General features: G+C 37.0%; 52 protein-coding genes and 2 riboswitches (2 of these 54 cut by a window edge). Of the genes, 35 read left to right on the top strand and 17 right to left on the bottom strand.

The window, feature by feature from the left end; genetic code table 11:
* Positions 1-1,129: the 5' portion of a 2-isopropylmalate synthase gene (locus tag MR054_RS04940; RefSeq protein WP_242082561.1), read on the bottom strand. The gene continues 47 nt to the left of window position 1, outside the view; the window shows 1,129 of its 1,176 coding nt (coding positions 1-1,129); it begins with the start codon at positions 1,127-1,129; its stop codon lies beyond the left edge, outside the window.
* 148 nt (positions 1,130-1,277) lie between these two features.
* Here MR054_RS04940 and MR054_RS04935 point away from each other — a divergent pair, with 148 nt between their 5' ends.
* The 21 genes from MR054_RS04935 to MR054_RS04835 all read left to right on the top strand — a co-directional run bounded on the left by MR054_RS04935 (position 1,278) and on the right by MR054_RS04835 (position 26,475).
* The gene (locus MR054_RS04935; RefSeq protein ID WP_242082560.1) at positions 1,278-2,828 is read left to right on the top strand and encodes a hypothetical protein; all 1,551 of its coding nucleotides are present in this window, start codon (positions 1,278-1,280) and stop codon (positions 2,826-2,828) included.
* A gap of 88 nt (positions 2,829-2,916) precedes the next feature.
* Positions 2,917-3,016, top strand: a riboswitch (SAM riboswitch).
* Positions 3,017-3,171: 155 nt separating this feature from the next.
* Positions 3,172-4,446 carry an O-acetylhomoserine aminocarboxypropyltransferase/cysteine synthase family protein gene (locus MR054_RS04930; protein ID WP_242156588.1) on the top strand — a complete coding sequence of 425 codons (1,275 nt, stop codon included), beginning with the start codon at positions 3,172-3,174 and terminating at the stop codon, positions 4,444-4,446.
* A gap of 3 nt (positions 4,447-4,449) precedes the next feature.
* Positions 4,450-7,851 (top strand): bifunctional aspartate kinase/homoserine dehydrogenase I, encoded by a 3,402-nt coding sequence (thrA, locus tag MR054_RS04925; protein ID WP_242156585.1) that lies wholly within the window; start codon positions 4,450-4,452, stop codon positions 7,849-7,851.
* Between the two features lie 50 nt (positions 7,852-7,901).
* Positions 7,902-9,074, top strand: coding sequence for a trans-sulfuration enzyme family protein (locus MR054_RS04920; protein ID WP_242156583.1), 1,173 nt, complete (start codon positions 7,902-7,904; stop codon positions 9,072-9,074).
* Positions 9,075-9,087: 13 nt separating this feature from the next.
* Positions 9,088-9,504, top strand: a complete 417-nt coding sequence (locus MR054_RS04915) for an RrF2 family transcriptional regulator (RefSeq protein WP_242082554.1) — start codon at positions 9,088-9,090, stop codon at positions 9,502-9,504.
* 168 nt (positions 9,505-9,672) lie between these two features.
* Positions 9,673-9,969 carry a DUF2061 domain-containing protein gene (locus tag MR054_RS04910; RefSeq protein WP_242082553.1) on the top strand — a complete coding sequence of 99 codons (297 nt, stop codon included), beginning with the start codon at positions 9,673-9,675 and terminating at the stop codon, positions 9,967-9,969.
* Positions 9,969-10,589: a phosphoadenosine phosphosulfate reductase domain-containing protein gene (locus MR054_RS04905; protein WP_242156581.1), complete on the top strand. Its 621-nt coding sequence runs from the start codon at positions 9,969-9,971 to the stop codon at positions 10,587-10,589. Before MR054_RS04910 ends, MR054_RS04905 begins: the two co-directional genes overlap by 1 nt.
* Before the next feature lie 13 nt (positions 10,590-10,602).
* Complete coding sequence (gene cysD, locus MR054_RS04900; protein ID WP_242082551.1) at positions 10,603-11,520, top strand: sulfate adenylyltransferase subunit CysD; 918 nt, start codon at positions 10,603-10,605, stop codon at positions 11,518-11,520.
* Positions 11,521-11,637: 117 nt separating this feature from the next.
* Positions 11,638-12,885, top strand: a complete 1,248-nt coding sequence (locus MR054_RS04895; protein ID WP_242156579.1) for a sulfate adenylyltransferase subunit 1 — start codon at positions 11,638-11,640, stop codon at positions 12,883-12,885.
* Positions 12,886-12,963: 78 nt separating this feature from the next.
* Positions 12,964-15,066: a HEPN domain-containing protein gene (locus tag MR054_RS04890; RefSeq protein WP_242156569.1), complete on the top strand. Its 2,103-nt coding sequence runs from the start codon at positions 12,964-12,966 to the stop codon at positions 15,064-15,066.
* 7 nt (positions 15,067-15,073) lie between these two features.
* Positions 15,074-15,835 carry a uroporphyrinogen-III C-methyltransferase gene (gene cobA, locus MR054_RS04885; protein ID WP_242156567.1) on the top strand — a complete coding sequence of 254 codons (762 nt, stop codon included), beginning with the start codon at positions 15,074-15,076 and terminating at the stop codon, positions 15,833-15,835.
* A gap of 3 nt (positions 15,836-15,838) precedes the next feature.
* Complete coding sequence (locus tag MR054_RS04880) at positions 15,839-16,423, top strand: precorrin-2 dehydrogenase/sirohydrochlorin ferrochelatase family protein (RefSeq protein WP_242082543.1); 585 nt, start codon at positions 15,839-15,841, stop codon at positions 16,421-16,423.
* A 74-nt stretch (positions 16,424-16,497) separates the two neighbouring features.
* Positions 16,498-17,241 (top strand): serine O-acetyltransferase EpsC, encoded by a 744-nt coding sequence (gene epsC / locus MR054_RS04875; protein WP_242156565.1) that lies wholly within the window; start codon positions 16,498-16,500, stop codon positions 17,239-17,241.
* Positions 17,225-18,115 carry a cysteine synthase CysM gene (gene cysM, locus MR054_RS04870; RefSeq protein WP_242156563.1) on the top strand — a complete coding sequence of 297 codons (891 nt, stop codon included), beginning with the start codon at positions 17,225-17,227 and terminating at the stop codon, positions 18,113-18,115. Before epsC ends, cysM begins: the two co-directional genes overlap by 17 nt.
* Positions 18,116-18,137: 22 nt before the next feature.
* Complete coding sequence (locus MR054_RS04865; protein WP_242156561.1) at positions 18,138-19,034, top strand: metallophosphoesterase; 897 nt, start codon at positions 18,138-18,140, stop codon at positions 19,032-19,034.
* 93 nt (positions 19,035-19,127) lie between these two features.
* A riboswitch (SAM riboswitch) is annotated at positions 19,128-19,250 on the top strand.
* A 52-nt stretch (positions 19,251-19,302) separates the two neighbouring features.
* Positions 19,303-20,337, top strand: coding sequence for a homocysteine S-methyltransferase family protein (locus MR054_RS04860; RefSeq protein ID WP_242156559.1), 1,035 nt, complete (start codon positions 19,303-19,305; stop codon positions 20,335-20,337).
* A gap of 45 nt (positions 20,338-20,382) precedes the next feature.
* Entirely contained in the window at positions 20,383-23,058 is a 2,676-nt protein-coding gene (metH, locus tag MR054_RS04855) for a methionine synthase (protein WP_242156557.1), read from the top strand.
* A 131-nt stretch (positions 23,059-23,189) separates the two neighbouring features.
* Positions 23,190-24,146, top strand: coding sequence for a methylenetetrahydrofolate reductase [NAD(P)H] (gene metF, locus MR054_RS04850; RefSeq protein WP_242156555.1), 957 nt, complete (start codon positions 23,190-23,192; stop codon positions 24,144-24,146).
* Between the two features lie 32 nt (positions 24,147-24,178).
* The gene (locus tag MR054_RS04845) at positions 24,179-25,276 is read left to right on the top strand and encodes an acyloxyacyl hydrolase (protein ID WP_242156553.1); all 1,098 of its coding nucleotides are present in this window, start codon (positions 24,179-24,181) and stop codon (positions 25,274-25,276) included.
* 11 nt (positions 25,277-25,287) lie between these two features.
* Positions 25,288-25,713, top strand: a complete 426-nt coding sequence (locus MR054_RS04840; RefSeq protein ID WP_242156551.1) for a VOC family protein — start codon at positions 25,288-25,290, stop codon at positions 25,711-25,713.
* 15 nt (positions 25,714-25,728) lie between these two features.
* On the top strand, positions 25,729-26,475 hold the full coding sequence (locus tag MR054_RS04835) for a head GIN domain-containing protein (RefSeq protein ID WP_242156542.1): 747 nt from the start codon (positions 25,729-25,731) through the stop codon (positions 26,473-26,475).
* A 335-nt stretch (positions 26,476-26,810) separates the two neighbouring features.
* On the opposite strand, the gene MR054_RS04830 is transcribed toward MR054_RS04835, so the two are convergent.
* The 3 genes from MR054_RS04830 to gldA all read right to left on the bottom strand — a co-directional run bounded on the left by MR054_RS04830 (position 26,811) and on the right by gldA (position 31,106).
* Positions 26,811-27,998 carry an acetate/propionate family kinase gene (locus MR054_RS04830; RefSeq protein WP_242156534.1) on the bottom strand — a complete coding sequence of 396 codons (1,188 nt, stop codon included), beginning with the start codon at positions 27,996-27,998 and terminating at the stop codon, positions 26,811-26,813.
* 3 nt (positions 27,999-28,001) lie between these two features.
* The gene (gene pta, locus MR054_RS04825) at positions 28,002-30,092 is read right to left on the bottom strand and encodes a phosphate acetyltransferase (protein ID WP_242156525.1); all 2,091 of its coding nucleotides are present in this window, start codon (positions 30,090-30,092) and stop codon (positions 28,002-28,004) included.
* 108 nt (positions 30,093-30,200) lie between these two features.
* Entirely contained in the window at positions 30,201-31,106 is a 906-nt protein-coding gene (gldA, locus tag MR054_RS04820; protein WP_242156523.1) for a gliding motility-associated ABC transporter ATP-binding subunit GldA, read from the bottom strand.
* Positions 31,107-31,519: 413 nt separating this feature from the next.
* On the opposite strand from gldA, the gene MR054_RS04815 reads away from it, so the two are divergent.
* The 4 genes from MR054_RS04815 to MR054_RS04800 all read left to right on the top strand — a co-directional run bounded on the left by MR054_RS04815 (position 31,520) and on the right by MR054_RS04800 (position 35,596).
* On the top strand, positions 31,520-32,347 hold the full coding sequence (locus MR054_RS04815) for a prephenate dehydratase (protein WP_242082521.1): 828 nt from the start codon (positions 31,520-31,522) through the stop codon (positions 32,345-32,347).
* Positions 32,344-33,489, top strand: a complete 1,146-nt coding sequence (locus MR054_RS04810) for a pyridoxal phosphate-dependent aminotransferase (protein WP_242156521.1) — start codon at positions 32,344-32,346, stop codon at positions 33,487-33,489. Before MR054_RS04815 ends, MR054_RS04810 begins: the two co-directional genes overlap by 4 nt.
* Positions 33,490-33,571: 82 nt before the next feature.
* Positions 33,572-34,423 carry a prephenate dehydrogenase gene (locus MR054_RS04805; protein WP_242082519.1) on the top strand — a complete coding sequence of 284 codons (852 nt, stop codon included), beginning with the start codon at positions 33,572-33,574 and terminating at the stop codon, positions 34,421-34,423.
* Positions 34,424-34,513: 90 nt separating this feature from the next.
* The gene (locus tag MR054_RS04800; RefSeq protein WP_242157377.1) at positions 34,514-35,596 is read left to right on the top strand and encodes a bifunctional 3-deoxy-7-phosphoheptulonate synthase/chorismate mutase type II; all 1,083 of its coding nucleotides are present in this window, start codon (positions 34,514-34,516) and stop codon (positions 35,594-35,596) included.
* 52 nt (positions 35,597-35,648) lie between these two features.
* Here the strand turns inward: MR054_RS04800 and MR054_RS04795 are convergent, their stop codons facing one another.
* Both MR054_RS04795 and MR054_RS04790 read right to left on the bottom strand, forming a co-directional pair.
* The gene (locus MR054_RS04795; RefSeq protein ID WP_242156506.1) at positions 35,649-36,098 is read right to left on the bottom strand and encodes a hypothetical protein; all 450 of its coding nucleotides are present in this window, start codon (positions 36,096-36,098) and stop codon (positions 35,649-35,651) included.
* A 33-nt stretch (positions 36,099-36,131) separates the two neighbouring features.
* Positions 36,132-36,782, bottom strand: coding sequence for a hypothetical protein (locus MR054_RS04790; protein ID WP_242156504.1), 651 nt, complete (start codon positions 36,780-36,782; stop codon positions 36,132-36,134).
* 86 nt (positions 36,783-36,868) lie between these two features.
* Between MR054_RS04790 and rsgA the strand changes: the two genes are divergently transcribed.
* The 7 genes from rsgA (at position 36,869) to MR054_RS04755 (ending at position 43,523) form a co-directional block, all read left to right on the top strand.
* A complete protein-coding gene (rsgA, locus tag MR054_RS04785; protein ID WP_242156496.1) occupies positions 36,869-37,819 on the top strand; it encodes a ribosome small subunit-dependent GTPase A in 951 nt (316 codons plus the stop codon).
* On the top strand, positions 37,816-38,268 hold the full coding sequence (gene dtd / locus MR054_RS04780) for a D-aminoacyl-tRNA deacylase (RefSeq protein ID WP_242156488.1): 453 nt from the start codon (positions 37,816-37,818) through the stop codon (positions 38,266-38,268). Before rsgA ends, dtd begins: the two co-directional genes overlap by 4 nt.
* 8 nt (positions 38,269-38,276) lie before the next feature.
* Complete coding sequence (locus MR054_RS04775; RefSeq protein WP_242156454.1) at positions 38,277-38,603, top strand: nucleotide pyrophosphohydrolase; 327 nt, start codon at positions 38,277-38,279, stop codon at positions 38,601-38,603.
* 114 nt (positions 38,604-38,717) lie between these two features.
* On the top strand, positions 38,718-39,950 hold the full coding sequence (locus MR054_RS04770) for a 3-phosphoshikimate 1-carboxyvinyltransferase (protein ID WP_242156452.1): 1,233 nt from the start codon (positions 38,718-38,720) through the stop codon (positions 39,948-39,950).
* Between the two features lie 72 nt (positions 39,951-40,022).
* Complete coding sequence (queA, locus tag MR054_RS04765; protein WP_242082510.1) at positions 40,023-41,072, top strand: tRNA preQ1(34) S-adenosylmethionine ribosyltransferase-isomerase QueA; 1,050 nt, start codon at positions 40,023-40,025, stop codon at positions 41,070-41,072.
* Between the two features lie 278 nt (positions 41,073-41,350).
* Positions 41,351-42,391: a dual-specificity RNA methyltransferase RlmN gene (rlmN, locus tag MR054_RS04760; protein ID WP_242156450.1), complete on the top strand. Its 1,041-nt coding sequence runs from the start codon at positions 41,351-41,353 to the stop codon at positions 42,389-42,391.
* Between the two features lie 154 nt (positions 42,392-42,545).
* A complete protein-coding gene (locus MR054_RS04755; RefSeq protein ID WP_242084443.1) occupies positions 42,546-43,523 on the top strand; it encodes a polyprenyl synthetase family protein in 978 nt (325 codons plus the stop codon).
* 61 nt (positions 43,524-43,584) lie between these two features.
* On the opposite strand, the gene MR054_RS04750 is transcribed toward MR054_RS04755, so the two are convergent.
* The 4 genes from MR054_RS04750 to MR054_RS04735 all read right to left on the bottom strand — a co-directional run bounded on the left by MR054_RS04750 (position 43,585) and on the right by MR054_RS04735 (position 47,700).
* The gene (locus MR054_RS04750) at positions 43,585-44,535 is read right to left on the bottom strand and encodes a transglutaminase family protein (protein WP_242156441.1); all 951 of its coding nucleotides are present in this window, start codon (positions 44,533-44,535) and stop codon (positions 43,585-43,587) included.
* A 9-nt stretch (positions 44,536-44,544) separates the two neighbouring features.
* Complete coding sequence (locus tag MR054_RS04745) at positions 44,545-45,471, bottom strand: alpha-E domain-containing protein (RefSeq protein ID WP_242082506.1); 927 nt, start codon at positions 45,469-45,471, stop codon at positions 44,545-44,547.
* A 17-nt stretch (positions 45,472-45,488) separates the two neighbouring features.
* Positions 45,489-46,931 carry a circularly permuted type 2 ATP-grasp protein gene (locus MR054_RS04740; protein WP_242156439.1) on the bottom strand — a complete coding sequence of 481 codons (1,443 nt, stop codon included), beginning with the start codon at positions 46,929-46,931 and terminating at the stop codon, positions 45,489-45,491.
* Between the two features lie 388 nt (positions 46,932-47,319).
* A complete protein-coding gene (locus tag MR054_RS04735) occupies positions 47,320-47,700 on the bottom strand; it encodes a DoxX protein (RefSeq protein WP_242156437.1) in 381 nt (126 codons plus the stop codon).
* Positions 47,701-47,893: 193 nt separating this feature from the next.
* Between MR054_RS04735 and dnaG the strand changes: the two genes are divergently transcribed.
* On the top strand, positions 47,894-49,852 hold the full coding sequence (dnaG, locus tag MR054_RS04730) for a DNA primase (RefSeq protein WP_242156434.1): 1,959 nt from the start codon (positions 47,894-47,896) through the stop codon (positions 49,850-49,852).
* Between the two features lie 3 nt (positions 49,853-49,855).
* Here dnaG and MR054_RS04725 read toward each other — a convergent pair whose 3' ends face one another.
* A complete protein-coding gene (locus MR054_RS04725) occupies positions 49,856-50,485 on the bottom strand; it encodes a response regulator (protein WP_242082498.1) in 630 nt (209 codons plus the stop codon).
* A gap of 96 nt (positions 50,486-50,581) precedes the next feature.
* Positions 50,582-51,379, bottom strand: coding sequence for an NAD(+) synthase (gene nadE, locus MR054_RS04720; RefSeq protein WP_242156432.1), 798 nt, complete (start codon positions 51,377-51,379; stop codon positions 50,582-50,584).
* A gap of 93 nt (positions 51,380-51,472) precedes the next feature.
* Here nadE and gldB point away from each other — a divergent pair, with 93 nt between their 5' ends.
* Together gldB and gldC are read left to right on the top strand one after the other, a co-directional pair.
* Positions 51,473-52,435 (top strand): gliding motility lipoprotein GldB, encoded by a 963-nt coding sequence (gene gldB / locus MR054_RS04715; protein ID WP_242156430.1) that lies wholly within the window; start codon positions 51,473-51,475, stop codon positions 52,433-52,435.
* Positions 52,435-52,773: a gliding motility protein GldC gene (gldC, locus tag MR054_RS04710; RefSeq protein WP_242156428.1), complete on the top strand. Its 339-nt coding sequence runs from the start codon at positions 52,435-52,437 to the stop codon at positions 52,771-52,773. Before gldB ends, gldC begins: the two co-directional genes overlap by 1 nt.
* A gap of 80 nt (positions 52,774-52,853) precedes the next feature.
* On the opposite strand, the gene def is transcribed toward gldC, so the two are convergent.
* The 5 genes from def to mreC form a co-directional block, all read right to left on the bottom strand.
* Positions 52,854-53,372, bottom strand: a complete 519-nt coding sequence (gene def / locus MR054_RS04705; RefSeq protein WP_242156426.1) for a peptide deformylase — start codon at positions 53,370-53,372, stop codon at positions 52,854-52,856.
* A 137-nt stretch (positions 53,373-53,509) separates the two neighbouring features.
* Positions 53,510-54,787 (bottom strand): rod shape-determining protein RodA, encoded by a 1,278-nt coding sequence (gene rodA, locus MR054_RS04700; protein WP_242156424.1) that lies wholly within the window; start codon positions 54,785-54,787, stop codon positions 53,510-53,512.
* Positions 54,788-54,792: 5 nt separating this feature from the next.
* Positions 54,793-56,724, bottom strand: a complete 1,932-nt coding sequence (gene mrdA, locus MR054_RS04695; RefSeq protein WP_242156422.1) for a penicillin-binding protein 2 — start codon at positions 56,722-56,724, stop codon at positions 54,793-54,795.
* Entirely contained in the window at positions 56,721-57,227 is a 507-nt protein-coding gene (locus MR054_RS04690; RefSeq protein WP_242082483.1) for a rod shape-determining protein MreD, read from the bottom strand. The genes mrdA and MR054_RS04690 overlap by 4 nt, the downstream gene beginning before the upstream one ends.
* Positions 57,220-57,671 carry the 3' portion of a rod shape-determining protein MreC gene (gene mreC, locus MR054_RS04685; RefSeq protein ID WP_242156420.1) on the bottom strand. The gene runs 367 nt beyond the window's last position, so the window shows 452 of its 819 coding nt (coding positions 368-819); its start codon lies off the right edge, out of view; it ends in the stop codon at positions 57,220-57,222. Before mreC ends, MR054_RS04690 begins: the two co-directional genes overlap by 8 nt.

Raw genomic sequence — 57,671 nt, 5'->3', positions numbered from 1 at the left:
GATGTATATCGTTATCGTCTATTTCCTTCTTGTTATCAGCGAAATTGAGAAAATCAACATAAATTTCATCCAACTGAAGTTTGGTTAACTCATACCCAATATTCTTTGCCCTGTAGGCTAATGCCGCCCTTCCGCTTCTGGCGGTAAGTACGATAGCCGATTCCGTTACGCCAACTGCTTTCGGATCTATGATTTCATAGGTTTCACGATTTTTTATTACACCGTCCTGGTGTATACCGGAACTGTGGGCAAAGGCGTTTGCACCAACAATAGCTTTGTTGGGTTGAGTGAAAATACCCATGCTATCCGAAACCAACTGGCTAATACCATATAGCATTTCAGTTTGTATCCCTGTATCCAGATTTAAATAAGGGTGTTGTTTTAAAATCATGACCACTTCTTCTAAGGCTGTATTTCCAGCTCGCTCACCAATACCGTTAATGGTACACTCTATTTGTCGGGCACCATTAATAACCCCTTCTATAGAGTTGGCCGTAGCCAGTCCTAAATCGTTATGACAATGGCAGGATAAAATGGCTTTATCGATTCCTTTTACGTTTTCTTTAAGGTATTTTATTTTTGCCCCATATTCATTAGGCAAACAATACCCTGTGGTATCAGGAATATTTAGAACGGTTGCACCTGCTTTAATCACTTCTTCACAAACCCGAGCCAAGTAATCGTTATCCGTTCTACCTGCATCTTCAGCGTAAAACTCAACATCTTCCACAAATGATTTGGCATAGCTTACAGCCTTTACAGCACGTTCAATTATGGCTTCCCGATTGGATTTGAACTTATGGGTTATATGGGAATCGGATGTTCCAATACCTGTATGAATTCGTGCAGTTTTAGCATGTTTAAGAGCTTCGGCAGCAACTTTTATATCATTTTCCACGGAGCGCGTCAAACCACAGACCGTAGCATGTTTTACAATCTTAGAAATAGCTTCAACCGATTTAAAGTCTCCAGGGCTTGATACCGGAAAACCAGCTTCAATAATATCTACACCTAAGTTATCCAGTTGTTCAGCGATTACTAATTTCTGTTCAGTATTTAGTTTACAACCGGGAACTTGTTCGCCATCCCTTAGCGTAGTATCAAAAATTTGGACTCTATTATCAGACATTTATTAAAATATATTTTCTTATTGTAATACGAATGTATATTTTGGTTTCGTAAAAACAGAATTCATCGTATGGTTATTACGATGTTTAAATCAATAATAGTTTATTTAATTACTTGTAAAACAATTAATTAGCATTGATTTTGTAACTATGACAAGAGAGCAAAAAGATAATTTGTTTGTGCTGGTAAAATCTTTGTCCAAGTCGGAAAAAAGACAATTCAAGCTTTATGTTGGAAGATTGGGGGTTAATGAAGATTCAAAATTTTTAACGCTTTTCAATATATTGGATAAACTTTCAGTTTATGATGAAACCGTTATTCTTAAAAAGGGAATTGTTAAAAAACAACAATTGTCCAATTTAAAAGCACATCTCTATAAGCAAATATTGATAAGTTTAAGACTTAACCCATCACATCAAAATATTAGGATTCAAATTCGGGAACAACTCGATTTTGCGACCATTCTATATCATAAGGGCCTGTACAAGCAAAGTTTGAAAATATTGGATAAGGCCAAAAATTTGGCTATAGCCCATGAGGAAAAAAACGTGGCCTATGAGATTGTCGAACTTGAAAAAGTTATTGAATCACAATACATTACAAGAAGCATTAGTAACCGGGCGGATGAGTTAACCATTCAAGCCAAAGAACTGAGTTTACAAAATGTTTTAGCTAGTAAATTATCTAATTTGTCATTGCAACTGTACGGAATTTTCTTAAAAACGGGTTACGTAAAGAATGATAAGGAGCATCAGGTTATCACTAAATACTTCAATAACAGACTTCCTAAATACGACATTAATAAATTGGGTTTTCGTGAAAAGCTATGGTTGTATAAATCCTATTTGTGGTACAGTTTTTTAACGGTAGATTTTTTATCCTGTTATAAGTATGCTTCCAAATGGGTCGATCTCTTCTATGACAATAAAGATATGATTGTTTTAAATCCCGTTTTTTTCTTAAGGGGCAATCATTATTTATTAGAAGCACTTTTTTATTTACGGCAATATGAAAAGTTTAAAGACACCTTGACGAAACTGGAGGAGGTAACTAAAAAAAAGTGGTTTCCTTTGGATGATAATAATGAGGGATTAGCATTTCTATACGTCTACAATAACAAATTCAATTTGCATTTTATAGAAGGTAGTTTTAAAGAAGGCTTGCCTTTAATTGACGAACTCTTAAGACAACTTCAACATTATAAAGATAGAATTGACGAACATCACATCATGGTTTTTTATTACAAAATAGCCAGTATGTACTTTGGTGCTGGAGACACTAAAAAATGCATCGTTTTTTTGGATAAAATAATAAGTAATAAGTCCTTGCAAATGCGTGAAGATTTGCTATGCTTTTCTAGAATTTTAAATTTAGTGGCGCATTACGAAGCCGGTCTGGATTACAACTTGGATGTACTCATTAAAAGTACCTATAAGTTTTTAATAAAAATGGAAGATTTGTATGAAGTACAAAAAGAGATTATTAGATTTCTAAGGGGATTGGGTGATATATATCCGCATGAAGTTAAGGGCGCATTCATCAAATTACATAAAAAATTAAAGGCTTTTGAAGATGACCCATACCAAAAACGACCGTTTTTATATTTGGATATTATTTCCTGGCTGGAATCTAAAATTAACAATCAACCTATTGCTCAGGTGATCCGAAATAAATTTTTAGAAAATCAAGGTAAAAAATAATTTTTTTGGAATTTCCCATTGAAAAATTTGGATATTAAATTTTTCTAACCGAATATTTGCATTAGTAAAGTTCAAAATACGTATTGAGATGTTATCAAGAAAGGTGGAGGGATTAGACCCTGTGAAACCTTAGCAACCCTCTATCTATGTAGAGAAGGTGCTAAATTCTACCCTGTCCTAAATGATGTACTGAAATTTTCAGTCTGTTGTCAGGACCTCTCGGATAGATAACCAACAAAATTACTTTCAGTAATTTTTGCAAATTCTTTTTAACATTTTTCTATTAGGTACACCTTAGAGGTACATTTGGCTTTTTAATCCATAATTAAAAAAAATTAGAAAAATGAGCACACACCATTTAGCAACAAACGCCTTACACGCCGGGCACGATGTTACCCAACATTCTGGGACCCGGGCAATTCCTATTTACCAAACTACGTCCTATGTTTTTAGAGATTCCGAACATGCGGCCAATTTATTTTCGCTCAAGGAATTGGGCTTTATCTATACCCGGTTGAACAATCCGACCAATCAAATTTTACAGGAGCGTTTAGCGGCTGTTGAAGGTGGTATTGGAGCCGTGGTATTTGCATCTGGAACGTCTGCCATCTCCACAGGACTGTTAACCCTTTTACGTGCTGGCGACCATATTATAGCATCGAGTAGTTTGTATGGTGGAACCTATAATTTACTTAATGTGACCTTGCCTAGATTGGGAATAACCACAACATTTGTTGATGCCTCAGATCCTGAAAATTTTTCAGAAGCCGTTCAAGAAAATACACGCGCATTTTTTGTGGAATCCTTAGGGAACCCTAAATTAGATGTGTTGGATCTGGAGGCTATTGCTGAACATTCAAAACGAGCAGGAGTACCGTTTATAGTGGATAATACCGTAGCGACCCCTGTGTTGTTGAATCCTATAAAACATGGAGCGGATATTGTAATTCATTCTTTGACCAAATACATTGGTGGCCAGGGAACTTCAATTGGGGGAGCGATTATCGATGCGGGAACATTTGATTGGTCTAACGGAAAATTTCCGGAGTTTACTGAACCTTCAGCTGGATATCACGGGTTGAAATATTATGAAACCTTGGGGGCGGCCTCATATACCTTTAAACTTATTTTAGAAGGTCTTAGAGATTTCGGAGGTGCATTAAGTCCAACGAATGCGTTTAATATCCTTCAGGGATTGGAAACTCTGCCGATTAGAATTAAAAAACATAGCGAAAATGCCTTGGCATTGGCAACATGGCTTGAAGAACAAGAGGAGGTCGCCTGGGTTAATTATCCGGGGTTGAAAAGTAGTAAGTACAAAACTTTAGCGGATAAATATTTACCCAAGGGACAAAGTGGGATTGTAACTTTTGGTGCCAAAGGGGGTTTTGAAGCGGCTAAAACCATTGCCGACGAAACCAAATTATTTTCGTTACTGGCGAATATTGGCGACACCAAATCGTTGATAATTCATCCGGCAAGTACCACACACCAACAGTTAACCGAAGCAGAACAGGAATCGGCAGGAGTGTCGGCAGATTTAATTAGGTTGTCTGCAGGTATAGAAGATATAGAGGATTTAAAAGCAGATTTAAAAGCAGCATTCGATAAAATTTAGAGATTGAAACACGAATTAGAACATATCATTATTTCAAACTTTACCACCGTCAGTAAGGTACTTATCCCCGAGATAAAATTAAGTTATCAGTTGTTCGGTCAGAAGTTGGGGACGGCACCGGTAGTGTTGGTGAACCATGCTTTGACAGGAAACAGTAACGTGGCGGGTGAAGATGGATGGTGGCAGGATTTGATTGGGGTTGATAAGGTCATAGATACCAATCGCTACACTATTTTGGCTTTTAATATTCCCGGTAATGGTTATGACGGATTCGTTATAGATAATTATAAGGATTTTGTAGCACGAGATGTTGCTTCCCTATTTTTAATTGGCTTAGAACGATTAAACACGGGAAAACTATTTGCAGTAATAGGAGGCTCTTTAGGAGGAGGTATTGCCTGGGAAATGGCAGTTTTAAAACCAGACGTTACGGAGCATTTAATACCTGTGGCCACCGATTGGAAATCTACGGATTGGTTAATAGCCAATTGTCAAATTCAAGAACAGTTTTTGTTGAATTCCAAAAATCCGGTACACGACGCACGGATGCATGCCATGTTATGCTATCGAACACCAGAATCGTTTAAAGCCCGTTTTCAGCGTTCGAAAAATGAGGATTTAGAGATTTTTAATGTAGAAAGTTGGTTGTTGCATCATGGTAAAAAGTTACAAGAGCGTTTTCAGTTATCAGCTTATAAATTGATGAACCAATTGTTAAAGACCATTGATGTTACCAAAGATCGAAATCCCGATTTTAATGTGTTAGAACGTATTGAGGCTAACATTCATATCGTAGGAGTAGACTCAGATCTGTTCTTTACGGCCGAGGAAAATAGACAAACCCACAAACAACTTGCGGTAACCCATGCCAATGTAACGTATAATGAAATTCACTCCTTACACGGGCATGATGCTTTTTTAATGGAATATGAACAATTAGAAAAAATTATAGAAGGCATTTTTGTGCCCGATTCTAAAAAGAAAAGAATGAAAGTACTGAAATTTGGTGGTAAATCCTTGGCAAATGGTAAAGGTCTTGAAAAGGTTGTTTCCATCATCGAAAAGAAAGTCCTTGAAGGGGAACGCATTACCGTAGTGGTTTCTGCCCGAGGTAGTGCCACAGACGATTTGGAAACTGTTTTAAATGAAGCCTTAAAGGGCGAGGATTATAAAACTTCATTTGATATCTTTAAAACATATCAATTGGAACCTTTAAAATCCATTGACTTTTCAGAGGAATTTTCAATTTTAAATAAATTATTTGAAGGAGTTAGCTTGCTTAGGGATTACAGCAAGAAAACCAAAGATGAAATTTTGGCGCAAGGAGAATTAATGTCGGTTAAAATGGTTACGGCCTTATTAAACCAAAGAGGGATTAAGGCAAAAGCCACCGACTCGCGAGAACTCATTAAAACAGATGATGTTTTTGGTAATGCACAACCCATTTCACAAACCTCAAAAGAAAATATCAAGCAATATTTTAAGCAAAATAATGGGGAAACGGTTAATATAGTTACCGGTTTTATTGCTTCAAATTTAAAGAATGAGACAACCACTTTAGGAAGGAATGGTAGTAACTATACTGCAGCGTTGTTGGCTAATTATTTAGACGCAGAAGAATTGCAGAACTACACCCATGTGAATGGGATTTATACTGCAAACCCGGATTTGGTAGAAGACGCTAAAAAAATAAAGGAACTGTCATTTAGTGAAGCGAATGAATTGGCCAATTTTGGGGCTCACGTGTTGCATGCCAAAACCATTATTCCCTTAGTGGAGAAGAACATCAATTTACGGATTTTAAATACTTTTAATGAAGATGACGAAGGAACTTTAATTACGGCAAAACCTAGTTCTAAGGAAGTGACCTCGCTATCGGTATTGGATAATGTTGCATTGTTAAACCTGGAAGGACGAGGACTTTTGGGTAAAAGTGGGGTTGATGCCAGGATATTCGGTGCCTTGGCCAACAAGGATATTAGTGTGAGTATAATATCCCAGGGATCTTCAGAAAGGGGTATTGGGTTTATCATTGATGCCGATAAAGCAACCCAAGCGGTAATCGCTTTGGAGCGTGAATTTGAAAATGATTTCTATTCGCAGGATGTGAACAAAATAGATGTCGTAGACGATGTGTCTGTTATTTCAATTGTGGGTATAGAATTGAGTACATTTCACAAACCATACAATGCGCTTATTAAAAACCAAATAACTCCCTTATTGTTCAACAATACGGTTACGGGTAAAAATGTGAGTTTGGTCGTTAAGAAAAATCAGTTACATAAAGCCCTGAATGTCATTCATGGTGAAATTTTTGGGATATCCAAAAAAATAAACATTGCTATTTTTGGCCACGGAGGTGTTGGAGGGGCACTAATCAATCAGATTTTAAAGTCCAAGGATGAGATTGAAAAGCGAAAAGGGATCCATTTAAATGTTTTTGCTATTGCAAACTCCAGAAAATTGTTGCTCAATAAAAAGGGAGTCGATGCAAATTGGCGACAACATATGAAAACTTCACCTTTAGCCAGCAGTATTGAAGACGTTGTTACATTTGCCAAATCACACCATTTAGAAAATCTTATTGCAGTCGATAACACTGCGAGCACGGAGTTTTATAGAAATTATATCCCCTTGGTTGATGCAGGTTTCGATTTGGTTTCTTCTAATAAAATAGCCAATACCATATCCTTTGAATTTTATAAGGAGTTACGGAAGCATTTAAAAAACCATAATAAGCAATATTTATATGAGACAACTGTAGGAGCAGGCTTGCCGTTAATAGATACTATTAAACTTTTGCATGAATCTGGTGAGAATATTACAAGAATTCGTGGTGTGTTTTCTGGAACCCTTAGTTATTTGTTCAATAATTTTTCAGTGAAGAACAAACCTTTTAGTGCTATTGTACAAGAGACCATAGATAAAGGCTTTACAGAACCGGATCCGAGGGAGGACTTTTCTGGGAATGATGTGGCCAGGAAACTGTTGATTTTGGCACGAGAGCTGGATTTGCAAAATGAATTTAAAGATGTTTCCATTCAGAATTTAATTCCTGAAGCCTATCAACGTATTTCTGTAGATGCCTTTTTATCGCAATTGGAGGTATTAGATGAGGAATTTCAAAAGATAAAAGACCGTCAAAAACCGAATCATGTATTGCGTTTTGTAGGAGATTTGTCGGGAGATTTATCACAAGATAAAGGGAATTTAGAAGTGAAACTCATATCCATTCCGGAAGACAGCACTTTGGGTCATGTGAAAGGTAGCGATGCTATTTTCGAAATATTTACGGAGAGCTATGGCGAGCAGCCCATTGTCATTCAAGGGGCCGGTGCAGGAGCCGAAGTTACTGCAAGAGGGGTATTTGGAGATATTTTAAGGCTATCCAAACATATAAATTAAGAAAATAATGTTAGATTGAGTGAGGTAAAAATCTAGGTAAAGAAAATACAATGAGCAAAGCAAAAAGGCATATCGAAACTGAAGCTATCCGCACGCAATTAAAAAGGACGGAATTTTTAGAGCATACCAGTCCCCTGTATTTGACCTCAAGCTTTGTTTTTGAGGATGCAGAGGATATGCGTGCCTCATTTACAGAGGAAAAGGAACGAAACATCTACAGTCGGTTTACCAACCCGAACACGTCGGAGTTTGTAGACAAAGTTTGTCAGATGGAGGGTGCCGAAAGCGGTTATGCTTTTGCTACCGGAATGGCAGCTATCTACTCAACGTTTGCGGCTTTGTTGAAAAGTGGAGACCATATTGTTTCTGCCCGTTCTGTTTTTGGTTCAACACACACGTTGTTTACCAAATATTTTCCGAAATGGCACATTGAAACCACCTATTTTGACGTCAACAAACCTGAAACGATAGAGGCCTGTATAACCGAAAACACGAAAATATTATATGCTGAAACTCCAACCAATCCTGCAGTAGATATTATAGATTTGGATCTTTTAGGACATATTGCCAAAACTCACAACCTTATTTTAATTATAGATAACTGTTTTGCCACTCCATATTTGCAACAACCGATGAAGCATGGGGCTCATTTGGTTATTCATAGTGCCACCAAGCTTATAGACGGACAGGGAAGGGTGTTGGGAGGTATAACTGTGGGTAATACCGATTTAATTCGTGAGATCTATTTGTTTGCCAGAAATACAGGACCGGCATTATCGCCATTTAATGCCTGGACCTTGTCCAGAAGTTTGGAAACCCTTGCCGTGCGCGTTGACAAACATTGTGATAATGCCTTGAAAGTTGCAGAATTTTTGGAAAATCACCCAAAAGTGAATTGGGTGAAATATCCGTTTTTAAAGTCACATCCACAGCATAAAGTGGCTAAAAAGCAAATGAAGTTAGGCGGTAATATTGTTGCCTTTGAAGTGAAGGGCGGAATCGAAGCAGGACGACAATTTTTAAATCAATTAAAAATGTGTTCATTGTCCGCCAACCTGGGCGATACACGAACTATAGTGACACACCCTGCAAGCACCACCCACAGTAAACTTTCGGAAGCAGATCGATTGGAAGTGAGCATCACAGATGGTTTGGTAAGGATTTCGGTAGGATTGGAACATGTTGAGGATATTATTCTGGATTTGGAACAAGCGTTAAAATAACTATATTAGCAGTATGCTATCCAAAAAGACGAAATATGGTCTAAAAGCGCTTACTTATATCGCTCGACAAGAGGGAGAAAGCCCTGTTCAAGTAGGGGAGATCGCTAAAAGCGAACAAATTCCTCAAAAGTTTCTGGAAAGTATATTGTTAACACTCAGAAAGGCCGGTATTTTAGGGTCTAAAAAGGGTAAGCATGGGGGATATTATTTAAGAAAATCCCCTTCAGATATTAAAATGACCGAGGTGATGCGTGTGCTGGAAGGACCTATTGCCATGGTGCCCTGTGTAAGTTTAAATTTTTATGAAAAATGTGATGATTGTCCGGATGAAAACTTATGTAGCGTCCATAGACTCATGATTCAAGTGCGTGATAATACCTTGTACGTCTTACGAAGTACCACTTTGGAAGACCTTTCAGCCATAAATTGAATGCAAGATTTCTAAGATTAATTGAATTTCACTACGTTATTTGCATTTTACCCAAAAAATTTTACCGTTTTCCTAAAAAACTGTTATTCGGGTTTGTAGTCTCATAAAAAGTATTATTTTTGTAATTCCTATTAAATTGATAGGATTAATATTAAAACAAAAACGAATATGATTATTGATGCTGTTTTAAATAGAGCCAATAAGGACGCAAAAGTGATTGATGTTAACCATCCCTCGGGTGAAAAAGTGTTGCATATTGATTCATCTTCAGAAAAAGTGAAACGAAGTCTGGCTAAAACCATTAGTTGGAGGATTATAGGAACCATAGATACGTTAATTCTATCCTGGATTATCGTTGGAGAGGTTTCAACCGCGGCGGCAATTGCTTCTGTTGAATTTCTGTCAAAAATGATATTGTATTTCTTTCATGAACGTGCATGGAATACCATAAATTGGGGAAAATAATGTTTAAAAAAAGTCAAATAGAGTCATTAAATGAAGCATTTAAAGAGGCTTCGCCTTCTGAGATAATAAAGAAGGCATTAGAGCTCAATAAATTAGCGGTGGTAACTACAAATTTCAGGCCTTATGAGGCTGCAATTTTACATGCTGTTAGTAAGGTAGAACCAACTATTCCGGTTGTATGGTGCGATACGGGTTATAATACGCCTCAAACCTATCGTCATGCGGAACAGGTTATTAAGGATTTAAGTCTAAACATTTTTTTATACGTACCCAAGCAAACTACGGCACATAGAGATGTGGTTCTGGGCATACCAGGTATTGACGATCCCAAACATGCCTTATTTACAGAACAGGTTAAACTAGAGCCTTTTAGAAGAGCCATGGAAGAGCATCAGCCAAAAGTTTGGTTTACAAATTTGCGTCAGGGTCAAACCGCCTTTAGAAATAGTATAGATATTTTTAGCTTGAGTAAGGACGGGGTACTTAAGGTGAGCCCTTTTTACCATTGGTCTAATGAAGAATTAAACTTATATTTAGAACAACATAAATTACCTAACGAATTTAAATATTTTGATCCCACAAAAGCTCTGGAGAATAGAGAATGTGGTTTGCACGCTTAAGATACATGATATTATGAGTAATTTAATTAGAAAGGATACATCACACATCAACTCGTTAGAAAACGAAGCAATCTATATTATGAGGGAGGTGGCCGCACAGTTTGAAAGGCCTGTGCTATTGTTTTCTGGAGGAAAAGATTCCATCACTTTAGTTCGGTTGGCGGTTAAGGCATTTTACCCGGCTAAAATACCCTTTCCCTTAATGCATATCGATACGGGCCATAATTTTCCCGAAACCATAGAGTTTAGAGACCGATTGGTGGAGGAATTGGGTTTGGAATTGATTGTAAGACATGTCCAAGATTCTATCGACGAAGGCAAGGTAAAAGAAGAATCGGGACGTTATGCCAGTAGAAATATATTGCAAACGACTACCCTTTTAGATGCTATTGAAGAATTTAAGTTCGATGCATGTATCGGTGGGGCACGCCGCGATGAGGAAAAGGCAAGAGCTAAGGAACGTATTTTTTCAGTTCGTGATGATTTTGGTCAGTGGGATGAAAAAAATCAAAGACCAGAGTTGTTTGATATGCTTAACGGACAAATAGAACACGGTCAAAATGTACGCGTGTTCCCTATTTCGAATTGGACGGAATTGGATGTTTGGTCCTATATAGAAAAGGAAAGAATTGAAATACCATCCATATATTTTGCTCATTCAAGAGCGACATTTTTACGTGATGGATTAATATGGTCTGCGGATGATGAGGTGGTCTATAGAGATGAGCACGAAGAAGTTGTAGAGCGTATGGTTCGTTTTCGAACCGTTGGTGATATGAGCTGTACGGCAGCGGTTTTGTCTGAGGCCACAACAATTTCAAAAGTTGTTGAGGAAATCCGAGAGAGTTCCATATCAGAACGTGGCGCACGTATTGATGATAAGCGCTCTGAAGCTGCTATGGAAAAGCGCAAGCAACAAGGTTATTTTTAATTAAAAGTCTAAAGTTCGAAGTTAAAAATAGGACCGCGATCTCCCGTAGTGGAGTCCTAAGGTAAATAAAATATAAGCCTTTAGCTAAATGTTAGAGGCTAACAGCTAAAAAATAAAATGGAAGTATTAAAAATTGCAACGGCAGGAAGTGTTGATGACGGAAAAAGTACCTTAATAGGACGTATTCTTTATGATACGAAATCATTAACGACTGATAAACTAGAGGCTATTGAAAAAACAAGCAGGCAACTGGGCTATGATTATTTGGATTTTTCATTGGCAACAGATGGTCTAGTTGCTGAAAGGGAACAAGGAATCACCATAGATGTGGCACATATCTATTTTTCAACAGCAAAAAAAAGTTACATTATCGCAGATACCCCCGGACATGTGGAGTACACCCGAAACATGGTAACAGGTGCTTCAACATCCCAAGCCGCAATCATTTTAATTGATGCGCGAAAAGGTGTAATTGAACAAACCAATCGTCATTTCTTCATTAATAACCTCTTGAGAATTAAAGATGTCGTGGTAGCCATTAATAAGATGGATTTGGTGGACTATTCTGAGAAAGTTTACAATACCATCAAAGCCGATTTTGAAGAATTAATGAGTAAGCGGGATTACCAGGATCAAAAGATTACTTTTATTCCAGTGAGTGCTCTAAAAGGGGATAATGTGGTCCATCTTTCGGAAAAAATGTCTTGGTATCACGGCGAATCCTTGCTGGAGCACCTGGAGAAATTGGATAAAAAAGATATTTTCAATGTGGGTACACCGCGTTTCCCAGTTCAATATGTTATTCGACCTAAAACCGAGGAGTTTCACGATTTTAGAGGGTATGCCGGGAAAGTATATGGGGGTAATTTAAGTATTGGAGATGACATCGTTGTATTGCCTTCTAAAACAAAATCAAAAATTAAGGACATCTATTTTTATAACCAAAAGTACGATACAGCATCACGACGTTCTTCAGTAACCATTACCCTCGAAGACGATATAAACGTAAGTCGTGGCGATATGATTGTGAAAGACGGTGATCTGCCAACCATAGACAAGCAATTTACAGCTAACGTGTGTTGGATGGATTCAAACGAATTAACCCCTGGAGGTAAATATGTAATACAACATGGCATAAACAAAGTCTTGGCTAAAGTGGATAAAATTCATCATAAGATTCATCCGGATTATTCCGGAATAGATGCAGAGGTTTCAAGTCTAGGCATGAATGATATTGCTTCGGTAACCTTCAAATTGAACAAGCCTATTTTTTATGATCAATTTAAAAACCATAGGACCAACGGTTCGTTTATTTTAATCGATACCCAATCTAATAATACGGTAGGAGCTGGTTTTATCCAGTAAATTGAAAAGATAAGAAAGTAAGAAGGTAATGGTGTAATTACGCTCAAGGTAACCACTTTCAAAATTAAACAAAAAAAAATGCAAAGCTTTAGAACAGAAATAGAAAATCCGGTAGTTGAAAAAGACATTATTGAATTGGCTGATAAAATTGAGCTATTCAATAAGGGCAAGATCGATGAAGAAAAATTTAGAAGTCTGCGTTTGGCTCGTGGGGTCTATGGTCAGCGTCAGGAGGGTGTGCAAATGATTCGGATTAAATTGCCTTATGGAAAAGTAAAGAGCAATCAACTGCGAAGAATTTCTGATGTTTCCGATGCATATTCTCGGGGACGATTACATATAACCACGCGTCAGGATATTCAAATTCATTATGTTGATTTAAACAGGACTCCCGAGTTATGGGCGGAATTGGAGCGAGATGACGTTACTTTAAGGGAAGCTTGTGGTAATACGGTGCGTAATGTAACAGCCAGTGAAACAGCAGGCATAGACGTTAATGAACCCTTTGATGTTTCTCCTTATGCTGATGCCGTATTTCGTTTCTTTTTAAGAAACCCTATTTGTCAGGAAATGGGGCGTAAATTTAAAGTGTCATTTTCCTCATCCGATGAAGATACAGGCTTGTCATATATGCATGATTTAGGGTATATCGCCAAAATCAAAGATGGAGAACGTGGTTTTAAAGTTATGATTGGTGGTGGTTTGGGCTCACAACCACGTCATGCGGATGTGTTGTATGACTTTGTGCCTACCGATAAAATTATTCCCATAATGGAAGGTGTTTTGAGAATTTTTGATCGTCATGGAGAACGTCGAAGCCGTGCCAAAGCACGTATGAAGTTCCTAATTAAGGATATCGGTATAGATGCATTTAAAGCTCTGATTGATGCAGAACAAAACGCAATCGAATTCAAATCTGTCCCTATTAATGCAGATGCATATGAAGTTTCCAAACCGGTTGTACTTGACCATATTCCAAGAGTAAACATAAAAGACCAAGTCGCTTTTGAGACTTGGAAGACCACAAATCTCATACCGCAAAAACAGGACGGTTATGTGGCTATTGGAATAAAAGTTCTACTTGGAGATTTTTATACGGATAAGGCCAGATTATTGGCCGATTTAGTGGAAAACTATGCGGCCGGTGAAATACGTTTGACTTTACGACAAAATATCGTCATTCCATTTGTGAAACATGAGCTGCTACCGTTTTTCTACAACGAATTGGAAAAATTAGGTTTTGTAGAGGTAGGTTATAATAAGGCCGTGGATATTACCGCTTGCCCCGGTACCGATACCTGTAACCTGGGTATAGCAAGTAGTACCGGAATTGCGGATGAATTGGAGCGTGTCATTAAAGCGGAGTATCCACAGTATTTAAATAACGAAGATGTAATTATTAAAATTAGTGGTTGTATGAATGCTTGCGGTCAGCATAGCATGGCTAACATTGGGTTTCAAGGGATGTCAGTGCGAACCCCGGAAAAGTTAGTCGCACCTGCATTACAAGTCTTATTGGGTGGAGGAAATCGAGGTGATGGGAATGGTGTTTTTGCTGATAAAGTGGTTAAAGTTCCCAGTAAAAGAGGACCGGAAGCTTTAAGAAGAATTTTAAATGATTACGAGGCTAATGCGAATAAACAACACTTTGTAGATTATTATAAAGATAGAGGAGAACGTTATTTTTATGATTTACTTCAAGATTTACAAGACGTCACCAATTTAACCCAGGATGATTTTATAGACTGGGGAAATACAGAAAAATATGCCAAGGAAATTGGAATAGGTGAATGCGCCGGTGTCGTTATTGATTTAGTGGCCACTTTATTTTTGGAGAGCCAAGAAAAAATGGAAGAGGCCAATGAAGCATTTGCAAATAAAGTCTACTCTGGTGCCATTTACCATGCCTATAGTGCTATGGTTAATTCTGCTAAAGCCCTGTTATTAGCTGAAAGAAAAAGAACAAATACCCATGCCGGAATTATAAGTCAGTTTGATGATTTGTTTGTTTCTTCAGAAAAAATTAAGCTGGGTGGATCTTTTTCTGAACTGATTTACCAAATCAACAAAGAGGCGCCTTCTAAGGCATTTGCCCAAGAGTATATCAGTAGTGCAAACCAATTTATAGAAAAAGCAAAGGTCTACCGAGCCACAGAAATTCCTTTAAAGAAGGCTATTTAGCAAAGCAATGCGTTTAAAAATACCAACATTAACTGTAGTTGGCGCCGGACCGGGTGACATCGATTTAATTACCTTAAAAGCCATTAAGGCGATTAAATCCGCCGATGTTATTTTGTACGATGCCCTAATTAATGAAGCCTTGTTGGACTATGCTTCAAAAGAAACCGAACTCATTTTTGTTGGAAAACGGAAAGGCTGTTATGCCTTTCAACAGGAGCAAATTAATGAACTTATTGTTACTAAAGCTAAAGAAAAAGGACATGTTGTCAGATTAAAAGGGGGAGATCCTTTTATATTTGGTCGTGGTGCTGAAGAGATAGATTATGTTATACCATTTGGATTGAAAACATTCATGGTTCCGGGAATATCCTCTTCCTCAGCAGTACCGGCATACCAAGGTATTCCATTAACGAAACGTGGGGCATCAGAAAGTTTTTGGGTTATTACAGGAACTACAAAAAACCATAATCTTTCACAGGATGTGGCATTGGCGGCGAAGTCCACTGCTACAGTTGTTATTTTGATGGGAATGCATAAATTAGATGACATTGTTCGCGTGTTTTCTGAAGAGCAAAAGCAGGATACGGCCGTAGCGGTCATTCAAAATGGCACCACCAAAGAGGAGAAAGTAGGTATAGGTACGATTAATACCATTCAGCAAATTGTTAAAGAAAAGCAGTTAACTTCACCCGCAATTATTGTTATTGGGGACGTCGTAAAGCAAAAAACCTCCTTAAGTTCAATCTACTCGGATATTGCTTTCAGCTAGCCTATGGAAAGAAACAATTTATACCCCATTTTTTTAAAGACAAAGCAATTAAACATACTTATTGTAGGTGGTGGTTATGTGGCTGAGGAAAAATTAACCTTCTTATTGAAATCCAGTCCGGATGCCACAGTGACTATGGTTTCACCTATGTTTAGAAAGGACACGATAGCTCTATCCAAAACAGGAAAGGTTACCTTAATTAAAGATTTCTATAGAAAACGTTACCTCAAGGGGAAGCATATGGTTATAGTCACTACAGATGTTCCCGAAATTAATATCAAGGTTTATAAACACTGCAGAAAACGAAGTATTTTGGTGAATGTTGCCGATAATCCGCCATATTGTGATTTTTATATGGGAGGCATTGTCACTAAGGGCAATGTTAAGGTAGCCATTAGCACCAATGGTAAATCCCCAACAACAGCCAAACGGCTCCGTCAATTTTTTGAAGATGTTATTCCTGATAATGTTGATGATTTGGTTAAAAATTTAAATACCTTTAGAAAAACAATTAAAGGCGATTTTGAACAAAAAGTCGAGACTTTAAATGAGTTCACCAAGGGATTAATTGAAAAACAAAATCCATAAATTTATAATTGTGTAATTTCGTATCAAATTTGCGACTTTAAACAAATCATTGAACATTAAATAAATTCTAAGCTGTGAAAAGTTATAATGTTTGCCTAAAGGATACCGTAAAACTATTTACTAAACGGTTGTTCTATTCACTATTTGATGAAGAGCAACAAACTGAACATGAAGCGTATTTAGAAAGCACATTTCTTAAAATTCTGTCTCGTCTTTCTCTGGATGGGGGTGATCATGCCTGGGAAACCTTCAGAACTAAACTTCCGGAGTTAAGGCGAAAATTAGACCTGGATGCTATCGCTTTTGAATGTAATGATCCGGCGTCACACAGTTTGGACGAAATCTATTTAGCATATCCCGGGTTTCATGCGATTGCCATCTACAGACTAAGCCACGAGCTTTATAAACAAAAAGTTCATATTCTTCCCAGGATGATGAGTGAGTATATCCATGGTATTACCGGCATTGATATTCACCCAGGTGCTACCATTGGCGATTCATTTTATATCGATCACGGTACAGGAATTGTTATAGGGGAAACATCCATAATAGGGAATCACGTTAAAATATACCAGGGGGTGACACTTGGGGGTATTTCCGTTGCTAAGAATTTAGCCTCTGTAAAGCGGCACCCGACCATTGAAGACAATGTTTGCATTTATGCGAACGCTACCATATTAGGAGGTGATATCGTTATTGGCGCAAACAGCATTATAGGAGCGAACGTATGGATTACCCAATCGGTTCCTGAAAATTCCTTGGTAACCTATCAAACTGAAATAAAAATTAGACCAAAAAAGAATGGCATTCGAAAATAGTATTATTGGTCAAATTGGTAATACCCCGCTTGTGGAGGCAACGCATCTTATTTCCAAAAAAGGGGTCAGGTTATTTTTAAAATTAGAAGGGAATAATCCCGGCGGTAGTGTAAAAGATCGCCCTGCCTTTAATATGATCTATGAAGCTCTAAAACGTGGTGATGTTAAAAAAGGAGGCACTTTAGTTGAAGCCACCAGTGGAAATACAGGAATTGCCTTGGCCTTTATTTCAAAGTTATTGGGGCTTAATATGGTATTAATCATGCCTGAAAACTCAACTGAAGAGCGGGTAAAGACTATGCGAGCCTATGGCGCAAAGGTAATTTTAACCCCAGCTGATATTGGTATTGAGGGTTCTCGTGATTTAGCGCTTAAGCTAAGAGATGAGAAAGGCTATACACTGCTTAACCAATTTGAAAATGACGATAATTGGAAAGCCCACTATAAAACTACTGGTCCGGAAATTTGGGAAGCCACTCACGGCAAAATAACACATTTTGTTTCGGCAATGGGCACCACAGGAACCATAATGGGGGTGTCCACCTATTTAAAAGAAAAAAATAAAGCCATCACTATTGTAGGTGCACAGCCAGATGATAATTCGAGAATTCCAGGAATTAGAAAATGGCCCAAAGAATATGTCCCTAAGTTTTTTGATAGATCCAAGGTAGATGTAGTTATTGAAGTCACTGAAGCAGATGCTAAGGTAACCACTCAAAAATTGGCAAGCCAGGAAGGCGTTTTTGCCGGAATGAGTAGTGGAGGTTCCGTGTTTTGTGCATTAAAAATAGCCGAACAGCTGGATGAAGGTGTTATCGTGGCTGTTATTTGCGATAGAGGAGATCGGTATCTATCCTCAACATTGTTTGAATAAGTTAGGTCTAACCAAATGATCCATGATGAAGACGTATGGTTTAGTTTTCTTTCTCATTATTTTGTCCTGCAAGCCTGATACAAGTAAGACTTCAGAATATTTCGACATTGGGATTATTGCAGATTGCCAATTCTGTGATTGCCCTAATAATTCAGTTAGATATTATAGGAACTCAACAAAAAGACTCCAGGAAGCCGTTACCGTATTTAATTCTAAAGCATTAAAATATGTTATTCATTTGGGAGACTTTATTGATAGGGATTTTGCTAGTTTTGATTCTGTACTACCAATTTGGAATACAATAAAATCAGACAAAAAGCACGTGTTAGGAAATCATGATTTCAGTGTGGTAGATTCGTTAAAACCTTTGGTTCCTATGAAATTGGGGTTATCCAAACGGTATTATAGCTTTAAAATCCATAATTGGCGTTTTATTGTTTTGGATGGCAACGATTTAAGCAAACATGGTGCCATTTCTAGGGAAAAACGGACCGAAACAGATTCCCTTTATAATCTATTGGTAAAGGATAGTTTGCCCAATTTAAAACCGTGGAATGGTGGATTGAGCCGCACACAATTACATTGGGTGAAAAGTGAGTTAAATGATGCGTTGCATAACAATGAATGGGTAGGGTTTTACTGCCATTTTCCTGTTGCAAGAGATCCCGACATGCATAATATATGGAATTACAGTCAGTTTTTAGAGCTCATTGCAGACTATAAAAATGTTAAATTTTATTTTAACGGTCACAATCACGATGGTGATTATTTAGAGCAAAATGGAGTACATTTTTTAACCTTTAAAGGCATGGTGGACACATCGTATAGCTCGGCTTTTTCCATAGTAAGAATGACCAAAGATTCCATTATAGTAAAAGGTTACGGTAGAGAAACGTCCAGAGGATTAAAAATTAAATAATTTCAATACTGGTAGTTGAAGTTACGTTTCTTTTTAATGGTAAATCTAAAAATAAAATGTTAATTTAGCGCCCTAGTTTATAAACGTACTAATAGGTTATCAAGAAAGGCAGAGGGAATAGACCCGTTGAAGCCTTGGCAACCCTTTTCCTCATGACCACTTAGGATAAGAAGGTGCTAAATTCTACTAATACCAAGTGTGTTGGAAAGATAACGAAAAGTGATTCCTTAACTTTTCTTGATGACATATCTAGATATAAATAATATCAATGTCAAATATTAAACAAGCCATACTGGAACGTATTTTGGTGTTGGATGGTGCTATGGGTACGATGTTACAACGCTATAAATTTACGGAAGAAGATTTTAGGGGTGAACGATTCAAGGATTATCCCATACCTTTACAGGGTAACAACGATCTCTTGTCTATTACCCAACCCGAAGCCATAAAAAGCATTCACGCCAAATATTTTGAAGCAGGGGCAGATATTGTGGAAACCAATACATTTTCCGGGACTACCATAGCGATGGCCGATTATCAAATGGAAGATCTGGTATATGAACTTAATTATCAATCGGCCAAATTAGCAAAGGAGGTCGCCGATGAATTTTCACTTAAGGAACCACAAAAACCTCGTTTTGTGGCAGGCTCTATGGGACCAACAAACCGTACGGCAAGTATGTCCCCCGATGTTAATGATCCCGGGTATAGAGCAGTAACATTCGAAGATTTACGCTCAGCATATAAACAACAGGTGGAAGCACTTTTAGATGGCGGTGTCGATGTATTATTGGTTGAAACCGTATTTGATACCCTGAATGCTAAAGCGGCGTTATTTGCTATTGAGGAGGTCAAGGAAGAGCGTAACATCGATATCCCAATCATGCTTAGCGGAACCATAACAGATGCCAGCGGGCGTACCTTATCAGGGCAAACGGCTGAGGCTTTCTTGATTTCGGTATCACATATTCCTTTGTTGTCTATAGGGTTTAATTGCGCATTGGGGGCCAATTTATTACAACCCCATTTGGAGGCCGTTGCCAATAAAACCGATTTTGCAATATCGGCACATCCTAATGCCGGTTTGCCAAATGCTTTTGGAGAATATGATGAAACTCCAGAAGAAATGGGCGAACAAATTGAAGCCTATTTAAAGAAGAATTTAGTTAATATCGTGGGAGGTTGTTGTGGTACTACACCGGAACATATCAAGGTAATTGCAAATATAGCCGCAAAATATAAACCACGTAAATTTGGATATGTCCCAGACCAGAGGAGTGAAAATAGTAACCCTTCCTTATAAATGTCTAAGGATACTCGATATCACAACGAACGGTAAAGTGTATAGATGAAAGTTAAACAGAGCAAATACATGAAATTGTCAGGACTGGAACCTCTGGTCATTAATGAGAACAGCAATTTTATTAACATTGGAGAGCGTACTAATGTGGCGGGTTCTCGAATGTTTTTGCGATTGATAAAGGAGGAGAAGTTTGATGAGGCCTTGGATATAGCACGCCACCAGGTAGATGGCGGAGCCCAAATTATTGATGTTAATTTTGACGACGGTCTTATAGACGGCAAAGCGGCTATGATTAAATTCTTAAACTTAATTGCTGCCGAGCCAGATATTTGTCGTGTACCCATTATGATTGATAGTTCCAAATGGGAAATTATTGAAGCCGGTTTGCAGGTCGTTCAAGGAAAAGGGGTTGTGAACTCCATTTCACTCAAGGAAGGAGAGGATAAATTCATATGGGAAGCCAAGCAGATTAAGCGTTATGGTGCTGCGGTTATTGTTATGGCTTTTGATGAGATTGGTCAGGCCGATAATTATAGAAGGCGTATAGAAATCGCAAAACGCTCCTATGACATTCTGGTTAATAAAGTAGAGTTTCCGTCTGAAGATATCATTTTCGATTTGAATGTTTTTCCGGTAGCTACAGGAATGGAAGAACACCGCAGAAACGCTCTGGATTTTATAGAGGCCACCAAATGGGTTAGAGAAAACTTACCCAATGTTAGTGTTAGTGGCGGGGTAAGCAATGTTTCCTTTTCTTTTAGAGGGAATAATGTGGTACGGGAGGCCATGCACTCCGTATTTTTATACCATGCCATACAGGCAGGCATGAATATGGGTATTGTTAATCCTGCTTTGTTGGAAGTTTATGATGATATTCCCAAGGATTTGTTGGAGCATGTGGAAGACGTGATATTGGACAGGCGTGATGATGCCACGGAGCGCTTATTGGAATTTGCCGAAACCGTTAAGGGGGTTTCGAAAGAAAAAACAGTGGATTTGTCCTGGCGGGAGGGGTCGCTTCAGGAGCGTATTACACATGCCTTGGTCAAGGGTATAGATGCGTTTATTATTGAAGATGTTGAAGCCGCTCGATTACAGGCTGAAAAACCTATAGAGGTGATTGAAGGCCATTTAATGATTGGAATGAACGTTGTTGGCGATTTATTTGGAGCGGGGAAAATGTTTTTGCCTCAGGTGGTGAAATCCGCACGGGTCATGAAGAAGGCAGTAGCCTATCTCAACCCCTATATCGAAGCCGAAAAGTCCGATAAACAAGAACCTGTAGGGAAAATTTTAATGGCCACCGTAAAAGGCGATGTGCATGATATTGGTAAAAACATCGTTAGTGTGGTATTGGCCTGTAACAATTACGAGATTGTCGATTTAGGGGTTATGGTACCACCCGAAAAAATTATTGAAACAGCCATTAGGGAACGAGTGGATGCCATTGGATTATCAGGTTTAATCACACCATCACTTGATGAAATGGTGTATTTGGCCAAGGAAATGCAACGTCTGAATTTTGAGTTGCCTTTACTCATTGGAGGCGCAACAACATCAAAAGCCCATACCGCTGTAAAAATTGACACCCAATACAACAATGCCGTCGTTCATGTTAACGATGCCTCAAGAGCTGTGACAGTTGTTGGGGATTTACTGAATAAAAGAACGGCACATGAGTATGTCGTTAAGTTAAAAGCCGATTATGAAGATTTTAGAACCAAGTTTTTAAAACGTGGCAAGGAGAAATCTTATATATCCATTGAAGAGGCACGCCAAAAAAAATATACTATAGATTGGGAAACCTCACCCATTGTAAAGCCTAAAGAATTAGGGGTTCAGGTACTAAAGCAATTAAGTTTAAAAAACTTGTTACCCTACATCGACTGGAGTCCCTTTTTTAGAAGTTGGGATTTACATGGTAAATTTCCGGAAATATTAGACGATAAAATTGTTGGGGAACAAGCAACACATCTTTATGAAGACGCTCAGCAGATGATTCGGGAAATAGTGGCCAAGCAGTTATTAAAACCCAAGGCGGTGTTTGGATTGTTTGAGGCCAATACAATAAATGAGGATGACATTTCTGTAATGAAAAAAGGAAAGGAAGTGGCCGTATTTAGGACTTTACGGCAGCAATTGAAAAAGCGAGAAGGGATTCCTAATTTGGCTCTTGCCGATTTTATAGCACCAAAAGAAACGGGTAGAACCGATTATATTGGAGCTTTTTGTGTTGGCATTTTTGGGGCACAGGAATTAGCGGAAACATTTAAAGAAAAGCATGATGATTATAATGCGATTATGGCTCAGGCTATAGCAGATCGATTCGCTGAAGCCTTTGCCGAATATTTACATAAACAAATACGGACGAAACATTGGGGCTATGCTGCAGGGGAAGATTTGACAAATGATGATTTAATTAAGGAAAGTTACAAAGGTATACGGCCTGCACCGGGTTATCCCGCTTGTCCAGATCATTTGGAAAAGGAAACGATTTGGAGCTTGTTGGAGGTGGAGCAGTTAATTGGAGTAAAATTAACCGAAAGTTTGGCTATGTGGCCGGCAGCAGCCGTTTCCGGGTACTATTTTGCCCATCCGGAAGCCAAATATTTTGGTTTGGGCAAGATTACGGATGACCAGGTCGCCAACTATGCCCAACGAAAAGGGATTGCAAAGGAGAAGGCCAGAAAATGGCTGCACCCCAACATTGCAAGTCAATAACGGTATTGACCATTGGTGTAAGATCCTTTTTCTTTGTCAAATGGAGCACTGTTTTTAAGCAGGTCCAAAGAATATAAATTAAACCAAAACCACCATAAAAAACGCTCCAATTGGACGTTTTGCAGAGAAGCATGAAAGTAACAGAGCACATCAAACAGGCAAACGGAAAAACCCTTTTTTCATTTGAGGTTATACCACCTAAAAAAGGCATGAACATTCAGGATTTATATAACAATATCGATCCATTAATGGAATTTAATCCACCGTTTATTGATGTGACGACCTCCAGAGAAGAGTTTGTGTTTATTGATAAAGGAAATGGATTACTGGAAAAACGCATTACTCGAATGCGTCCCGGAACAGTGGGTATTTGTGCTTCTATTATGCATAAATACAAAGTAGATGCCATTCCACATTTATTATGTGGCGGATTTACCAAGGAAGAAACCGAGTATGTTTTGGTGGATTGTCACTATTTAGGAATCGACAATGTTGTAGCCCTGCGTGGAGACGCCAGAAAGGACGAACCTTATTTTGTGCCTACTCAGGGTGGTAATGCTTATGCTATCGATTTGGTAAGACAAATCGCTAATTTGAATAAAGGGCGGCATTTACATGATAATGACGAAGAAGATCATCATTATGATTTTTGTGTTGGAGTGGCAGGATATCCGGAAAAGCATATGGAGGCCCCTTCCTTAACTACCGATTTAAAACGGTTAAAAGAAAAAGTTGATGCCGGTGCAGACTATGTGGTCACACAAATGTTTTTTGATAACCAAAAGTATTTCGACTTTGTTAAAAAAGCCCAGGAGATAGGTATTACGGTGCCCATTATTCCGGGGATTAAACCTATTGCGGTAAAACGTCATTTACAGCTTTTACCCCAAGTCTTTAAAATTGATTTGCCACAGGAGCTTATTGAAGCTGTTGAAGGTTGTAAGGATAATAAAGCAGTAAGGCAGGTAGGTATTGAATTTGCCATTGCGCAATCGAAAGAATTAAAAGCGGCAGGTGTACCATTTTTGCATTATTATTCCATGGGTAAAAGTGATAATATTAAAGCTATAGCATCAGCGTTGTTCTAATTCCTGTACTTTTGCTCTATAACCCATCCTACATGAGACTCATTTTTTCAGGTCTATTTTGTGTTATTCAGACACTGTCTTTTTCACAGCAAAAGCAGTTTACCTCTTATATTGATGTCAATTATTTTAAAGGGAATATTGCACTTCACAATAACGATATCCTTCATTTAATTCAAGGACACCCCGAGGGTGTTATTGTTTCGTGGAGTAAGAAAACCTATGGATTTAATGATTGGGAACAACGCTATAACTACCCGGACTATGGTGTTTCCATAGCATATCAAAATCTTAAAAATGATGTGCTGGGGCAAGTCATTTCGGCTTATGCACATTATAATTTTTACGTTTTCAAACGACAATTAATGTTTCGTATAGGTCAAGGTTTGGCCTATACCAATAATCCGTACGACAAAGAACATAATTTTAGGAATAATGCTTTTGGATCCCATTTTATGAGTAGTACATATGCGATGCTCAACTATAAAAAGGAACGGGTTATTGGGCGTTTCGGATTTCAAGCTGGGGTAGCGCTATTACATTATTCCAATGCCAATATTAAAGCACCGAATACAAGTATTAATTCAATAACCCTTAATTTTGGGGTTACATACAATTTAGAGGAAGATTCGCAGGCGTATCAATATACTCTTGATGAAAACGACAGAATATATCGGCAACCCATAAAATATAATTTCGCTTTTAGAACAGGTATTAACGAAAGTGATGTGGTTGGCAGTGGACAATTCCCCTTTTATATTGTTTCTGCATATGCCGATAAACGTATCAATAGAAAAAGTGCCTTGCAATTTGGAACCGATATATTTTTTTCAAATTTTTTAAAAGAACTCATCTATTATAAATCGGTTGCTTTTCCGGAAGATGAAGTCTCTGGAAATGAAGATTATAAACGGGTTGGTATCTTTGCTGGTCATGAATTGTTTGTGAACAACCTATCCATTGTAACACAGTTGGGGTATTACGTGTATTACCCTTTCGATTTTGAAGGTAGAACCTATTTTAGGATAGGGTTAAAACGATACTTTAGTAACACATGGTTTGGAGCCCTAACCCTCAAATCCCATGGAGCAAAAGCTGAAGCCGTTGAGTTTGGCGTTGGTATTAGATTGTAAATGATTATACTATGGAACAGAGATTAACAATAGTAGGACTTGGAGTAAGTGACCTCCAGATGTCTTCCCGGTTTTATGAAGAAAAATTTGGTTGGAAAAAATTGGATTCAAGTAACGACAGTATTACGTTTTTTCAATTAAACGGCATTCTTTTGTCGCTTTACCCAAGGGAAAAATTAGCAGAAGATGCAACTGTTAGTTCAGAGGGAAAAGGATTTAAAGGCTATACGCTAGCGTTTAATACAAGAACTAAAGAAGAAGTTGATGATTTGATTGCGGCTCTGGAAGCAAAAGAGGTAAAAATTATTAAAAGACCTGAAGAGGTATTTTGGGGAGGTTATAGCAGTTATATTGCAGACCCCGATAATAATCTTTGGGAAATTGCGTACAATCCCTTTTTACCTTTGGATGAGAAAGGAAACGTACTGGGACAATGAACAACTAACAAGTAAATGAAGCGTATAATACAAATAGCATGTCTTTTTATATTGGTTGCTTGCAACAGTGAAAACGCTATTGATTGTTTCCAAAAACCAGGCAGCACCTTGCGACATGAAGTAGTTGTTGACCCCTTCGATAAAATATTTGTAAACCGGGATATCGAATTAATTGTAAAGGAAGGAGAAGAGCAGAAGGTAGTTATCGAAACGGGGAAAAATTTACTCGATGACGTTACCGCTCTTGTCGTTGATGGTAAATTAACATTAACCGATAAAAATACGTGTAACTATGTGAGGGCCTATGGCATCACTAAAGTCTATATAACCTCTCCGAATATAACAGAAATTAGAAGTTCTACGCAATATGATATCAGTTCCGATGGTGTTTTAACTTATCCCAACCTGACCCTGTTATCTGAAGATTACAATGCCCCAGAGACCTTTACCAATGCTAATTTTAACATGCATATAGATAATGGGACGCTAAGGCTGGTTTTTAATAACCTCTCCAATGCTTTCATTTCTGGACGAACCAATAACCTGAGTGTAGTCTTTGCAGCCGGAACTTCCCGATTTGAAGGCAGGAATTTGGTAGCCCAAAATGTAACGTTTTGGAACAGAGGTTCCAATGATATGATTCTGAACCCACAACAATCCTTAAAAGGTACCATTTCGGGAACGGGCAATGTAATTTCTGTTAATGAACCCCCTGTAGTTGAGGTGGAAGAACTTTATAAGGGCCAATTAATTTTTGAATGATATTGTTCCAATCATAGTCTTTAAAAGGCGAGAAATCTCCTGAGTGTTTAAGGGTTAAGGGAATGACATGAATTCTTAGAATACTAACCTCGACATTTCTACAGTTTGTTTTGATTACTGTAACGTTCATTTGGTTATTTTAAAAATGAATAATCAGTATACTGAGGTCACTAAATTAAATAACCCCTTTCATTTCACTGCGGAATGAAGTGAAATCTCATTATGGTGAGATGTCTTGCATCTCATGCCTTGCTTAGTAAGACATGATGGATATCTGTTTTCAACATAATTAATATGTCATTTTGGGGATCGCATATGTTCGAACTTAGGTGAAGTCAGGAATGATGCAAGACCATCGCTTGTTTCGCTATTTCCAATTCTTCATTTGTTGGAATGACCAAAATGTTTACTTTGGAAAGGGAAGTGTTTATGGCCCTAATTCTATTAGATTTTTCTTTGTTTTTAGTATCGTCCAAAACAATTCCCAAATAGTCCAGGTCATGGCAGACCATTTGTCTGATTAATGCAGAGTTCTCACCAATACCAGCTGTAAATACAATAGCATCCAAACCATTCAATATAGCAGCGTAGCTTCCAATGTATTTTTTTATACGATAGGTATTCATTTGTAAAGCCAATTGGCAATATTTATTGCCTTTTTGAGCTTCAGCTTCGATATCTCTTAAATCGCTATAGCCCGTTAACCCGAGCATGCCGCTTTTTTTCTGGAGTAAATCGCTGATTTCTTCTAAACTATAATTTAGTTTTTTGGCCAAATAAAAAATAATGGATGTATCGATATCCCCCGACCGGGTACCCATAATCAATCCTGAGTTTGGTGAAAACCCCAAGGAATGATCAATACTTTGACCATTTTTAACAGCGGTCATACTGCATCCATTTCCTAAATGAATGGTAATGATTTTTGAATGGGAGGTGTCTAAATACGCGATGGCTTGTTCTGAAACATATTTATGGCTAGTCCCATGAAATCCATATAACCGAATTTGGTAGTCGTCCAAAAATTGGTTAGGGATGGCATATTTGTAAGCATATTCCGGGATGGATTGATGGAAGGCTGTATCGAAAACCGCCACTTGTTTGGCCTTGGGAAATATGGCTTCAGCAACTTCAATTCCTTCTAAGTTAGCTGGATTATGTAAGGGTGCTAAGGATGCCAAGTCCTTAATTTTGGTTTTAACCGTTTCAGTAATTACAGTGGTATCACTAAAATGCTTTCCGCCATGGACGACACGATGTCCAACAATGTCAATATCATCCGCCGATTGAATAATTCCTGTATTAGCATCTAAAAGCTGATTGGCCAGTAGTTCCAATCCCGTTTTATGATTTGGGATAGAGATAATAGATTCCGTTTTATGCGCAACAGTTTTGTATACGAATTTAGCATCTTCAAACCCAATACGTTCAATCTGTCCTGAACATAAAATATGTTCCTCAGGCATGGAAAACAATTGAAATTTTAAGGATGAACTACCAGAATTTAATACGAGTACTTGCATGATTTAAAAATCTTGAGCTTGAATGGCGGTTATGATCACCGTGCTGTAAATATCATCTGCGGTACAGCCACGGCTAAGGTCATTCACCGGTTTATTCAGGCCTTGCAGCATGGGGCCAATGGCTAAAGCTCCTGTTTCCCGTTGTACGGCTTTATAAGTATTATTACCTGTATTCAAATCGGGAAAAATCAACACACTTGCTTGACCGGCCACTTCCGAGTCCGGTAGCTTACTTTTACCGATCCGCATATCTACGGCTGCATCGTATTGTATGGGGCCTTCAATTTTAAGACCGGGGAATTTAGCTTTTGCTATTTCGGTGGCCGTTCTTACCTTATCTACATCGGCACCTTTACCGGAGGCCCCTGACGAATAGGATAACATAGCTACTTTAGGTTCTATACCAAAATCCTTTGCGGTTTGGGCCGATGAAATAGCAATTTCGGCTAATTGTTCTGCGTTGGGATTGGGGTTGATGGCACAATCCCCAAATATACATACACGGTCTTCAAGACACATAAAAAAGACCGATGATACAATATTCACTCCAGGTTTTGTTTTGATAAATTGCAGGGCAGGGCGAAGTGTATGTTGTGTGGTATGGACAGCGCCAGAAACCATCCCGTCTGCATGGCCTTTGTAAATCATCATAGTGGCAAAGTAGGACACATCAGTCATCATATCCCTGGCCATTTGTAAATTAACATTTTTATGCTTTCTTAACTCATAAAAGGTTTGTGCATAATCTTCAAAATAATTAGATCTCGCCGGATCAACAATATTTATTTTAGTAAGGTCTAAAGGGATATCTAATTTAGATATGCGTTCTTTAATTTTGTCAACTTCACCAATTAAGGTAATATCGACCACTTGCGAATCTATCAGTCTGGCCGTTGCTCGAAGTATGCGTTCGTCATATCCTTCAGGAAGGACAATATGTTTTTTGTTCTTTAAGGCCCGTTGTAATAAATTGTACTGAAACATTCTGGGAGTGAAAATTTCCGATTTAAAGGTAATCAAGTCATTTGCCAGTTTTTCAGTGTTTACATATTTTTCGAATGTGGCGATCGAGGTCTGGATTTTATCAATATTTTCCGCATAAATTTTGGACTTTATTTTTCCAATTTCGTTGGTAACTGCAAATGTGCCGCCCTCAACGGAAATTATCGGTACAATACTGGACAGACCTTCAATAAGTTTTAAAATAGGAGGTTCCGGAATTAAACCACCTGTTAAAATAATACCGGATATTTTCGGATAATTTTTAGAGATATTGGCTTGTAATGCGCCCAAAATAAGGTCGGCCCGATCACCAGGGGTAATAACTAAACCGTTTTCCTTTAAATGGATAAGATAATTACGTAATTGCATAGCGCCAACACTGAAACTTTCAGACTGGTTATTTATTAATTCATTGCCAAAAAGGATAGTACCATCAAGGGTTTTTACAATTTCTTTTATCGTCGGGTTTGCTAAACTCTTTACCTTGGGAATAACATAAATATCGGTGTTATTTGCTATGCGATTTTGTAACTGGGTTTGTAACGCTGCAGCCAGGTACCCATCAATTTTATTCGTTAATATAGAGAGGACATCAACCTCCTCTTTATAGGTGTTAAATGCTAATTGGACGCTGTCCACAATGTCTTCAAGACTTCTATTGTCACCTTGTGCCACAATGATAACCGGGAGCCCCAGGTTTTTTGAAATAAGGATATTTATGTCCAATTCCAGACTTGAATTTTCATGTGAAAAATCAGTGCCTTCCACAAGGACAAAGTCAAAACGGTTTTCAAGTTTTTTGTATTTCTTAATGATATCATCTATGACATCACCCGATCTACCCTGATTGTATAAATTAAGGACCTCACTTCTGGTAAAAGCATAAGTTTTCTTATAATCGATATTCAGATCAAAATAAGACAACACCGTATTAATATGATTGTCTTTTTCATCGTTTTTGGTATCTTCTATAATAGGTCGAAAATAACCTACTTTTGCCGTTTTTCCCAAGAGCATACGCATTAAACCCAAAACAACTAATGATTTTCCACTGTTGGGCTCAATAGTAGCAACATAAATTCCTTTGCTCATAATACCTCGTATTTAGTACTGCAAAATTAAGTTCTATAGTTTAAGACAAAGCTGATTTTTGTCATGCATACTGTAAAATAAAATTTAGTTTCATTGAAAGATTTTACTTTATGTCAATCCATTTAATGTCAAATCACGAAACAGATGCTCCAAGCTTGCATTTTTTTGATTTAACTGGAGGATTTTTAATTGGTTGTCGTGAGCAAAATCAAAAACATGCGAGCGCATGTCTTCAGATGTTTTAAACGTTATTTCATATACAAAACCATGGATGTTATCCACATGTTTTACTTTTGGTAATTGCAATAAAAAGGCATCTTCAACACGAAAATCGAATTCTACAATGACAGTTTGTTCTTTATCACCGCGAAGATCTTTAAGTTTTTTATCCGCTACAATTTCACCTTTGTTTATGATGATCACGCGATCGCACATGGCTTCAACTTCCTGCATAATATGGGTGGAAAGAAATACAGTTTTAGTTTTTCCAATGTCCTTTATTAAATGTCTAATATCGACCAATTGATTAGGATCTAACCCTGTTGTGGGCTCATCTAGAATGAGGACTTCGGGGTCATGTAATAAGGCATTGGCCAAACCCACCCTCTGACGATACCCCTTAGAGAGTTGACCGATTTGTTTATGCGACTCTGAAGTTAAGCCCGTACGCTCGATAACTTCAGTTATTCGGTTTTTGGATACCTTAAATATAGAAGCGTTAAAGTTTAAATATTCTTTTACAAAAAGGTCCAGGTATAAAGGATTATGCTCGGGTAAATAGCCTACGCTGTGTTGAACCATTTTGGGGTTGCTCAAAACATCATACCCATTTACTTTCGCACTACCACTACTAGGATTGAGGTAAGTTGTTAAAATTTTCATCATTGTAGATTTTCCGGCACCGTTAGGACCTAAAAACCCAACAATTTCCGGTTTATCAACTTTAAAGGAAATATGGTTCAAAGCGTTTTGTGGACCATAAAATTTTGATAATGCTTTAACCTCTATAGACATATATAATATTTAATTATTCAAAAGTACATGAATTTTTTTATATAAAAATTTACATAAAACAAATGAATTCATTACATGGATTTACCCCGTGTTAGCTCAAGGAAACCTTATTTTTTTAAATTTCAGATATAGAATTAAATATTTTACATAAGAAAAATATTGATTATCCAAAGGAAGGAGAACTTTGTTGTAAAATCTATAAAGTTTTTAAAAAAAATGAAAAAAAAGAATTCAAGTATTTTTATTTTTTAAAATATTAGTTACTTTAGCCACGTAATTATGACAACAACAGTATTTTATACATATTATAACAACTGGTTTTATTTCTTTTTTAGTTAAAGAAACGGGGCGTTGTATGTATAATTTATAATATAAATTTAATATGGGTCTCGATGAAAATCGGGACTTTTTTTATGATTAAGACGGTAGCCATACAAGGTGTAAAGGGATCATTCCACCATATTGTATCCCAGGAGTTTTTCAACAAAAGTGTTGAGGCAATTGAATGCTTAACGTTTGACAGGGTGGTCGAGGCCTTGATTAACTTGGAGTGTGATGCGGCCATTATGGCATTGGAGAATTCCATTGCAGGTTCAATTATTCCCAATTACGCGCTTATTGATAATTATAATTTGCACATAGTTGGAGAACACTACATTGATATTCAACATAATTTAATGGTGCTACCGGGACAAAACATACAAGACATCGAAGAAGTGTATTCGCACCCCATGGCTTTGTTGCAATGTAAGAACTTTTTTAAGACATATCCGCATATTAAACTCGTTGAAGATAAAGATACGGCAGAAGTGGCCCAACGAATTAATAAAATGCAATTAAAGGGAGTTGGTGCCATTGCGAGTACTATGGCAGCCAATATATTTGAATTGGAGATTTTAGCCCATAGTATTCAGACTATAAAACATAATGAAACCCGTTTCGCTATAGTAAAAAGGACCAATTCTGAAGTACCGGAAAATGAAATTAACAAGGCATCCATTAAATTTGAAACAGACCACAAGCGTGGTAGTTTGGCAACGATACTAAACGTTATGAGTGACTGCAAACTTAATTTGACGAAGATTCAATCGCTACCAATTGTTGAAACACCATGGAAATATGCTTTTTTTGTTGATGTCACTTTTAAGACTTATATGGATTTTAAAAAAGCAAAATCGGTAATAGAAATTATGGGTCATAATTTAAAAGTATTGGGAGAATATAAAAACGGGAAGTTATGATTGATGTATCAAAACGATTGCATACGGTTGAAGAGTACTACTTCTCAAAAAAATTACGGGAGGTCAATTTACTTATAGCGAGCGGGAAACCCATTATTAATCTGGGTATTGGCAGTCCTGATCTGAGTCCGCCACAAAAGGTGGTAGATGCCATTGCGAATAGTCTGTTTGATTCTAATGCCCATAAATATCAAAGTTACCAGGGACTTCCCGAACTTAGGGATGCTATGGCCGGTTTTTATAAAGCGCATTATCAAGTGAACCTGAGTCCTAAAACGGACATTTTACCGCTTATTGGCAGTAAGGAGGGCATTATGCACATTTCGATGGCCTATCTGGATGAAGGCGATGCTGTATTGATTCCGAATCCGGGTTATCCAACCTATCAGTCCGTTACAAAATTGGTTCAGGCCACTCCAATTTTTTATGATTTAGATAAAAGCCATAACTGGCTTCCAGATTTTGAGGCTTTAGAACAATTAGATTTAAGTAAGGTGAAATTAATGTGGGTTAATTACCCCCATATGCCAACGGGTGCGGTACCTACGGAGTCTGCATTTAGGAAATTGGTCGATTTCGCAAAACGACATAACATTTTAATTGTTAATGATAATCCATATAGCTTTATCTTAAATGATACTCCAAGGAGTATACTTAGTATTGAGGGAGCCAAGGAAGTGTGCTTGGAATTAAATTCTTTGAGCAAAACTTTTAACATGGCTGGATGGCGTGTAGGTATGGTGGTTGGTCATAGTGATCATATTAACAATATTCTAAAAGTTAAGAGTAATATGGATTCTGGAATGTTTTATGGCATACAGAAAGGAGCCATTGAAGCTTTGAAATGTTCAAAAATGTGGTTTGTTACACTTAATAGTGTGTATAAAAAAAGACGTGATTTGGTATGGCAACTTGCGGAATCTTTAAACTGTACTTATGATAGAAATGCGACCGGACTGTTTGTTTGGGCAAAACTACCGGCTTATGTTAAGGCTGAAGAGTTTATAGATTTGGTGCTTAAAGAACACCATATATTCATTACACCAGGAACCATATTTGGAAGCCAAGGGGAAGGGTATATTCGTTTTTCCTTGTGTGCACAAAACGAAGATTTAGAGGAAGCAATAGCAAGAATAAAATAAAATTTTGGGATACACCGTAGTTTGAAGTTAGTAAAATTAATAATTAAAAATCACCTTCCCTTTAATTAGGTTTGGTAAGGACATGAAGCAAATATACACCATAGGAGTAGGCTTGATTGGCGGAAGTTTAGCGAAGGACATTAAACGGATTGATCCCGGGGTGGTTATTCATGGTATCAGTAGAAAGGACACTACCCTTAATGAGGCTTTGTCATTACATTTAATAGATAAGAAGGCCTCCTTAGATGATATCTCTAATGCCGATTTGGTCATTGTGTCTATTCCGGTGGATGCTACCGTAAAGTTATTACCAACGATTTTGGACAGGATATCAGATAATGCCCTGGTCATTGATGCGGGCTCTACCAAAGAAGCCATTTGTAAATCCGTAGAGGATCATCCAAAGCGTAGAAATTTTTTGGCCATGCATCCTATTGCCGGGACAGAATTTTCAGGGCCCAGTGCTGCGATGGATAATTTATTTGTTGGTAAAACAAATATCATTTGTGAAGTAGAAAAAACGGCTTTCAAACTGCAGGAAAAGGCCTTGAAATTATTTGAAGCTATTGGTATGCGCATTCGCTATATGAATCCTGTGGCGCACGATAAACATATTGCTTATGTGTCGCATTTATCCCACATCAGTTCATTTATGTTGGGTAAAACAGTTATTGAAAAAGAAAAGAATGAACGTGATATTTTCGATATGGCAGGCAGTGGATTTGCTTCAACGGTGCGTTTGGCAAAAAGTTCGCCCGAAATGTGGACCCCAATTTTCAAACAAAATAAAAATAATGTTATTGAGACCTTGGAGGAATTTATAAACAATCTGATTCACTTTAAGACCTTTATGGAACAAGATGATTTTGAAGCCATTTTTAATGAAATGAAGGAAACCAATCACATTAAAGATATTTTAAACGGCATAATTTGAATTTTGACATAAATAGTAAATATTAAAACTAAAATAAATTTATAATTAGATTTTTCCCATATGGGAAAATGTCTGAAAGACAAAAGGGATATGGAAAACAAGAAAGAAATGAGAACCTGGTTAGATGATTTAAATTTAGATCATCCCTTAGTAATTGCTGGGCCATGTAGTGCCGAAACTGAAGAGCAAGTACTGAAGATTGCACATGAATTGAAAGATACCGATGTAAATTATTTTCGTGCTGGCATCTGGAAACCCAGAACAAGACCGGGTAATTTTGAAGGTGTAGGTTCATTGGGACTAAAATGGCTGCAAACCGTACAAAAAGAAACAGGGATGAAGGTCTGTACGGAAGTAGCTAATGCGACTCATGTTAAATTGGCATTAGAGCATGATGTCGATTTACTTTGGATAGGAGCGCGGTCAACGGTGAGTCCGTTTATCATGCAAGAAATCGCTGATGCTCTGGAAGGTACCGAAAAGCCCGTTTTAATTAAAAACCCGGTTAATCCGGATTTGTCTCTGTGGTTAGGGGGAATTGAGAGAATTTACAGTTCCGGGGTAAAAAATATAGGCGCCATTCATCGTGGGTTTTCAACCTACCAAAAAACCAAGTATCGTAATATACCCGAATGGCAACTGGCTATTGAATTTCAGAACAGGTTTCCCGATATTCCTTTGATAAATGATCCTTCACACATTACAGGTCGAAGAGATATGATTTTTGACGTATCTCAGGAAGCGCTGGATTTAAATTTTGATGGTTTAATGATAGAAACACATCACGACCCTGACAATGCCTGGAGTGATGCTGCACAACAAGTTACGCCTTCAACCTTGATACAAATTATGAGAGATTTGAAAATAAAAAAAGAAACCGATGCAGAGGCAGAATACGTTAGTGCCTTGAATAATTTAAGAGCTCAAATAGATGTTGTGGATAATCAAATTATAGAATTGTTAGGAAAGCGTATGCAAGCTGCAGATGGTATTGGTGCCTTAAAGAAGAGTAGAAACGTGGCCGTATTGCAGTCCAAAAGATGGAATGAAATTTTGGGTAACATGGTATTAGAAGGTGAACAACATGGATTGAGTGAGGAATTTGTATTACGGATGTTTAAGGCCATTCACCAGGAATCCATTAATCATCAAGAAAAGATTATTAACGGATAGTGTATAAAAAAAAGCCCCATTTTTATGGGGCTTTTCAATTTTGCAAAGGGTGTTATTTATTCCGTTTAAAGATATATCGGGTTATAAAAATACCTTGGTTGTCATCCTTTCCCGAATCACTTTCAACGGCGCTCGTTACAAAAGCCAACTCCCAGCCTGATTCAATCATGGCATTTATCTTGGAACTTACCACAGCGTCATTTGCCGCTATATTTTGAAATCTTATACCAGCGATGTTATAAAAGTTAAGCAGTTTGGTTTCTTCAAAATCCTTGACACGAATATCACTTCTTTTAGATTTGTTTCTTGTGTTGTCTTCTTCGGTTTGTTCAGAGGTAAAATCCTGATAATCCCTTTCTCCTTCAGCCGAAATTATCCGAGATCTACCCAGTCCACTTGGCACAATAGATTCAACACTGGTAATAATTTTGTATTCAATTTGAGCATTGGTGTCCATAAAAGTGAAAAGGCCAATAACCAAAACAATAAGTAATTTTTTCATGTTTATATGATTTTTAAGAATAAAACGCCTAATTTAATCATTTTTAGTATACGCCAGTCTTCTCGAGGATTTTCTCATTAGTATGTTTATTAAATCTTCTGTTGAACTTCCTAAACTACCGGAAACCTTTTTATTATAGTTCCATAATAGTACACCATCTTCTGCATTATGGACACTCATGTTAACAACAGCTTTGTTGGTGGAACCCCAAAACCCAACAAGCAGTCCCAATGCAACAGAGGCCCCTTCCGACATCGGTTTGTTCGTTTCAAACTCCCCTGATATAACAGCATCAACTTCGAGAATTTTTGCCAATTCCTGCGGGGTAAATTCGTTTATGTTATCATAGTCAATATCATTCCTTTTTAGAACAACATTGGTGGTTTTGGGATCTTGGACTTGTAAGGTTTGTAATTTACCGCGTGTTTTCCTTTTTAAGAACCAAGAGTACATTGCTGTTTGAATGCCTTCTCCCTCCGATTTTTCAATCCGGTGCAATTGGTCATTATCCATATCCTTCATTTGCTTGGGTCGGAGTTCCACCTGCGTTTTAAAAGGAACAACTGCAATGATTTTATGAGATTTTGCGATGTCATCAAAATCAGGATTTTCGTAGAGATTTGTTTGACTTTGGACATTAATTATAAAGGCCAAAATAAAAATAGAAGATAGCAGGTTTTTCATATTGTTATGTTTTTTAAAAATTGTGAGGCAAGATAAATATTTTTCTGGTAATAAAAATTACTTATTTTAAACTAATTTTGAAAACTATGACAGGCATTGTATATAAATCTACTGGAAGTTGGTACACGGTTAAGACCGAGTTAGGGCATGTATACGAATGCCGGATTAAAGGAAAGTTTCGTATCAAAGGAATAAAAAGTACCAACCCCATTGCTGTAGGGGATATCGTTGATTTTGAACTTGAGTCCGGCAACGATATGATTTCCGGGATCATTAATCATATACATGACAGGAAAAACTATATCGTGCGAAGGTCCGTTAACCTGTCTAAGCAAACCCATATTATAGCGGCAAATTTGGATCAGGTGTTCTTAATGATAACCATTAATAACCCACCGACACTAACCAGTTTTATCGATCGATTTTTGGTAACAGCGGAGGCCTATTCCATTAAAGCGATTTTACTGTTTAATAAAATGGATACCTACGATGAAGAAACGTTGTTGGAGGTGAAATATTTGGCTCATCTCTACCGAAATATAGGTTACGAATGTATAGCGGTTTCAGCTAAAACCGGGAAGAACATTGAACAGGTTAAAGCGCTCATGAAGGGAAAAGTTAGTATGTTTTCCGGACATTCAGGTGTTGGTAAATCGACTTTAGTGAATGCCATAGAACCCTCTTTAGATTTGAAAACCAAAGAAATATCCAGTTTGCACATGCAAGGTCAGCATACCACTACTTTCGCTGAAATGTTTGATATTAGCTTTGGTGCTAAGATTATTGACACACCGGGAATAAAAGGTTTTGGAGTGGTAGACATGGATAATGAGGAAGTGGGGGATTATTTTCCTGAAATTTTCAGATTGAAACAGGACTGTAAATTTAATAATTGCTTACATATCCAGGAGCCACAATGTGCAGTAAAAAAAGCTTTAGATCATGACCAATTGGCGTATTCACGTTACCGAAGCTATTTGCAAATTCTTGAAGGTGAGGACGACACGTACCGAACTGATAATTGGGAAAAGGCATGAGAGTTGTTATTCAAAGGGTTTCAAAAGCTGGTGTTACCATTAAGGGAAAAGAAGTGGCTTCCATTAGGCATGGACTGGTCATCCTTTTAGGAATTGAAAACGACGATAAACTTGAAGACATTATTTGGTTGTCCAAGAAAATAACACATCTTCGTATCTTTAATGATGAGGACGGAGTGATGAATACATCTGTAAAGGATATTAATGGAAATTGCATTGTAGTGAGTCAATTCACACTGCATGCCTCGACAAGGAAAGGGAATAGGCCCAGTTATATCAAAGCCGCAAAACCCGATGTTGCCATCCCCCTTTATGAACAGTTTATAAAACAGTTGGAAAATGATCTCGAAAAGCCTGTCCAAACCGGTGAGTTTGGAGCGGATATGAAAGTGGGTTTAGTTAACGACGGACCTGTAACAATACTAATAGATTCTAAAAACAAGGAATAATTTATAAAATGAATATACAAAATGCACAGCAGGTAGTAGATAACTGGATTAAAACTCACGGTGTACGCTATTTTAATGAGCTTACCAATATGGCACAGCTAACAGAAGAAGTGGGCGAGGTAGCCCGAATTATAGCACGCCGCTATGGTGAACAAAGCGAAAAGGAAAGCGATAAAGGGAAAGATTTAGGTGAGGAATTGGCGGATGTATTGTTTGTATTGTTATGCCTGGCGAATCAAACGGGAACCGATTTACAAAAAGCATTTGATAGCCGCATGAATAAAAAAGCAAAACGCGACCACGACAGGCACCACAATAACGAAAAATTGAAATGACCGTGTTTAAAGGAATATTTTGCTAAAGCCTCCAAAAAAAAACAGGAAATTCCGTAGCATTACTATCCATTATCGAGTAAATTTGCCTGCTTTAAGCGTAAGGCACTTTTTACAATGGATATTACACTATACAAATCAAAACTCGTTAACCAACGATCCAAGGTCACTATAACCGGTTCTAAAAGTGAAACGAACCGATTGTTGTTGCTTCAGGCCCTGTATCCGGAATTAAAATTAAGCAATGTTTCAAATTCTGATGATAGTATTTTAATGGCAAAGGCCTTAGGCTCTGAATCTGATGTTGTTGATATTCACCATGCTGGAACCGCCATGCGCTTCTTAACGGCATATTTTGCCATCCAGGAAGGTAGGGAGGTTACATTAACGGGCTCAAAACGGATGAAAGAACGGCCCATTAAGTTATTAGTAGAGGCCTTGCAAACCTTGGGGGCCGATATTGTTTATTTGGAACATGAGGGCTATCCACCAATACGAATAAAAGGTAAACAACTCGCAAACCATAAAGTAACATTAAAAGCCAATGTAAGCAGCCAATACATTTCGGCATTGTTATTAATTGCTTCTCGATTGGAAAATGGCATAGAATTATATTTAGAGGGTGAAATAACATCTATTCCCTATATAAAAATGACCTTGAGTCTTTTAGACGAAATAGGAGTGGAATCCACATTTGTTGGACATACCATTACAGTAAAACCAAAGATCCAAGAGGTGACATCCAAAACCTTAACCGTAGAATCGGATTGGTCTTCGGCATCTTATTATTTTAGTATTGTTGCGTTGAGCGATGTGGGAACAGAAATCACCTTGTCTTCTTATAAAGCGAATTCATTGCAAGGAGATTCCTGTTTAGTGGAATTTTATAAATCCTTTGGCGTGGAAACAAAATTCTTCAATAATAAAATGACCCTTTTAAAATCGTCAATTGGCAATCCACAGTCATCCGTCGATTTTGATTTGACCCATGCTCCCGATATTGCGCAAACTATAGCTGTTACTTGTTTTGCATTGGGTAAGGCTTGTAATCTAACGGGTCTTCATACTCTTAAAATTAAGGAAACAGACCGATTGGTAGCCTTAAAAACAGAGATTGAAAAATTGGGAGGGGAGGTTTCCATCACAGAAAAGTCACTTCATCTATTGGCTTCAAAACAATTAAATGCACATGTGTCTATAGAAACGTATAATGACCATAGAATGGCTATGGCTTTTACACCTTTGGCGCTTAAAACTCCAATCACCATTAAGGATGCAATGGTAGTTTCTAAGTCCTACCCAACTTTTTGGAACGATTTACAATCTATCGGTTTTCAAATAACAAAATAAAAATCACCCATTTACTTGACAACCCCTACTTTGACATTGTATATTTGCACCTTTCCAAAAAAAAAGAATTAAATGAAATTATCAAACTTCGGTTTCAATTTACCAAACAACTTATTAGCAGAATATCCCTCAGAAAACAGAGACGAGTCTCGCCTAATGGTTCTGAACAGAAAAGAACAGACCATTGAGCACAAACAGTTTAAGGATTTAATAGATTATTTTAAAGAAGATGATGTATTAATTTTGAATAACACAAAAGTGTTTCCTGCCAGGCTCTATGGTAACAAGGAAAAAACGGGAGCTCGCATAGAAGTGTTTCTCCTCAGGGAGCTCAATGAAGATCAACGCTTATGGGATGTTTTAGTAGACCCCGCCCGTAAAATTCGTATTGGGAATAAACTGTATTTTGGTGATGATGATACTTTAGTGGCAGAAGTTATTGATAATACCACGTCCAGGGGAAGAACATTACGTTTCCTATACGATGGGTCTTATAAAGAATTTAGAAACAAACTTAAGGAGTTGGGAGAAACACCACTGCCAAAATACATTAAACGCGATGTTGAACCTGAAGATGAAGAACGCTACCAAACCATTTTTGCAAAAAATGAAGGTGCCGTAGCGGCACCAACGGCTGGTTTACACTTTTCAAAGCATTTATTAAAGCGTTTGGAAATTAAAGGGGTGAACTTTGCTGAAGTGACTCTGCATGTTGGATTGGGAACGTTTAACCCTGTTGAGGTGGAAGACTTATCCAAACATAAAATGGATAGTGAGGAATTGACCATTGATGCCAAAGCAGTCGATATAGTTAATACAGGAATCCGAAATAAAAAGCGGGTTTGTGCAGTTGGCACCACGGTTATGCGTGCTATTGAAAGTGCTGTGTCTTCGAATGGCATGTTAAATGAAATGGATGGATGGACCAATAAATTTATTTTTCCTCCCTATGATTTTAGTATCGCCAATTGTATGATCACTAATTTCCATACGCCAAAATCGACATTGTTGATGATGGTATCAGCTTTTGCCGGACACGAATTTATTAAACGTGCCTATGATGAGGCTATCAAGGAAAATTATAGATTCTATAGTTATGGTGATGCCATGTTGATCTTATAATTTTAAGCTCGATTAATTTTATTTATTTAAATAGGTTATAAAACCAAAAGCCTTGTTTTCAAGGCTTTTTTATGGCTAATTCCGGACAAAAAGAGCGCGGGTTATTATTTTGGCAATTCTATCTTCTCGTAGTCCTTAGAGAACTTTATGTGTACATTGATGTATAAAATCATTCACGTTAACAAAGTGCTTCAATGGGACGGTACAGAGCAGCGTTGAAGTATACCTAGATCACTGGCACTCACGAGAGCGCATTTTTACCTATTTTTACATCACATATGGTAACAAACAAAAAAGATATTCGAGCCTTATCCAAACAACAGTTAAGAGATTTCTTTATCAAGCAGGGCGATAAATCCTTTAGAGGAAATCAGGTGTATGAATGGCTCTGGCAAAAAGCGGCACATTCCTTTGAAGACATGACCAATATTTCAAAAGAAACCCGCCAGATGTTGGAGGATCATTTTGTGATAAACCATATAGAGGTCGATAGCATGCAACGCAGTAGTGACGGGACTATAAAAAATGCGGTTCGCTTACACGATGGCTTGATTGTGGAATCGGTTTTAATACCCACACCAACAAGAACCACAGCATGCGTGTCCAGTCAGGTAGGCTGTAGCTTAGATTGTAAATTTTGTGCCACGGCGCGCTTAAAGCGTATGCGAAATTTAAATCCTGATGAGATATATGATCAGGTTATCGCCATAGATAATGAAAGTAGGCATTATTACAACAGACCGCTCAGTAATATAGTATTTATGGGCATGGGTGAACCCCTTATGAATTATAACAATGTTATTAAAGCCATTGATAAGATTACTTCCCCAGAAGGTTTGGGGATGTCCCCCAGACGGATTACCCTATCCACATCAGGTATTCCTAAAATGATTAAAAAAATGGCTGATGATGGTGTCAAATTTAATTTAGCCGTGTCGTTGCACGCTGCTACAGATCAAGTTCGAACCTCTATAATGCCTTTTAACGACACATTCCCCTTGCAGGATTTACGGGAATCTTTGGAGTATTGGTACGCCAAAACCAAACGAAAAATCAGCTATGAATATGTTATTTGGAAAGGGATCAACGATAGCGAAGCGGATATTCAAGCATTTGTGAAGTTTTGTAAATATGTTCCTTGTAAAGTAAATATCATTGAATATAACCCTATCGGAGATGTTCACTTTCAACAAGCATCACCCAAGATTTTGGAACGTTACCTTACCGTATTAGAACAAAACAACATTGTGGTTAATGTGCGCCGTAGCCGCGGGAAAGATATTGATGCGGCATGTGGACAATTGGCCAATAAAAGTTAAAATATACCATTAAGTGCTGTTTCGATTGCAAAATATATTATTCCATCGTGGTCGCTGAGTGGGTGGAATCGAATTTTAAGCCAGCACCATTTATGGATGATTTATTTAAATTATAGTTTACTAAAACTTATATTTGACAACTCAAGATAGTTCAGTGAAAATTGTAGAGCAAATAAAACAGCCTATTGCCTTTGAAATGGAACTTTTCGAACAAAAGTTTCAGTTGTCAATGTCCAGTAAGGTCGCCCTTTTAAACAGAATCACGCATTACATTGTTAACCGTAAGGGCAAGCAAATGCGACCCATGTTTGTGTTTTTGGTAGCCAAAATGGTTTCCAACGGCGAAGTGATTGAACGTACCTATCGGGGAGCTTCGGTTATTGAATTGATTCACACAGCTACTTTGGTACATGACGATGTTGTAGACGATAGTAACCGTCGCCGTGGGTTTTTCTCCGTAAATGCCTTATGGAAGAATAAAATAGCCGTTTTAATAGGAGACTTTCTACTATCTAAAGGCTTGTTGTTATCCATAGATAACAATGATTTTGATCTGCTTAAAATTATTTCTGTGGCTGTTCGAGAAATGAGTGAGGGGGAATTGCTTCAAATCGAGAAAGCTCGAAAACTGGATATCACCGAAGCGGTATATTATGAGATCATTCGTCAGAAAACGGCAACCTTAATTGCGGCGTGTTGTAGTTTAGGAGCGGCTTCGGTAAAGCCCGATTCGCGGCATGTGGAAGAAATGCGAAAATTTGGAGAGCTTATAGGCATGGCCTTCCAAATCAAGGACGATTTGTTCGACTATGGAGATACAGCAATAGGGAAACCAACAGGAATTGATATCAAGGAACAAAAAATGACATTACCTCTTATTTATGTTTTGAATAATTGTGATTCAAAAGACAAAAAATGGTTAATTAATTCTATTAAAAACCACAATAGAGAATCCAAACGCGTCAAAGAAGTTATTGCTTTTGTAAAGACAAATGGAGGCCTGGAATATGCCATTTCAAAAATGAAGCAGTTTCAGTCTGAAGCCCTTCAAATGCTTGAAATTTATCCTGAATCTGAATTTAAAGAATCCCTAAAACTGATGGTAAATTACGTGATAGATCGGAAGAAATAGAAGATTATTAAAAGTTTTTCTGTAGATCATTTACGATTTATATGAAATTTTTAAAATAACCTTATTGTTGTTGTTGAACTTGTTGAATGACTTCCTGATTTTTACGGTAACTGTTAATGGTTTTATCGGATTTGTTAATAGGAAAAACCAAATTTTCGGTAGTACTTTTTACGGTACCAACTTTTACTTTTACAAATAATTCATCTTTGGCATTACCTTTATAGACCCCTTTAACCGGGGCACAATCATGGTAATCTCTGCCCGATGACAGTTTTACATGAAATTGGTTGGCAATTACATTATTGGTTGGGTCGATACCTAACCAACCATAAAATGGGATAAAAACTTCAATCCATGCGTGAGTTGCTCCCTCACCTCTGGTGTTTTCATCACTCGGACAAATATAACCGCTAACATAACGTGCAGGAATACCCGACATTCTTACCATTTGTAAAAGAATATTTGTAAAATCCTGGCAAACACCGGCCTTTAATTTCCAGACCAAATCCAGTTTAGAGTCTACTGCCGTTATGCCCTGAATGTATTTAAAATGATCATATATATAACCACAAAACTCCATTATAATTTTAAAGGGGGATAATACATTTAAATTTTTCGACTGGATCATGTCCAAAATCTCAGGGGTACCATCGAAAGTTTTGTATTTTAGAAAATCGATGAATTCTGTGTGGTGTTTAATGGATTTTAACTCATTCCATTGCTGGTCAATGGGAACCGAGTCCTCAGGATATAATCTTTCAGTGGTTTCTACTTCAACATCCGAAGAAATGGAAAGATAATTGTGGGGTTCGATAACCATAAAGGTACCTATGGTATTCTTAAAGGCATCCTGATAAGTTTCAATTTTAGGATTGTTACTTATCGTAATGTTTTGAGATAACACTTTTTGATAGTCATTTTCGACAGGAAACAACATTATTTGGTTAGCTCCGTCTATAACAAAATCGGTATAGGTGTATTTTGTTAAATGTTTAATATAAAACTTAGGCATTTTATTTGATTAGCTGGAATAGGAAAAATAAACCGTATTAATACTTAGTGAAATACTTTTAATGTCTTCTTTGATGTCCTTGATAAAATTTTCAAGTCCCTGCTCGTTAATACTTTCAATAGTAGTATATTTTATTGTACTTTCAAGTTTTCCAATCAAAAAATCCAAATTATTTTTTTCAAGCTCTTGAATTTCGATGAGCATTTGTATATGTTTGTTGAGTTTGTCGATGCAATATAATACGGATCTCGGAAATAATTTATCTTTAAAAACCATAGTAATGACATGGTTTTCATTAAAAGTAGATTTGTGCTTTTTGAGATACAATTGATAGCCCCCAATAGAGAGTAGCAAGTTTTTCCAGTAGAATGATTGCTCTAAACTATCCGAAGTGGTTGCTATTTTTACTAGTTTTAAAGCGGTAAAATCGGAAATTTGAATAACCCGTTCAAGAAATTTGCCAACATTCATGAAATTATAGGACGCACCGCGTTCCTGGGTAGTGTCCATAGTCCCAAGATAGGTGAGATGGAAACTCTTCAATTTTTCCAGGAATGCCACAGGGTCTTCATCATTTATTTTCTTGGATAAGGTCTTGTCCGTCAAAAACAGAAAATAATTATTGATACATAGCCATAATTCCCTTGAAATATGCTCCTGAACGCTTCTTGCATTTTCGCGGGCTCGTGTTACAATATTTAAAATAGAATTACTGTGATTGGGATTAAAAACCATATAATCAATACATTCTATGGCATCTTCGGTGGTGAATGGGTTGTCGAAATCCGTATAATTTTTTATAATGGGAGCCCATGGAAATAACTCCGGAGAATCTTGATTGGCATAAAAATTTACTTTAAGTAAACTTACAATGCTGTTACCTCGTTCCATATAACGGTCCAACCAAATGAGATTATTTGCTACTCTACTTAACATGTTTTTTCTATTTTTTATTATTGGATAACCCAGGTGTCCTTACTTCCACCTCCTTGAGAACTGTTTACCACTAAAGATCCTTTTTTAAGGGCCACTCGGGTAAGGCCTCCTGGTGTTATGTCTATACCATCTTTTCCAGAGAGAGCAAAGGGCCTTAAATCTACACAGCGCGGTGAGAGGACGCCATCTATACTGCATGGGGCTGTCGACAGTCTCAGGATTGGTTGTGCAATAAAATTGGATGGATTTTCACGAACCGTCTTTAAGTAATCTTCGATCTCCTTTTGAGAGGCCTCATGTCCCATTAGCATACCGTAGCCGCCACTGCCATCGGTTTTCTTGATCACCATTTTCTCTATATTTTTGCTAACATAATCGTAGTCTTCAGGAATGGCCAATTGGTAAGTTTCTATATTCTTTAATATAGGATCCTCATTTAAATAATATTTTATCATATCCGGGACATGAACGTAAATTGCTTTATCGTCGGCTACACCGGTACCGGGAGCGTTAACAATATTAACATTGCCTTTTCTATAGGATGCCATGACACCGGCTATACCCAGCGTACTTGAGGCATTAAACTCTAGGGGATCTAAAAAGGCGTCATCGACGCGTCTATAAATGACATCAACCCGTTTAAGGCCATTCGTTGTTTTCATATAAACAAAATGATCCTTTACCACCAAATCGCTACCTTCAACTAACTCAATGCCCATTAATCGTGCTAAGGTAGAATGTTCGTAATAAGCGGAGTTGTATATACCCGGTGTTAATAAAACCACATTAGGATTGTTTTGATCTGATAATTCACTCAGCTTTTTGTAAAGGATATTGGGGTAATTTGATACGGATCGGATGCCATTTTTTGGCAAAACACCTGGAAAAATCCGTTTGGAAATCTCCCTGTTTTCTAACATATAGCTTACACCGGAAGGGGTTCTTAAATTATCTTCGAGTACATAAAATTCACCATCATTATTTCTAATTAAATCCACCCCGGCAATGTGTACATAAATATCATAAGGGACATTAACCCCAACCATTTCCCTGAGGTAATTTGGACAGGCATAAATTAATTCGGATGAAATAATGCCATCCTTCAGGATAAACTGTTCATGGTATATATCTTTAATAAATAAATTAAGTGCCTTTAAACGTTGTTTTATGCCCTTATCTATTTTTTGCCATTCGTTTGAGGTAATTATTCTTGGAATGATATCGAAAGGAAATATTTTCTCAATACCTTCATTATCATTATATACGGTAAAGGTTACCCCTTGACTCATGAACAATTGTTTGGAAAGCTCCTCTTTTTTGTAAAGAACCTCAGGGGAGGTGTTTTTAAGAAAAGAACTTATTAAATCATATTGTTGTCGAATTTTCGTTTTACTAGCATACATCTCATCCCAAGTGTCAGGAAGTAAACTATATGAAGAAAATAAGGTCTCATTGGTCATAATCTTTTCCTTTTTCTAAATATAGTATTTTTTATTAAAAATTCAATAAAATTCTTATTTGTAAATGAATAAATCAATGTTTTGTATTTTTTCTTGCATATAATTTTAGAATTAAATAAAATAAATTGTTTTAATTATATTTTATGCATTTTATGATATCAGACAAGTAGATTTCAGCGTTATTTTCTGAATTTTTAAATAAAATAAAAAAAAGCGTTTATCCATGGAGTTGGTCACGGCTTTTCATTCTTAAAAAGTCGTTTGTAATAGGGTTGTTAGATGTGTTTTGGGGTAGAGAATTTTTGCTTACGAAAGAATTTAAAATACGAAAGCAGGCAATAGAACTTTATCCATGGCCTGCTTCTGCTATTAATCGGGTCTTAATCAGTTAGGAAAACAATGGTTTATATTTATTTCTATGATAATACAAAAGAAAAATATTAAGGACAGCAACAATTAAAGCCGTCCATGTTTTACTTAAATCATTGTCTGAGAGATTAAAAATTAAAAATGAAATAGAGAGTGGAAACAGCACGATTAAAATAAATGGTGTCCATTTATTAAATACCAATAAAAATCCAATAATTATTTCAAACATATATAAGTATGGCAAATATCCAACGACGGCATCAATAAAGTCCCGGGTGTTTTCAGGCATTTCACCATAAGTAAATGGAATAAAATGAAAAAATTGGTTAAGTGCATAAATTATTAAAAATAATCCCAATAGTATTCTTAAGGTAGTTGCTGTTTTTGAAGTTTCGGCCATGGCTTAATAAATTACGGTAATAAGATTTATTGAAAAATAAATAATCCATGACGTAAAGATAATTGGTACTTACTTTTTAAAATATGACAATAGTCATGTGTGAATTAATCTGCGAATTATATATTTTCATAGATTGGATAATTTCTAAAATCAATAGTTTATACTATTTTTACAGTTCTTATAACTTTATATTTTGATAGCACCATCTTCCATAGATCAAGTATTTGAGACAGCCCGTGTTGAGGAAGTCATTGGTGATTTTGTACAGCTCAAAAAAGCAGGTAGTAATTTCAAGGGATTAAGTCCCTTTAGCGACGAGCGTACTCCAAGCTTTATGGTTTCTCCGGTTAAGCAGATATGGAAGGATTTTTCAAGTGGTAAAGGAGGTAATGTGGTTACCTTTTTAATGGAGCACGAGCATTTTACCTACCCTGAGGCCATAAAATATCTTGCAAAAAAGTATAACATCGAAATAGAGGAGACCGAACAAACCAATGAACAAAAGGAAGCCGCCAATGAGAGAGAAAGCCTTTATTTAGTGAGTGAATTTGCAAATGATTATTTTCAAAAGATCCTTCATAAAACTGATCAGGGCCGATCTATTGGTTTAAGCTATTTTAAAGAACGTGGATTTTCCGATGAAACCATTAAAAAGTTCAATTTAGGATATGCATTAAACGAATGGCAGGCATTTACAGATGAAGCCCTAAAAAAGGGATATCATATTGATTTTCTTGAAAAAACAGGTTTGACCATTGTGAAGGATGATAAGCGGTTCGATAGATTTAAAGGACGGGTTATTTTTCCTATTAAGAGTATGAGTGGTCGGGTGTTAGGTTTTGGAGGGCGGATCCTCGTAAAAGACAATAAAGCGGCGAAATATCTGAATTCACCCGAAAGTGATATTTACCACAAAAGTAAAGTGCTTTATGGTATATTTCATGCGAAGCAAAGTATTGCGAAAGAGGATAATTGTTTTTTGGTAGAGGGATATACCGATGTTATTCAATTCCATCAAAAGGGAATTAAAAATGTCGTGTCTTCATCGGGTACGGCATTAACACCTGAACAAATTAGGTTGATCAATAGACTTACAAAAAATATTACGGTATTATTTGATGGCGATGCGGCGGGTATGAGAGCTTCCTTACGGGGTATTGATCTCATTTTGGAGCAGGGAATGAATGTCAAAGTGTGTTCATTTCCTGCGGGAGAAGACCCCGATAGCTTTGCCAAACAAAATTCATTTGAGGAACTCTCACTTTTTTTGGAAGAGCATGCGAAAGATTTTATCCAATTCAAAGCATCCGTCTTATATGAAGATTCCAAAAACGATCCCATTAAAAAAGCGGATACTGTCAGGGATATTGTAAACAGTATTTCTAAAATTCCAGATCGGATAAAAAAAGAAATATACCTTCGGGAATGTGCTCGAATTATGGATATTAGCGAGGCCGTATTGTTTAGTACCTTGGCACAGATTAACAAAAAGGAGTATCAGGAAGAAAACAAAAAATATAAAGCAGAACAAAAAGCCTTCGAGGTTATAAAACACAGTCAACCCATTGGAAAGGTAGATGTGCAATATGTCCTGGAACGAAAAATTATTGAAATCTTGTTGCTTTATGGCAATAAAGCGGAGGATTTTGAAGACCTCATACTGAAGGAAAATGATAAAGGAGAGTTAGTCTTAGAGCCTGTAATTCACAATGCGAAAGTTTTTGAAAAAGTATATTTGGATCTTCAGGATGATGAAATGGAATTTACTAATGAAAAATTCAAAAGTTTGTATTATACCATCATTGATGCTTTAAATCAAAACGCTGATTTTGAGCTTAAAACATTTATAAATTCCGTTGACAAAGAGATGGCCATCGAAATTACTTCGATTTTAATGGATGATGAACGTTATAATCTGGATAACTGGCAACGTATGAATATTTATCCGAAGGAAAAAAGGCATACCATTTCCCAGTTAGTTAGTGAGACCATATTAAATTTAAGGTGTTTTTTAATTGACAAAAAAGTAAAAGAATTTCAGATAGAAACCGAACAGGACAAGTCCAATTCAAATAAAAATATACTTGAGGAAGTTAAAGATTATTCCAGCTTAAAGATGTTACTATCCAGAAAACTAAATCGGGTACTTTAAAAATTAATCTAGCTCGGATAATTTAGCCTGATTGACTAAATCAACCAAATTATTTACTTTAAGTTTTCGCATTAATCGAGCCTTGTAAGTACTTACGGTTTTTTCATTTATATCCAGTTCCTTGGATATTTCCTTGTTCTTTTTGCCAATGGTGAGCAGCTTTAACACTTCTGCCTCTCTGGTGGAAAGTTTTTTATAAAATCTACCGGATTTATTGTTGCGAGCGCCGAAGGCCAATTGTTGAGTAAGTTCATTACTCAAATGGATACCACCATCATAAACTTTAGTAATGGCTTCACTAATCGTAATGATATTTACGGTTTTGGATATAAAACCACAGGCTCCGGCTTTAATCGCGTTTATCGCGTATACTTCCTCCGGTTCTCCGGTAAAGATGATGGTTTTAATATCGGGATAGTCATTTTTTAAATATCTAAGAACAGTTAATCCATTCAATTTTGGGAAATTAACTTCGGTTAAAATGACGTCAACAGGATTGTTTTTAACAAATTCAAGTATGGCTTCTCCATCATCAACACTTCCTACGATACTAATATTGGAAGATGAAGATAATAGTAATTCAAGCCCCTTTCTGATTATGGGGTGATTGTCTGCTATTAATAATTTTATCATATTTTTAGCTTTTTTAGGTCATAATCATAAGGAGGTATGATCATGTCTGGTTGAGAGACTCAAGCTATAATGTAAAGATAATACTTTTTTGAGAATTTACAACGAATTAATCAATTCCTTAGGGATAGTGCAAACCGGAATGGGATCCATTTTATGTTTATTCGCAATATTTAGGCGCTTGTATATTTTAAACACCTCTTGTTCGCGTCCTATAAAATCCGTAGAGGTCTTATTTTCTTTATCCATTTGCATGGCCCATTCCAATTCTGGGTATGACGCTCCAATTTGATCTTCATCGGTTCGGTCGTCACCCCAAAGGCCATCTGTTGGAGGGGCATCAATAATATCTTTGTGAATACCCAGATAATTAGCAACTTCATAAACTTCTGTTTTTAGCAAATCTGCTATGGGACTCAAATCTACACCACCATCGCCATATTTTGTAAAAAATCCAACCCCAAAATCTTCAACTTTATTACCGGTTCCCGCAACCAGTAGTTTATTTAAAGCGGCGAAGTAATATAGAGTTGTCATTCGTAATCTGGCCCTTGTGTTGGCTAAAGACATAAACCTTTCTTCTTCCTTGTGAACTTTGGGTAATGCCGCTATTAAGCTATCGAAAACAGGTGTTAAATTAATTTGTACAATATGAACTTGACTATATTGAGATTTTAACCAATCGATATGATTTAAAGCTCTATTAACCTGAGATTCGGATTGATGGATTGGCATTTCCAAGCATAAAACTTTTAATCCGGTTTTAGCACACAGTGTTGAAGTAACTGCAGAATCGATACCTCCGGAAACACCCACAACAAATCCTTCAACACCTGCCTGGCTGGCGTAATTTTTTAGCCAATCCACAATATGGTCCACCACTTTTTCTGTTTGCATTTTAAGCTGTTTTAATTCTAAGAATGGTACATTTGCAAACAAAAATAAAAGAAACACCTCAATATATAAAAGATTATATCGTTTAAGTTTGGTATGAAGAAATTAGGAATACTTTTCATTATAATTTTTGCTGCATTTTCTTGCAAAAAAGACAGTAGTTTAGAACGAGATATACAAGAGATTGGTACAGATATCACTGTAGAGCGCTTTGACCTATTATTTGCGCATGCCAATATTGAAGATTTAAATGAGTTGAAAGAAGGGTATCCGTTCATGTTTGCCGAAAAATATCCGGATTCATTTTGGGTTACTCAAATGCGGGATACCCTTCAGCAACAGTTATTTGCGGAAGTAGAGAAGATATTTCCAAATTTCAATGCTATTGAAATGGAGATAGAATCCTTATTCAATCATTTAAAATATTATTTTTCAGAGTTTACCCCGCCTCGTGTTATTACCACTACTTCTATGGTGGATTACAGAAATAAAGTGATTCTTACGGATACGATTGCCTTGCTGTCCATTGATACTTATCTGGGGCGTGACCATGAGTTTTATACCGGTATACAAAAATTTATAGCTTCAAATTTAAAGAAAGAACAAATAGTGGTTGATCTGTCTAATGCCTATGCCAAAAAATATATCCATCAATCGCAACCCAAAACCTTGTTAGATGAAATGATTTATTTTGGAAAGATCCTCTATTTTAACGATGTGATGATTCCTTTTAAATCGGAAGCTGAACGCATTGGATATACAGAAGAAGAATTGCAGTGGGCTAAGGCTAACGAAAGTTACATTTGGCGTTATTTTATTGAGAGAGAATTGCTGTATAGTACCGATTCAAAATTACCCAACCGGTTTATTAATCCTGCACCTTTTACAAAGTTTTACTTGGAGGAGATTGATAATAACTCACCGGCTCGGTTAGGACAATATATAGGATGGCAAATTGTAAGGGCTTATATGGATAAAAATCGGGTCCCATTAAGGGATATGCTCGCAAAAAGACCTGAAGACATTTTCATTAACTCAAAGTTTAAACCCAGGAAATAATGGCTGAACTAAAAAGATCTAAAATTGAATTGAATATTGAACTGGATGAAAATCGTGTGCCCGAAAAATTACATTGGTCTGCACCCGATGGAGGTATTGCTCAGGCAGAAGCCAAAGCGATGATGTTGGCGGTCTGGGATAACAAAACTAAAGAAACCTTGCGCATCGACTTGTGGACTAAGGATATGCCCATAGATGAGATGAAAGTGTTTTTTCATCAAACATTGGTAGCGATGAGCGATACGTATAACCGTGCTACTCAGGATGAAAAAATGACCGCTACCATGAAGGACTTTTGCGATTACTTTGCTGAAAAATTGGAATTAAATCAAAAATAAGGACATTAGGCGCAAAGGCATGTTAAGTTTCCAATGGTGTATTACTGGTTTTAGGAAGTTCAAGGTGATGTGATTTTATCCTAAGGTGAGGTGTCAAGCCTTTCCTTTTCCAGGTGGTCTAAATATAAAATACCATTTAAATGGTCAATCTCATGCTGAAATATAACTGAGGTGAACCCCTCTACAGTTTCTGTGTTATGATCCCCTTCAACGGTATTATATTCAATATCAATGGAAAAGGCACGGGTGTTTAGAGTTTCCGATCTGTCAGGTATGGACAAACAACCTTCTCTAAATGTTTGCTTTTGTTCCGAATAGGTAATGATTTTGGGATTTAAATACACCTCAAAAGGGAAGTCGTCTTTATCAAAACGCTGCACCCAGATAATGTTTTTTAGGATTCCTACCTGGGGTGCGGCAATACCAACTCCCATATTCGAGCTGTCCGTTACAGTGACATACAGTCGTTTAATGAAATATTTTAAAACCGGATCGTTTGGGATAATCTTTACATTGGAACTTTTTTTTCTGAGTATGAGCGAATCTTCCACGGTAGAAATCTTAAAAATTCGCATAGGTCGCAAAGAGTCTTCACTCATAATGTAATTGGTGTCTCTTTTAAGGAAAGAATGAGAAACCACATGCCTGGGTCCAAAACAAGATACGCATAGACTAACGAAGAGTGAGAGAAAAAAACCTGTTTTTAGTATGTTTTTGCCATTTCTCATGACATTGGTTACCATTCGTTAATTCTATTCGAGTCTAATTTTATAAAAATAAAGAGTAAAATGGTGAAGGCCCAAAGCCCGGATCCACCATAGCTGAACATGGGTAAAGGAATGCCTATGGTAGGGATTAATCCCATAACCATACCAATATTAATGAGGAAGTGCATAAATATAATGGCAGCCACACTGTAGCCATACACACGACTAAATTGCGATTTTTGCAATTCTGATAAATGAATAATACGCAATAATAGCAATACAAAAACAAGGACTACCAGAGAGCTCCCCAGGAAGCCCCACTCTTCACCTACGGTACTAAAAATATAATCGGTATGTTGTTCAGGTACGAACTTGCCAGTGGTCCTGGTACCCTCTAAAAAACCTTTTCCAGTAACACCTCCGGAGCTTATTGCTTTTTCTGATTCATGGAGGTTATAGGCAAAGGTTTTTTTCATTTGCTGTAGTTTTTCAGGGTCCTTTTCTAATCGTAACCAGAGGCTAATGCGATCTTGTTGATGGGGTTTTAAAATATCTTGATAAAAAAACTTCACCCCATAGGAAAGACCCAAACAGCATATTAGGGCTAATGCAGATTGTAGGATGGAACGTTTTCTTTTGAATAAAAAATGAAGGCTGGTTATGACAACAGCACAGAGTATGGCGGTAATTAGAAGCCCTAATTTTAATGTAAAAACAGATAACAGTAAAACCAAAACACCTAAAATTAAATAGATCTTAGGCAACCCTTCACGATATAATACAAAGAAAAAAGCAGCATAAACAACCGTGCTTCCGGTATCATTTTGTAGGAGCACTAAAATAGCAGGAACTATAATAATGATTATGGTTTTTATTTGATCTTTAAACTGTTTGATATCCGTATTTAGATCACTTATAAATTTGGCTACCGCCAAAGCTGTGGCCATTTTTGCAAATTCGCTGGGTTGTAAGGTCATTCCTCCAAAAGCATACCAAGATGTTGCACCATTTACGTTCTTACCAAAGAGAAACAATCCCACAAGGGACAGCATGGAAATAATATAGATTATACTGGAAAAGCGCTCATAAAACTTAGCCTCAATAGATAAAATTAAAACAATTAACACAAATGTTAATAGGATAAAAATCAATTGTTTGCCGTAAGGCTGCGAGAAATCGAAATAATTAATGGTATCTCCGGTGTGAGATGCCGATAAAATATTTAACCAACCAAAACCAACGAGCAATAAAAAGAGAATAATGGTTATCCAGTCAAATTTAAAATGTCTATTAGTTTCTCTAACCATTAAATTTAGTGCGTTTCAAGTTGCTTTAATTGTTGTTTTAATAGGTTATACTCTGAATCATCAACAGGATGTACAATGGTTTTATCGTTAATATAAAAAGGTTTCCCCGAATAGGGTTTGGCATACTCCTCTTCCAATCCATATCGTAACAGCCAATCTTCTAAATCTGTTCGGGTAATATACCCCTTAATATGTTTTTCAATCATTAAACTGGCCACTTTTCCGGCAAATCTGCTTCCCCAATACCCATTTTCGACAAAGACAGCCAAAGCTATTTTTGGGTCATTTTTTGGTGCAAATGCAACAAAAATAGAATGATCGGTTAACTGGGTTCTTACACTGTCTATAATTGCATAATTTTCAACAGTACCGGTTTTTCCGCAGATATCAATATCTTTTACTTGCAGAGATGCCGCAGTTCCCTTTTTATAAACCTGATACATGCCTTCTATTACGGGATCGAAATTTTTTTTATCTATTGTTGTGTATTTTGGTGTGGTAAACTGCTCCGGAAGGGTTTCTCCTTCGATGTATTTTATAATATGGGGCGTGTAGTACATTCCTCTGTTAGAAATTGCAGCTATCATATTGGCCAGTTGTATGGGTGTTGTAGCTACTTCACCTTGCCCAATAGCATTAGAGATGGTGTATGTTGAATAAAACGTTTTTGGATAAACATGTTTATAATATTCCCTGTCAGGAATTCTTCCTTTTTGCCCAACGAACAAATCGTTATTTAGGAATTCACCCAGACCAAAACTTTTGGCATGCCTGCTCCAGGCATTTATACCATCGGAGGCATTACCATTTTTATCTAGTATCTTTCTATATGTCGTAGCAAAATAAGCATTACACGATCGCTGAATTCCAGTGATCATATTATTCCTCGTTCCAAAATTACAATGACATTTCATGAATCGGTTACCATATCTGTAACCTCTATAACAGGTTACCGTTTCATTTGGAGTCATAACCCCTTCTTGTAACGCAATTAGGGCATTCATGAGCTTAAATGGTGAGCCGGGCTCGTAGACCCCTTGCAGACTTCTATTGAACAAGGGTTTTCCAATAGTGTCCCTAAATAATTTACTGAAATTTTCTGATCGATTTCGACCAACCAAAATATTAGGGTCATAGGAGGGCGCCGCAACCATGGCCAATATCTCTCCCGAAGAAGGTTCAATGGCAATAATACCACCTCGTTTATTTTGCATGAGCAATTCACCGTATGCCTGCAATTTGGCATCAATAGTAATGGTGATATCCTTTCCTTGTTGTGGAACAGTGTCGAACTTACCGTCTTTGTATGGGCCAATATCCCGATTAAAGCGATCTTTTTGAATAAATTTAATGCCCTTTACACCACGAAGTATGTTTTCATATGATGCCTCAACACCTTGCTTGCCCTTTAAGTCACCCATAATATAATAAGGGTCTCTCTCAATGTCCTTATAGCCAACTTCTCCAATATCTCCGAGAACATTTGCACCAATGGTAGTCTGGTAATGTCTCAATGAACGCTTTTGAATGTAAAAACCTTGATACTTCCGCATTTTTTCTTGCAGTACCGCATAGTCTTCTTTAGATAATTGTGCCACAAAAACCGACGGAAGCCTTGGTGAATAACGATAGGCCTTATCATAAGTTTTTACAAAGGTTTCTTTATCAATTTTCAATAAATTGCAAAACTCAAGCGTATCCAATGGTTTTACCTCCCTGGGAATGACCATGACGTCATAAGATGGCTGATTGGCTACCAATAATTCACCATTTCTGTCATAAACAAAACCACGTTTCGGGTAATCGTAAACTTTCCTAATGGCATTGTCTTCAAACAGATTGTGTTCAGTAGAAGTATATACCTGGAGATAGAATAATCTACCTATGAAAATGAGTCCGATAAAAATTACAGATAAGAAAAGCAGAAATTTTCTCATGTTTTATTCCGACTAAATATTATAGTTAACAATACACATAATAATATAGTAAATATACAAGAGAATAACGTTTTTTGAAGTATTAAAATTATTTTAGAGACACTAAAAATTTCCAGAGAAAACAATACGATATGGTGTATTGCGGTTAAAAAAGCAATATAAGTTAATTTTGAACCAAATTCTACGGTGTTAAATTTAATGGTTTGGTATTCATAGATAGTACCAAAAGAAGATTTCAAAAATATGGGTCTGGCATAAGCTGCCAATACCGAAGCGGCTGCATGTATTCCTCCGGAATCTAAAAACAGATCTATCGTTAAACCCAGAATAAAACTGAACAGGATAAACAGCATTCTATTGTTTTTTACAGGAAATAACAAAATAAAAAGGATATAGGGATAGGGGTTTACATATCCCAAAAAATTAATGTGATTAAAGATAAGTACTTGAGCAAATACAAGGACAATAAAGCGCACTACGTGTATGGAAATAACACTATTCATTTAATAAATTGGTTATTTCTGGTTTATCAATATTTTCAATGATGTACACATGCTCAACATTAGTCATGTCATTGAACAATTTCACATTTAGCGTAAAGTAATTTTCGGCATCATCCAGTTCGAAATCTTGAATTATTCCCACCAATATGCCCTTGGGAAATATGGACGATCTTCCGGAAGTAACTATGGTATCTCCAACACTTAAATTGGCTTCCGCTATTTTTGGGATATCAATAAGTTGCATGATTTCAGGAGAGGCCGAATTCCAGGTTAATGTGCCGAAATGATTTGTTTTTTTTAGTTTGGCACTTATTTGACTTGTTGTATTTAAAACCGAAATAACAGTTGCATAATTAAGGCTTGTTTTATTTATGATGCCAATGATACCCTTGGAGCTGATGACCCCAAAGTCTTCTTCTATTTTATCATTTTTACCTTTATTCA

This window comes from Aestuariivivens sediminis (assembly GCF_022662105.1).
GTDB classification, from domain to species: Bacteria; Bacteroidota; Bacteroidia; order Flavobacteriales; family Flavobacteriaceae; genus Aestuariivivens; species Aestuariivivens sediminis.
The sequence above is the reverse complement of the archived record's forward strand: the minus strand, read 5'-3'. Positions and strand labels throughout refer to the sequence as shown.

What these genes read in the sequence shown, in the direction of transcription:
- dtd (WP_242156488.1), top strand. Translation starts at nt 37,816, where the DNA reads ATGAGAGTTGTTATTCAAAGGGTTTCAAAAGCTGGTGTTACCATTAAG.
- queA (WP_242082510.1), top strand. Translation starts at nt 40,023, where the DNA reads ATGAAATTATCAAACTTCGGTTTCAATTTACCAAACAACTTATTAGCA.
- gldB (WP_242156430.1), top strand. Translation starts at nt 51,473, where the DNA reads ATGAAGAAATTAGGAATACTTTTCATTATAATTTTTGCTGCATTTTCT.
- cysM (WP_242156563.1), top strand. Translation starts at nt 17,225, where the DNA reads ATGGCATTCGAAAATAGTATTATTGGTCAAATTGGTAATACCCCGCTT.
- MR054_RS04840 (WP_242156551.1), top strand. Translation starts at nt 25,288, where the DNA reads ATGGAACAGAGATTAACAATAGTAGGACTTGGAGTAAGTGACCTCCAG.
- gldA (WP_242156523.1), bottom strand. Translation starts at nt 31,106, where the DNA reads ATGTCTATAGAGGTTAAAGCATTATCAAAATTTTATGGTCCACAAAAC.
- MR054_RS04865 (WP_242156561.1), top strand. Translation starts at nt 18,138, where the DNA reads ATGATGAAGACGTATGGTTTAGTTTTCTTTCTCATTATTTTGTCCTGC.
- MR054_RS04890 (WP_242156569.1), top strand. Translation starts at nt 12,964, where the DNA reads ATGCAAAGCTTTAGAACAGAAATAGAAAATCCGGTAGTTGAAAAAGAC.
- MR054_RS04745 (WP_242082506.1), bottom strand. Translation starts at nt 45,471, where the DNA reads ATGTTAAGTAGAGTAGCAAATAATCTCATTTGGTTGGACCGTTATATG.
- rlmN (WP_242156450.1), top strand. Translation starts at nt 41,351, where the DNA reads ATGGTAACAAACAAAAAAGATATTCGAGCCTTATCCAAACAACAGTTA.
- MR054_RS04790 (WP_242156504.1), bottom strand. Translation starts at nt 36,782, where the DNA reads ATGAAAAACCTGCTATCTTCTATTTTTATTTTGGCCTTTATAATTAAT.
- gldC (WP_242156428.1), top strand. Translation starts at nt 52,435, where the DNA reads ATGGCTGAACTAAAAAGATCTAAAATTGAATTGAATATTGAACTGGAT.
- MR054_RS04880 (WP_242082543.1), top strand. Translation starts at nt 15,839, where the DNA reads ATGGAAAGAAACAATTTATACCCCATTTTTTTAAAGACAAAGCAATTA.
- MR054_RS04770 (WP_242156452.1), top strand. Translation starts at nt 38,718, where the DNA reads ATGGATATTACACTATACAAATCAAAACTCGTTAACCAACGATCCAAG.
- MR054_RS04845 (WP_242156553.1), top strand. Translation starts at nt 24,179, where the DNA reads ATGAGACTCATTTTTTCAGGTCTATTTTGTGTTATTCAGACACTGTCT.
- MR054_RS04910 (WP_242082553.1), top strand. Translation starts at nt 9,673, where the DNA reads ATGATTATTGATGCTGTTTTAAATAGAGCCAATAAGGACGCAAAAGTG.
- MR054_RS04830 (WP_242156534.1), bottom strand. Translation starts at nt 27,998, where the DNA reads ATGCAAGTACTCGTATTAAATTCTGGTAGTTCATCCTTAAAATTTCAA.
- MR054_RS04920 (WP_242156583.1), top strand. Translation starts at nt 7,902, where the DNA reads ATGAGCAAAGCAAAAAGGCATATCGAAACTGAAGCTATCCGCACGCAA.
- MR054_RS04860 (WP_242156559.1), top strand. Translation starts at nt 19,303, where the DNA reads ATGTCAAATATTAAACAAGCCATACTGGAACGTATTTTGGTGTTGGAT.
- MR054_RS04775 (WP_242156454.1), top strand. Translation starts at nt 38,277, where the DNA reads ATGAATATACAAAATGCACAGCAGGTAGTAGATAACTGGATTAAAACT.
- MR054_RS04725 (WP_242082498.1), bottom strand. Translation starts at nt 50,485, where the DNA reads ATGATAAAATTATTAATAGCAGACAATCACCCCATAATCAGAAAGGGG.
- MR054_RS04805 (WP_242082519.1), top strand. Translation starts at nt 33,572, where the DNA reads ATGAAGCAAATATACACCATAGGAGTAGGCTTGATTGGCGGAAGTTTA.
- MR054_RS04835 (WP_242156542.1), top strand. Translation starts at nt 25,729, where the DNA reads ATGAAGCGTATAATACAAATAGCATGTCTTTTTATATTGGTTGCTTGC.
- MR054_RS04915 (WP_242082554.1), top strand. Translation starts at nt 9,088, where the DNA reads ATGCTATCCAAAAAGACGAAATATGGTCTAAAAGCGCTTACTTATATC.
- mrdA (WP_242156422.1), bottom strand. Translation starts at nt 56,724, where the DNA reads ATGAGAAAATTTCTGCTTTTCTTATCTGTAATTTTTATCGGACTCATT.
- metH (WP_242156557.1), top strand. Translation starts at nt 20,383, where the DNA reads ATGAAAGTTAAACAGAGCAAATACATGAAATTGTCAGGACTGGAACCT.
- rodA (WP_242156424.1), bottom strand. Translation starts at nt 54,787, where the DNA reads ATGGTTAGAGAAACTAATAGACATTTTAAATTTGACTGGATAACCATT.
- MR054_RS04795 (WP_242156506.1), bottom strand. Translation starts at nt 36,098, where the DNA reads ATGAAAAAATTACTTATTGTTTTGGTTATTGGCCTTTTCACTTTTATG.
- MR054_RS04800 (WP_242157377.1), top strand. Translation starts at nt 34,514, where the DNA reads ATGGAAAACAAGAAAGAAATGAGAACCTGGTTAGATGATTTAAATTTA.
- MR054_RS04895 (WP_242156579.1), top strand. Translation starts at nt 11,638, where the DNA reads ATGGAAGTATTAAAAATTGCAACGGCAGGAAGTGTTGATGACGGAAAA.
- MR054_RS04930 (WP_242156588.1), top strand. Translation starts at nt 3,172, where the DNA reads ATGAGCACACACCATTTAGCAACAAACGCCTTACACGCCGGGCACGAT.
- cysD (WP_242082551.1), top strand. Translation starts at nt 10,603, where the DNA reads ATGAGTAATTTAATTAGAAAGGATACATCACACATCAACTCGTTAGAA.
- MR054_RS04935 (WP_242082560.1), top strand. Translation starts at nt 1,278, where the DNA reads ATGACAAGAGAGCAAAAAGATAATTTGTTTGTGCTGGTAAAATCTTTG.
- MR054_RS04905 (WP_242156581.1), top strand. Translation starts at nt 9,969, where the DNA reads ATGTTTAAAAAAAGTCAAATAGAGTCATTAAATGAAGCATTTAAAGAG.
- cobA (WP_242156567.1), top strand. Translation starts at nt 15,074, where the DNA reads ATGCGTTTAAAAATACCAACATTAACTGTAGTTGGCGCCGGACCGGGT.
- MR054_RS04690 (WP_242082483.1), bottom strand. Translation starts at nt 57,227, where the DNA reads ATGAATAGTGTTATTTCCATACACGTAGTGCGCTTTATTGTCCTTGTA.
- rsgA (WP_242156496.1), top strand. Translation starts at nt 36,869, where the DNA reads ATGACAGGCATTGTATATAAATCTACTGGAAGTTGGTACACGGTTAAG.
- MR054_RS04815 (WP_242082521.1), top strand. Translation starts at nt 31,520, where the DNA reads ATGATTAAGACGGTAGCCATACAAGGTGTAAAGGGATCATTCCACCAT.
- metF (WP_242156555.1), top strand. Translation starts at nt 23,190, where the DNA reads ATGAAAGTAACAGAGCACATCAAACAGGCAAACGGAAAAACCCTTTTT.
- nadE (WP_242156432.1), bottom strand. Translation starts at nt 51,379, where the DNA reads ATGCAAACAGAAAAAGTGGTGGACCATATTGTGGATTGGCTAAAAAAT.
- MR054_RS04810 (WP_242156521.1), top strand. Translation starts at nt 32,344, where the DNA reads ATGATTGATGTATCAAAACGATTGCATACGGTTGAAGAGTACTACTTC.
- MR054_RS04740 (WP_242156439.1), bottom strand. Translation starts at nt 46,931, where the DNA reads ATGACCAATGAGACCTTATTTTCTTCATATAGTTTACTTCCTGACACT.
- MR054_RS04750 (WP_242156441.1), bottom strand. Translation starts at nt 44,535, where the DNA reads ATGCCTAAGTTTTATATTAAACATTTAACAAAATACACCTATACCGAT.
- def (WP_242156426.1), bottom strand. Translation starts at nt 53,372, where the DNA reads ATGAGTGAAGACTCTTTGCGACCTATGCGAATTTTTAAGATTTCTACC.
- pta (WP_242156525.1), bottom strand. Translation starts at nt 30,092, where the DNA reads ATGAGCAAAGGAATTTATGTTGCTACTATTGAGCCCAACAGTGGAAAA.
- MR054_RS04735 (WP_242156437.1), bottom strand. Translation starts at nt 47,700, where the DNA reads ATGGCCGAAACTTCAAAAACAGCAACTACCTTAAGAATACTATTGGGA.